22 protein-coding genes (1 of these 22 only partly in view) are annotated in these 57,671 nt (G+C 53.9%); 9 read left to right on the top strand and 13 right to left on the bottom strand.

The genetic code is table 11. From position 1 onward, the window contains the following. Positions 1–671, bottom strand: the 5' end (the start) of a protein-coding gene (locus tag CA13_RS17010; protein ID WP_419194477.1) for a secretin N-terminal domain-containing protein. 2,428 nt of this gene lie to the left of the window's left edge; 671 of the gene's 3,099 nt are visible here — the first part of the coding sequence; its start codon is at positions 669–671; the stop codon falls past the left edge of the window. A 367-nt stretch (positions 672–1,038) separates the two neighbouring features. Here CA13_RS17010 and CA13_RS17005 point away from each other — a divergent pair, with 367 nt between their 5' ends. The 3 genes from CA13_RS17005 (at position 1,039) to CA13_RS16995 (ending at position 4,709) form a co-directional block, all read left to right on the top strand. Beyond that, a complete protein-coding gene (locus CA13_RS17005) occupies positions 1,039–2,016 on the top strand; it encodes a 2-hydroxyacid dehydrogenase (RefSeq protein ID WP_146398594.1) in 978 nt (325 codons plus the stop codon). A gap of 168 nt (positions 2,017–2,184) precedes the next feature. Then, the gene (locus tag CA13_RS17000) at positions 2,185–2,976 is read left to right on the top strand and encodes an ABC transporter ATP-binding protein (RefSeq protein WP_146398592.1); all 792 of its coding nucleotides are present in this window, start codon (positions 2,185–2,187) and stop codon (positions 2,974–2,976) included. Then, positions 2,973–4,709 (top strand): hypothetical protein, encoded by a 1,737-nt coding sequence (locus CA13_RS16995; protein WP_146398590.1) that lies wholly within the window; start codon positions 2,973–2,975, stop codon positions 4,707–4,709. The genes CA13_RS17000 and CA13_RS16995 overlap by 4 nt, the downstream gene beginning before the upstream one ends. Positions 4,710–4,725: 16 nt before the next feature. On the opposite strand, the gene CA13_RS16990 is transcribed toward CA13_RS16995, so the two are convergent. From CA13_RS16990 to CA13_RS16980, 3 genes are all read right to left on the bottom strand, one after another. Then, a complete protein-coding gene (locus CA13_RS16990; protein ID WP_146398588.1) occupies positions 4,726–5,841 on the bottom strand; it encodes a TlpA disulfide reductase family protein in 1,116 nt (371 codons plus the stop codon). Between the two features lie 292 nt (positions 5,842–6,133). Continuing rightward, positions 6,134–7,162 carry a S1C family serine protease gene (locus tag CA13_RS16985; protein ID WP_419194476.1) on the bottom strand — a complete coding sequence of 343 codons (1,029 nt, stop codon included), beginning with the start codon at positions 7,160–7,162 and terminating at the stop codon, positions 6,134–6,136. 79 nt (positions 7,163–7,241) lie between these two features. Further along, positions 7,242–8,336, bottom strand: coding sequence for a S1C family serine protease (locus tag CA13_RS16980; protein ID WP_419194475.1), 1,095 nt, complete (start codon positions 8,334–8,336; stop codon positions 7,242–7,244). Positions 8,337–8,537: 201 nt separating this feature from the next. Between CA13_RS16980 and CA13_RS16975 the strand changes: the two genes are divergently transcribed. Together CA13_RS16975 and CA13_RS16970 are read left to right on the top strand one after the other, a co-directional pair. Then, entirely contained in the window at positions 8,538–9,470 is a 933-nt protein-coding gene (locus CA13_RS16975) for an NAD-dependent epimerase/dehydratase family protein (protein ID WP_419194474.1), read from the top strand. Between the two features lie 102 nt (positions 9,471–9,572). Then, positions 9,573–10,376 carry an MBL fold metallo-hydrolase gene (locus CA13_RS16970; protein WP_146398584.1) on the top strand — a complete coding sequence of 268 codons (804 nt, stop codon included), beginning with the start codon at positions 9,573–9,575 and terminating at the stop codon, positions 10,374–10,376. Between the two features lie 54 nt (positions 10,377–10,430). Here CA13_RS16970 and CA13_RS16965 read toward each other — a convergent pair whose 3' ends face one another. Together CA13_RS16965 and gcvP are read right to left on the bottom strand one after the other, a co-directional pair. Beyond that, positions 10,431–11,276, bottom strand: coding sequence for a LamG-like jellyroll fold domain-containing protein (locus CA13_RS16965; RefSeq protein ID WP_146398582.1), 846 nt, complete (start codon positions 11,274–11,276; stop codon positions 10,431–10,433). Positions 11,277–11,564: 288 nt separating this feature from the next. Continuing rightward, the gene (gene gcvP / locus CA13_RS16960) at positions 11,565–14,546 is read right to left on the bottom strand and encodes an aminomethyl-transferring glycine dehydrogenase (protein ID WP_146398580.1); all 2,982 of its coding nucleotides are present in this window, start codon (positions 14,544–14,546) and stop codon (positions 11,565–11,567) included. Between the two features lie 228 nt (positions 14,547–14,774). Between gcvP and CA13_RS16955 the strand changes: the two genes are divergently transcribed. Then, positions 14,775–15,860: a glycosyl hydrolase gene (locus CA13_RS16955; protein WP_419194473.1), complete on the top strand. Its 1,086-nt coding sequence runs from the start codon at positions 14,775–14,777 to the stop codon at positions 15,858–15,860. Between the two features lie 15 nt (positions 15,861–15,875). Beyond that, positions 15,876–17,000 (top strand): sialidase family protein, encoded by a 1,125-nt coding sequence (locus CA13_RS16950; RefSeq protein ID WP_146398576.1) that lies wholly within the window; start codon positions 15,876–15,878, stop codon positions 16,998–17,000. Between the two features lie 27 nt (positions 17,001–17,027). Here CA13_RS16950 and CA13_RS16945 read toward each other — a convergent pair whose 3' ends face one another. Then, positions 17,028–18,611, bottom strand: a complete 1,584-nt coding sequence (locus CA13_RS16945) for an adenylate/guanylate cyclase domain-containing protein (protein WP_146398574.1) — start codon at positions 18,609–18,611, stop codon at positions 17,028–17,030. A gap of 113 nt (positions 18,612–18,724) precedes the next feature. Further along, positions 18,725–49,810, bottom strand: coding sequence for a CARDB domain-containing protein (locus tag CA13_RS16940; protein WP_146398572.1), 31,086 nt, complete (start codon positions 49,808–49,810; stop codon positions 18,725–18,727). Between the two features lie 370 nt (positions 49,811–50,180). Here CA13_RS16940 and CA13_RS16935 point away from each other — a divergent pair, with 370 nt between their 5' ends. Then, positions 50,181–51,380, top strand: coding sequence for a serine hydrolase domain-containing protein (locus CA13_RS16935; RefSeq protein ID WP_146398570.1), 1,200 nt, complete (start codon positions 50,181–50,183; stop codon positions 51,378–51,380). Positions 51,381–51,503: 123 nt separating this feature from the next. On the opposite strand, the gene CA13_RS16930 is transcribed toward CA13_RS16935, so the two are convergent. The 5 genes from CA13_RS16930 to CA13_RS16910 form a co-directional block, all read right to left on the bottom strand. Then, positions 51,504–52,202, bottom strand: a complete 699-nt coding sequence (locus CA13_RS16930) for a hypothetical protein (RefSeq protein WP_146398568.1) — start codon at positions 52,200–52,202, stop codon at positions 51,504–51,506. Positions 52,203–52,523: 321 nt separating this feature from the next. Further along, positions 52,524–53,189, bottom strand: a complete 666-nt coding sequence (locus tag CA13_RS16925; RefSeq protein WP_146398566.1) for a hypothetical protein — start codon at positions 53,187–53,189, stop codon at positions 52,524–52,526. Between the two features lie 63 nt (positions 53,190–53,252). After that, complete coding sequence (locus CA13_RS16920) at positions 53,253–53,750, bottom strand: hypothetical protein (RefSeq protein WP_146398564.1); 498 nt, start codon at positions 53,748–53,750, stop codon at positions 53,253–53,255. Positions 53,751–53,847: 97 nt separating this feature from the next. Continuing rightward, positions 53,848–56,121, bottom strand: coding sequence for a serine/threonine protein kinase (locus CA13_RS16915; protein ID WP_146398562.1), 2,274 nt, complete (start codon positions 56,119–56,121; stop codon positions 53,848–53,850). Further along, positions 56,118–56,765, bottom strand: coding sequence for an RNA polymerase sigma factor (locus CA13_RS16910; protein ID WP_419194472.1), 648 nt, complete (start codon positions 56,763–56,765; stop codon positions 56,118–56,120). Before CA13_RS16910 ends, CA13_RS16915 begins: the two co-directional genes overlap by 4 nt. 248 nt (positions 56,766–57,013) lie before the next feature. On the opposite strand from CA13_RS16910, the gene CA13_RS16905 reads away from it, so the two are divergent. Continuing rightward, positions 57,014–57,499 carry a PDZ domain-containing protein gene (locus CA13_RS16905; protein WP_146398559.1) on the top strand — a complete coding sequence of 162 codons (486 nt, stop codon included), beginning with the start codon at positions 57,014–57,016 and terminating at the stop codon, positions 57,497–57,499. The last annotated feature ends 172 nt before the right edge of the window (positions 57,500–57,671 follow it).

Here is a 57,671-nt window from a genome sequence, read left to right as displayed (position 1 = left end):
CGTCGCACCAACGCGTAGCCGCGGTCGAGTAGCAAGCGATTGAGAATGTCGAGACTCTCCGAAACGCTGTAGGAACGCGTTGGATCGGAAAAGTTAACAGTGCCAGCTGGGAATCGGTCGATTTGTAGCGAAAGATCGGCTTCCTCGGCTAACCAATTCAGCACATCGTTCCAACTTGTACCGGTGAAATTGAATACTAATTCACCCTTCTCTCCGATTTGCCGTGAGACCACTGGGTAGGAATTTACAGCAGGCAAACCAGGCATAGCGTCGGCAACAGGCACGTCCGGTGTGGGCACGTCCGGTGTGGGCACGTCAGCAACAGCGCCCTCTGTGTCAGGAATTTCACTCCCAGCGATTTCACTCCCAGCGATTTCACTCACGGGCACCGCCACTTCCGCTTCTTCGGCTGCCGGTGGATCTGCTTCTGCAGCTTCGGGTGTGTCTGCAGGTGCGGGTGTTTCGGGTGCGGGCGTTTCGGGTGCGGGCGTTTCAGCCGCAGCGGGTACATCTGCAGCAGGGGCCTCGGTTGTGGGTGCGTCCATAACTGGGACGTCTGCCGCAGGCATTTCGGCAACAGGGAGCTCATTGGCTTGCTGTGCCAACCCAATCGGCGGGCTCAACCAGAACGCCATGACGGAATATGCGACGCAATAGAGGTGACTTTTCATGCTCAAAAACGGGGCCGTTTGAAGAAAACGAGACGGATTAGTGGAATTGTCAGTGATTTGGACAGGGGGAATTAGATGCCATCATAGTTGCCCTGATCGATTTTCCCGCTCAAAGACCGCGAAACACTACTCAATCGCGAACAAATTAGAACGAAAATGCGGGCTAGGCGGCCTTCCTCTCTTTAACCCTGCTCGTGGCCAAGAGTTTCTATCGCTTATCGTGTTTCTTTGACAACGCACTTACCCAGCTGCTCTGGGGGTCTCGATAGTCACTCTGCAATCGGCTAGCTACAATCGGTGCCAATCATTTTCAACCACTGATTGAGTACTTTTTTCCCCTTGGTGGGAATTTGAAGGGAGTCCCACGATGCCGAACCGACCGACCGTTTTTCTTACGGGACCGTTGCCGCCCGAATGCATGCAGCGGCTCGCCGACAGCACGAATTTCCAAGTCAATTCGCTCGGCCGTGACTTGACCAAATCGGAGCTAATCGAAGCGGTCCGCCAAGTGGATGCGCTGATTTGTTTCTTGACCGACAAAGTGGACGCCGATGTGTTATCGGCCAACCCGAACTTGAAGGTTGTCGCAAACTATGCGGTTGGGTTCAACAACATCGATGTTGCTACAGCGACCGAGCGTAAGATCGCGGTTACCAATACGCCGGATGTGTTGACCGATACGACCGCCGACATGGCGTGCGCGTTGATCTTTTCCGTCGCCCGCCGCGTGGTAGAAGGCGATCGGTTGGTTCGGTCGCGTCGTTGGAATGGCTGGGCCCCACTGCAACTACTGGGCACCGACATTATGGGGGCAACAATCGGGATTATCGGCACTGGTCGAATCGGTCGCGCAGTCGCAGAACGCGCCAAGGCGTTCCGGATGAATGTCGTCTATTGGAACCGAACTCGACTCGATCCAGAGACTGAATCAAAGCTCGGCATTCGTTATTGCGAACTTGGCGAGCTGCTTGGCGAGAGCGATTTTGTTTCACTGCATCTTGCCTACAGCAACGAGACACACCATTTGATCAACGCGGCAAGACTTTCCCAAATGAAGCCATCGGCCTACTTGATCAATACCGCAAGAGGCGCGGTTGTGGACGAAAAGGCGTTAGTCAAAGCACTGACGCAGAAGACGATTGCCGGTGCCGGTTTGGACGTGTTTGAGCATGAACCCGCGCTTGAACCAGAGCTTTACGAAATGGACAACGTCGTGATCACGCCACATCTAGGGAGTGCAACGACTGCGACGCGGACGATGATGGGTGATATGGTGATCGAAAATTGTCTCGTAGCTTGCGCGGGAAATCGGCCACCGAATTTGGTCAACACGTCTGTTTTTTAAGAGAGCATCGAAAGCTCGGAATCCGGATAACCGGAACATTCTTACTTTGACAGGCAATGGCCCGTTTCAAAACGAGCCACTGCCAAGCGGATTGCTACGACTCAATCACTTCTGCGAGCTAATCTTTGCCGTCGTTGTTGATCGCTCCCGCCTTTGGCCCACCTAGACATGATTGAAGTTCACGCTTTACGAAAAATTTACGACCATCACTTGGCCGTTGATAATGTCTCGTTTCAATTGGAACCTGGACAAATTTGTGGGCTTGTTGGTCCCAACGGTGCTGGGAAGACATCCGTGATGCGATGTTTGGCCGGATTGATTCCCGCTTCTGCGGGAACGATGGCGGTCGCAGGCTATGACGGTCAACGCGATTTGATCGAACTGAAGCGTCACTTGGCTTATGTTCCTGATGATCCGCCATTGTTTGACGATCTGTCCGTCGGACAACACCTCGAATTGATCGGTCGCCTTTATCAAGTACCAAGCTTTCACGACAAAGCGTTGCGTCTGCTCGAGACTTTTCAGTTGACCGACAAGCTCGACGCCGGTGCAACCACCTTGTCTCGAGGGATGCGTCAAAAGTTGGCCGTTTGCTGTGCCTACTTATTCGACCCGGCCGTGCTGCTGCTCGATGAGCCCATGACGGGACTCGATCCACCCGGGATCCGAGAACTCCTGGCGTCGGTGCGAAGTCGAGCAGAAACGGGGGCGACCGTGATGATTAGTAGTCACTTGCTGCCCATGATCGAAGGTATCTGCACCCACTATTTAGTAATGAAACAAGGCGAGCTGAAGTTCTTCGGCACCGCTGCGGAATTGCGGCAGCGGTACATCGGCACCCGATCACTCGAAGAAGCTTACTTTGCCGCTATCGACGAACAAACGGATCGCCACGAAGTTGACTTGGGCAATGATCCCAATCGTGCATGCGAACCGCGAGTGATGGAAGTTGTCGCATGATACCTTGTGAATCCAAAGAGACTTATGAATCCAAAGGTAATAGTAACTGGGACCCAATCGGACTTCATTCACAACTCGGTTGGTTGACTGCGGCACGCAGCCAGTTTCGGTTTCGCCGAACGATCGATCGACTGTTATCGCCCAGGCGAATTCTAGCGACCGTTGCGGCGGCTGTGTTTGTGATCGCCTATTTACTCTACGGCATCTTGGTCCTATCGCATCGAGCACCAGCCGATCCCGATCGACTTCGTTGTTGGCTATCCGGCGGGATGGTGTTATACGCGATCTACCACGCCGTGCGGTGCTTGTGGTCGGAATCGGTTGACGACCTTGAAATGACCGCCGCTGAATGTCTTTGGCTTGGAGGCGCTCCGCTGCGACGGTCGACCATTGCCGTTTATCGCATCACCAATATTGTTGCCGCCACAGCAGCGAAGACGGGTCTACTTGCCGTCGTGATTGCGGGTGACGTTGCCCATATTGAGCTTTTGATGCTCGGTGTGTTTTGTTCGTTGTTGATGCTCGACATCGTTCGGCAAATTTTTCAAATCTTCGCCAGTGGTTTGGACGCAAGGTCAAGACGATTCGCCAAAGCAGCAATTGTTTGTGTTGTCATCGCATTGAGCTTTCAAATTCTTGGTCGCTTGATAGCGATGACTCCGGTCGATTCGCCAACGTTGGTGTACGTCTTCAATACCTTCCGCGCGATCGGCGAGACTGCTGAATGCGGAACGATCCAGATGCTTGCGTTACCGTGGATTTCTTCGGCATCCGTGGCCGTTGCCGATCACTACGGCATCTGGGCAGCATTGTCAATTCTCTCGATTGCCGTGACAGTACCTGCATCTGTTTGGTTACTTGTGAAGACCGATAAATGGGCGCAAGTCCAACAGCGATGTCGAGAGCAACGATTGTTGGCACAGCACGCTTTGATGAAACCGAATCGTTCGAAGACCGCAGCCAACTCCTTTGCACTTGCATCTCTTCGCCATTCCAACCTGATCGATGGCGTTTCCGCGAAATGGAGTGACCTAGTCCCGCTGCTTTCGCGTCAATGGAAAAGCATGGTGCGGTATCGCGGAACGATATTGTTTAGTTTTTTGATTCCAACGATTTTGTGTTTGTCCCCCTTGATCGCCAATCAAGTAACCGAGCAATGGCTGTTTGTGGTTGGGGGAGTTGGGCTTTGCACGATGTTGCTCGCACCACCAGCCTTGCGGCTCGATTTTCGACGCGACCTGCTGCGAATGCAGTTGCTCAAATCACTTCCCGTTCGCCCGTTGTCGATGGTGATGGGGCAATTGTCGATTCCGATCGCGATCACTTGGGGGTTCCAATTTCTCACCATTACGATCGCAGCCATGGTTGTTCAAACGGGTTTCCAGCAATGGTTGTTGTGGACCGCGATGATGGCGGCACTTGCTGTGTTCACGTTTGCTGTTGAAAACGCTTTGTTCCTCGCCTACCCGCATCATCCCCATCAACAGGGGCTTTCGATGATGATTCGGGCCAAGTTGACGTTCTTGGGGAAGGCGACTTTGATCGCCGGATCGATCGCGATACTTGTTTTGTGGGCAAGCCTTTGCGGGAGCATTTTTCCCGCATCGATCCAGAAATTCGCCTTTATCGGCGGAGCGATCATGGCGACGTGGGGCGTCGCCATTTTGGCTGTCTTTGTAACGACTTGGTGTTGGCGACGGTTTGATCTGTCGTTCGATCTACCGCCGCAATAACCGCAGTATGCACCAACTACTCGGCTTCTTGCTCTTCGGTCAATTCATCGAGGAATAGCTGCATCCGTTTCTTTTGGTTTCCTTCGCTCAACTCGACTGCTTGCTTTTGGAATTCGACGGCTGCGTCCAACTTCTCATCGATTTGTGAGAGTTGAGCCAAGATACTAAAGATGAGTGGCTTGACTTCGGCGTCGGCTTTCTCGACGGTTGGTGCGAGTGCATCGACAGCGTCTTTGGCGAGAGGACCAATCTTGCCACCTTGTTGCACCACGCCGACGAGAGAATAGCCAAATTGAGCAAGCGACATTGGGTCGCCTTCCATTCGCTTGATTTGTTTACGGTAATAAACAACGACATCGTCATCGAATTTGCCAGCTGAAAGAAGCAGGCTGTAGCGGAAATCACTTAAGTTGGCTTTCATGTTTTCGTCTTCGGTTACCGCAACCTCCTGCTCGATTAATTTGATCGCTTCCTCAAATTTGCCTTGTCCGGCCAACATCGAAATTTGTTCCATGGTTTGTTGCAATCGTTGCTGCGACTGGTAAGCCTTCTTAAACGCGTCGCGATCCCAATCTCCTTTGACCACCTCCGCGAGTGGTTCTTCCAATTCCATCGGGTGTCCAATCCATTCGATTTGACCTGACTTGCCGACGATGAAGGATGTAGGAATTCCGTTCTGGTTTGCTGCTTCCATGTAGTCGCGGTGCGATGATCGGTCGGGGTCGGTCGTCAACGAATAGGCCGAAGTGATTTCGTCGAATGTCTTTTCTTCCTCCGGGTTTTCGTTCTTCAAAAACTCTTTGATCTCTTCAGGGTCTTCGTCCGAGATGCTGACAATTTGGACGTTCTCACCACGATATTTGTTCTGAAGTTCAGCCAAATGGGGCATGCTCATTACGCATGGACCGCACCAAGTCGCCCAAAATTCAACCACATAGACGTTGTCTTTTTCAAATTCGTTGACCGGCTTAAAAAAGCCTTTGCCATCTTGGAGCCAATGTTCGATATCGAGTGCGGGAGCTTTGGTTCCAATTTCGAGTTCTGCTTCGGCGCGGACATCCGAGGGCGAAACGGTTGCAATCGTACCGAGAGCCAAGGCGACAAAGAGTGAACGGAAAACAACTGATTTCATCGGGAAATTCTCAAAGTGATAGCTGGAATACCGCCTGATTTGTTGTCTCGGCGGCGGAGTGGGTCGAAAGAGCGTAGCGGTTCGGCGGGACTCTGGCAAGGAAATGGTCTTCATCCCGATTTCCCCGCCAAGGCAGCCAATGCCAAGACAGCCAATGGAGTTCAAATTGACACAGAGTCGCAAATACGACGAAGGAAGCGGCGTGCTGTCTTGCTTTGCTTCGCTTCCATTTGTGCCAAGATCGGCCGAGCCAGAGCGGTTTTGTGGCTGGATCTCGGGAAAGGTGACACACCTAATTCGCTGAGGCGCGTGCTTCTTGAAGCATGCTGACCAATTCGGGAAGCACCAGCGACGAAGGCAACGCATAGCTGACCACGCGACCGGCACGAGCAATATTCACACCGATCACTCGGCCCGAAGAATCCAATACAGGGCCACCACATTGGTCGGGGGCCAATACCGTATCATGCTGGAAAGCGCGATCAAAACCACTCAATCGAGCGTTTCTCGGACCGTTGACTCGCGAGTCGTTTTCGGTTTCCTGCAAGACGCCCAATTCGCGAATCCCTGCGTTCATTTCCATGGTGTTGCCACTTCGCAAGATCGTTAATTGGACGCTTTCTCCGGGGAACATTCGGCCAAGTGTTTGGATGACGTTCTCGCTTGAAAAGACTTCTTGACCGTTGATTGCAATGATCCGGTCTTCGGGTTCGATCCCTGCTTCGTCGGCTCCGCTGTCACGCCATACTTCTTGGACACGGGCACGGCCGTCACTCCCCTGACGAAGCACGACGCCCAGACGTCCCTTATGTTCAACACGTCTGGCTAAAACGCCCAAGCTGCCAATACCAATCGGGCGTCCGGTTCGGCCAGCACTGATCACAAAGCTACCGATTGGAGGAGTTTCCGTATCGAAATCAACCGGCTTGAAATCAAATTGAGCATTGACCTTTAATAACGCCAAATCGTTGGATCGTTTGACCGCAGCAACGCGAGCGGGCAAGACGCGATTGTCGAACATGCGGACGCGAATCGGGTCCGCACTCAGTTCGCTTCGTTTCGTCAGAACATAGCCATCCGCACTGACAATCGTCCCAAGTGCAACAGGGCGTCCATTGCTGAGGATTTCGACGACCGATGAATTGACCGAGTCGAGGATCGGACGAACCAACTGCATCATCTCGCCATTGTCACGGCGGTTTGATATGCGAACGTTGAAACCTTGACGCAGCCACTCGGGCGTCCGCGATTCTTGACCTTGCGCGGAAGTACCGCAAACACAAATCGCTGCCATCAGCAGTATTACAAGGGATGTCCTCAAATGATCTCTCCGTCTGGTCCGCTAATTTGTTTACCCCAAAAGGCTGGCAAAACCCTGCCCGCCACTATCCAAATCCCTACTACTCGACTCGACCAATTTCAACGACACGGCGGAGACGCTCTTGGCCTCGGCTAAGCCAAACTTCCACTCGCTCTCCTGGCATTGTATCGGAGACCGCTTTTGTCAGCGAATGAAAGTCGGTGATCGCTATTTCCCCGAATCGTTGGATGATGTCGTCTTTGCGAATGCCCGCTTCGTCGGCTGGCGAACCTGATGCAACGCGAAGAATTTTGGCCACGCCTGTTGATTGGTTCCCCGATACGCCAAGCATCGGTTTGAAACCATCTAAATAACCCCACGCTTCGGCCGACGCTAATTGCTTCCAATGTGTATCGTAATGGTCTACGGGGACATGCAAATTGTCGGCGACATCATTACCGATGCGGCTATGAACCGCGATCAATCGACCTTCAATATCAAATAGCGGCCCACCGCTATCACCACCAATCAAGGCACAATCGGTCACGATCTTGTCATCTTCAACCGATAGGATTCGTCCTACCCGAGTGACCGGGCCTCGGCCACGGTCGTAGCCGCCAGGATGTCCCATCGCGATGCACCACATTCCTGGAACCAAGTTCTCGCTCGTTCCGAGTGTTGCGTGGGGCCAATCGGCACCTCCGTTTTGACCAGCGTTGATTTTGATCAAACCCGCGTCGACACTTCGATTGAGTCCCAACGTGGTTGCCGTCACAATCCGCCCATCGGACATCTTAATCGTCGCTGATTTGTTGGGACGCATGGCGACATGAGCGGCTGTCAAAATGTACCCCGTATCGGTCACAATCACGCCGCAACCCTGAGCGGCTCCGATTTGGACGCTGACGGTACATTGCGAGGCCAACTTGGCAATTTTTCGCTGCTGTTGCTCCAGGATTCGCAACTCCGTCAACGATGAAGGTGCACCGCCATGCCGAAGCAGCTTTTCAAGCGACTGGGGAACGGTCGCTGCCGTCCCTACTGATGATGCCGTATTCCCCACGAAATCCTGAGCGACCGTCGTCGGCGGATCGACGTGATGGATCAAACCAATCGCGATGAAAATGCAGCCGCACAGAATGCCGTAAAGTCTTGCTCGGGCTTGGTTTTCGTTACGGTATAGTATCCGATACAATCTCGATCCTTTAATGATTTCGAGGCTTAGGGCCATCGTGGGCCAATGCCGAAAAAACGGGCTTGTGGAAAAGGTGTTGATAAGCTGTCGGCGGCTTGTTGGGATCGCCTAAAGGCTTTTCCCCTAGAAAGGGGGTGTCGTAAATCCCAATCTGTTCCTTTCGAAGCCTTATTGTAGCTTGCGAAGCAAGAAGAGGAAAATTTGTCTCCTAAATTCCCCCCATATGACTACCGGGATCCCGTTCCGCCAGGCAGATTGCCGAGCAGATCGCCGTGTACCGGTTTGCGGATTTTGGTCGTTGGTTGCGGCTACCTTGGGACGTCCGTTGGGCGTATTTCGGCCAATCAGGGTGATATCGTCTACGCGACAACCCGCAATGCATCAGGTGCCGTCCGACTCCGAAACGCTGGATTTATTCCCGTTGTAGTCAATTGGACGGACCGCAGGACACTTCGCTCGTTGCCGGAAGTCGACCGAATCGTGGTCGCCGTCAGCTACGATACCTCCAGCCGAATGACGCGATATGAATCTCAAGTGGGGGGGCTTCGGAATTTGCTCCAAGCGACACCCGCTAAAGTGAACCTTTGTTACATCAGCACCACGGGTGTTTACCACCAAACCGACGGAAGTTGGGTCGACGAACGCTCACCCACGTTTCCAACGCGGCAAGGAGGAGTCGTCCATTTGCAGGCCGAAGAGCTCCTGCATCGATATCGCCCCGACTCCCCTTGGACGATCCTCCGCCTCGCTGGCATCTACGGTCCCGGTCGCGTCCCCCGGATCGCCGATGTCATTGCTGGTCGTTGCATCGCGTCGAACCAATCCGGTTTCCTAAATTTGATTCATGTCCATGATGCGGCCCGAGCCGTACGTGCTGCATTACAAAACGCCCCCAATCGCCTCTATGCCGTTTCGGATAACCAACCGATGCGACGATCCGAATTTTATCGTGAAATTGCTCGCCAATGCGGTGCCCCGATGCCTTCGTTTCGATCGCCGGATATCAATTCTTCGAAACAGCTGCGTTCGGAAAGCAACAAACGAATATGGAATCGACGATTAAGAGCCGACTTGCTGCCGAAGCTACTCTATCCCACTTACCGCGATGGACTTGTCCAGGTACTCTCGACCTAAGGGGTTACCGCTATTGGATGGTCTACTTTAGAATCGGTCTGCTTTCGTGTCGCACAAAGCGAAAACCTTCATTCCAGTATCACTTATCAAACTCGCGATCTCATGCAAAAACGCAAACCGATCTACCCTGGCATCATCGAGCTCAACTTCCAAGCTGGAGAAGTGTTTGGCTGCAACGTCTACCTTGTCTATGACCAAGATGAATGGATTCTCATTGACATCGGCTATGAGGAAACGGTTGAAGATTTTATCGAGATCATCCGTCAGATCGATTTTCCTCTTTCACGTTGCAAGACGTTGGTCGCTACGCACGCCGATGTCGATCACATCCAAGGACTTGCCAAAGCAAAACAGATTTTGAAGACCACAGTCACCGGTCATCCCAATGCAGTTCGTCCTCTGAAAGAAGGCGATACTCTCGTCACCTTAGCCGAGATCGAAGCGCAGAACCTGAAAATGGATATGCCGCCCGTCGACGTCGAACACGAAGTCAACGATGGCGACATCATTCGCGTTGGTAACTTGGAACTCGAAGTTTGGCACACTCCCGGTCACACCGATAGCCAACTCGCCTTTCGCCATGGCGACATTCTTCTAAGTGGTGATAACATCTATCGCGACGGATGCATTGGTGCAATCGACGCGCATCACGGCAGCGATATCAAAGCATTCGTCAAATCGCTCGAACGTATCCGTGATAGCGATGTCAAATGGCTGGCACCGAGTCACGGTCCAATGTTTGCCAATGACAAAGACTTCATGAACCGAACGATCGACCGCGTGCGAGGTTATTTGGAAATGGCTGACTTCGGAACACTCGCGGAAAGCTGGCCTCTGATGGACCAGTGGGACGATGAAGTCGCCCAAGGGAAACTGCCCGAAGGATTGGGAGTCAACGAGGCGTAATGAATAATTAGGTTTGTCATGTTTGCACTGCGAGCAATGACGACACTAGGCTTGTCAATTAGCCAATACGCCGCGAGGTCTTTCGCCTTGGCCACGTGGCATGTAGTTGGTGCCATCCGTTGCACTTCTAGCTGTCGGAAACCTTCGACGATAGGCCAGCGTGCCGATGCCACAGAGCAACATCAATGCAGTACTGCTAGGTTCTGGGACTGCAGACGCTAGGCTCAACACTTGGCTTTGGCTCAACGCATTGTCATAGATTCGTACATCATCGATCAAACCTTCGACATCGCGAACTTGAAGTAAATTGTTTCCACCCCAAGACGTTCCGATCCGCAGCGTTCTTCCGGAGGGTGCCGCAGTCCAAGTGTAGGGGAGAGTGTTCTCAAGATTTCCATCGACGTAAATCAGCAAGTTTGATGCGTCTTTCACCCCTGTAATGTGATGGAATTGGTCATCATCGATTAGCGTTGTTGAGCTCACAACATGGAAGGTGGAATCATCGCCGAATACTAAAGCAATGGATCCGTCGGGATTCGTCTGTAATGCCCACCCTTTCTGATCCACGAAGCCGTGACTGCTATCGATAATCAATCGCTGAATGCCCACGGTATCGGGAATCTTCAACCATAACGAAACAGTTAGGATCGCCGGTTCAAGATCGGAGGAGTTGGCAATACGAATGTCATCATTATTCCCGTCGAACGAAAACGCCTGTCCGTGGACACCCGTGGCAAAAGTCGTGTTGCCAGTCGGGCCGCCGTGATAATCATTGCCCGACGAGTCATTGAATGTTCCATCGCCTGTATAGTGGGCAACCAAAGCACCACAGCAGACATTGGAAACCGCCAAGAATAGAATTGACGCCGAAAACGCTGAGACGAAGAATCTAGTACGCATAGGTGGACTCCCTTTAGCCCTGTAGGAGTGTATGCGATGTCGATGCAGAATGCAAGAAAAGAGTGCAGCAAAACCGCTGTAGTGAGTTTTTTCGGCCCAGTGTCTCGCCTCTGAATTTTTGACATGAGAGCGAACGGATTGATTTCACAAATCTGGAAACCGAGTGCCGCCATCCAGCAAACGGCTAGGTGGAACGCGGATCGCAACCTAGCAGATGGGGCGATCGAGCATCTGCTCAACGGGGGCTACTCGCGAACGAGGTTCTGACGGAAGCCCCATTTCGATGTCTCATTCGGAAGAGACATCTTCGACCGACGGGCAGGTGCAGATCAAATTGCGGTCGCCGTAGGTGTTGTCGATGCGGCCGACTGTTGGCCAGAACTTCGCATCACGTAACCACACTTTGGGCCATGCCGCTTGCTCACGGGTGTACGGGTGAGACCAATCATCGCTGCCGATCGCATGCACAGTGTGTGGTGAATGCTTCAGCGGGTTGTCATTGCGATCCATCTCGCCTCGTTCGATCGCAGCGATCTCTTCGCGAATCGAAACCATCGCGTCACAAAAACGATCTAGCTCGTCCTTCGATTCGCTTTCGGTCGGCTCGATCATTAGCGTTCCCGCGACGGGCCACGACATTGTTGGGCCGTGGAATCCGTAATCCATTAACCGCTTGGCGATATCATCAACCTTCACGCCTGCTGACTTGTCAAATTCGCGGAGATCGACGATGAACTCGTGTGCTACACGACCGTTTGTATCCGTATAAAGAATGTCAAAGTGATCGCTCAAACGTTTCGCCATGTAATTAGCATTGAGGATGGCGACTTGAGTCGCTTTCTTAAGTCCCGCGGAACCCATCATTGCAATGTAGACGTAACTGATCGTCAAAATGCTCGGGCTTCCGTACGGTGCAGCCGATACAGGGCCAATCGCGAATTCACCTGCGGTATCGGGTCGCTCGACGGGATGACCTGGCAGGAATGGCAACAATTGCTCGGCAACGCCGATCGGTCCCATGCCGGGTCCGCCACCGCCGTGCGGGATACAGAAGGTTTTGTGAAGATTCAAATGGCAAACGTCGGCACCGATTTTTCCTGGACTTGTTAAACCGACTTGTGCGTTCATGTTTGCACCATCCATGTAGACTTGCCCACCGTGATTGTGAATCACATCGCAAACTTCGCGGATAGTGGATTCGAATACTCCGTGTGTGGACGGGTAGGTGATCATCAGGCATGACAAGTGATCGTTATTTGCTGCCGCTTTCGCTTTCAAGTCGTCAACGTCGATATCACCTCGTTCGTTGCACTTCACCGCGACCACTTTCATTCCCGCCATTATAGCCGACGCGGGGTTCGTTCCGTGTGCCGAAGTCGGGATCAAACAGACGTTGCGCTCGTTTGCATGACCCGCTTTCTTTGCCATGTGTTCGTGGTAGGCACGAATGACAAGCAATCCCGCGTATTCGCCTTGCGCGCCTGAGTTCGGTTGCAAACTGACCGCGGCAAATCCGGTTACTTCGCAAAGCCATCGTTCAAGCTCGCGGAACATTTGAGTGTAGCCTCGCCACTGAGTATCCGGCGCGAACGGATGCAAAAGTGAAAACTCGGGCCAAGTCACTGGGATCATCTCGCTCGTTGCATTCAACTTCATCGTGCATGAGCCAAGTGGGATCATCGAATGTGCGAGCGATAAATCGCGGCCCATTAATTTGAAAATATACCGCAGCAATTTCGTCTCGCTGTGGTAGGTGTTGAACACTTCTTGCTGCATAAATGGGCTCGTTCGCGTTAGCGATCCGAAATCGAGCATTCCATCGGCCTCGGCTTCGGCCATTAGCTCGTCGATGTCGAATCCTGTGTAGTGACCAAAGTTGAATGCGGCAAGTAAGTCCGCAACCAACGCGCGATCGGTCGTTTCGTCGAGCGTTACCCCGAGCGTCCCGTCAGCGTATTCACGCAAATTGATGTTTCGTTCGCGAGCGGCATCGGCGACTTGGCGTGCGGCATGGATGCGGCCTTTTCCCAAGCGAATACGGATCGTGTCGAAGACAGGGCCTGCGTCGAGAGTGCCATGGCCGAGTCGTTCCAGTCCCTTGACTAAGGCCGATGCGAAGCCTTGGGTTCGCAGTGCGATTTGGCGAAGTCCATCCGGTCCGTGATAGACGCCGTAGAATGAATTGATAATCGCCAACAGTGCCTGCGCAGTACAGATGTTACTGGTTGCTTTGTCGCGGCGAATGTGTTGTTCGCGTGTTTGAATCGCCATGCGCAAGGCGCGGTTGCCATGGGAATCTTTTGATACACCGATAATTCGGCCTGGTAATTTACGGGCGTATTGTTCATGCGTTGAGATATACGCAGCATGCGGCCCGCCGAGCCCCATCGGTACACCGAATCGCTGTGTACTACCGATGCAAATGTCGGCTCCCCATTCACCGGGTGGTGTCAACATGGTGAGTGCCAAAATATCCGCTGAGGCAACGACAAGGCATCCATGCTCTTTTGCCTTGGCCGCCAATTCGTGATGGTCTTCGATTCGCCCGTCGGTGGTCGGGTATTGAAGAAGCAATCCGCAAAGCCCCCCTTCGCCGTGTGCAAAATCAATCTCGCTGGTCGGCCCGATCTTCAAATCAACGCCAAGACAAGTTGCTCGCGTTTGCAGCAGAGCAAGCGTTTGCGGATGGCAATCGTCGCTAGCCCAGAAGCCTGTTTTCTTATGCGATGCGATCGAAATACACATCCCCATCGCTTCGGCCGCAGCCGTTGCTTCATCCAATAAGCTCGCACCGGCAAGTGGCAACTCGGTTAGTTCGGCGATCATCGTTTGGAAATTGAGCAGTGCTTCAAGGCGACCCTGAGCGATCTCGGCTTGGTAAGGCGTGTACTGAGTGTACCAACCGGGATTCTCAAGCACGTTTCGCAAAATCACCGGCGGGGTGATCGTGCCGGTGTAGCCCATTCCGATGCATGAGCGGTAGACCTTGTTCTTTTGCGCGATGACTTTAAGAGACGATAAAAACTCGCTCTCGCCACGAGGTGCTGGGATTTCCAAATCATGGTCGAGCCGAATTTCCGCCGGTACGGTTGCGTCCGATAATTCGTCGAGTGTCGAAAAACCGAGTTGGCTCAGCATTTCGGTGATAGCGGATTCGGAAGGCCCAATATGCCGGCGGATAAACCCATCGGCAAAATCAAGCCGACTCTGCGGATCGGCGTCTCCGAGATGAGAAGTGGGCGAAGAAATATTGGGTGGAGCAATACTCATGATTTTCGTTCTGGATCGAGGGCGATTGGACAATTTCGCGGGACCAAATTCGGGGGCCAACGGCAAAGCAGCCTCAATGGTAAATGGACAACCGCTACTGTGTCAGTGGGCGACAGCGAAGAAATAATTGCTCCGAGCACACTGCGAGGGATAAACCGTCATTGTAAGATCAAAGACAACGTGATCACCATCACAAAGAACCGTTACAAAGAATCAAGAAAACCTTTAATGAAACGCAACTTTTTGAGAGTAAGACCTTTCCTTGTGGTCGTTCTACTTTCTGGCCTGACTTCCGGTTTGCTTGACGTCACCGAACCAAGTCCCCAAACGGATGCGAGGTCAAAGTCCGATGCAAACTCGCCAATCCAAGGCAACGTCGCCCCAAAGCAAACCCAAGGGCCTGTGAATGGTAAGTTCAAGCCACTGTCAAATGCTGGGGCTTCCGCCGAGGCACGCGAGCTTTACGGATACCTGTGCGGGCAAGAGGGCAATGGGATCTTGGCGGGACAACAAGAATCGACCTGGGTGCGAGGAAATCCTGAGGATGAAATGGAATACATCCAAGAACACACTGGCAAATTGCCTGCGATTCGTGGACTTGACTATATCGCTTACAACGGAGTCACCGAGCGGTCGATCCAGTGGTGGAATCGAGGCGGCATTGTCTCGATTTGTTGGCATTGGGGAGCACCGTCAAAAGGGATGGGATACCGAGCCAGTAAATTGGAAATTGATGTCGAGCAGGCTCTCACACCGGGAACGCAGCTCAATCGCATCTTGATCGCTGACCTCGATCGTACCGCTGAGGAACTGTTGAAATTGAAAGAAGCTCGTGTGCCTGTGTTGTGGCGTCCCTATCACGAACTCAATGGTCATTGGTTTTGGTGGAGCAAAGCAGGGCCGGATGCACTCAAACGTCTTTGGAAATTAATGTACCAGCGGTATACGCAAAAGTTCGAACTCGATAATTTGATTTGGGTGTTCGGATTCACGTCGACGATTGACGCTAAGTGGTATCCCGGTGACGAATTCGTGGACATCATTGGAGCCGACACGTATGACCCTGGGCCACATGCGGAAATGTACCAATCGCTCAAGCAGGAATTCGGTAACCGAGTATTGACATGTCTGCACGAGTGCGGGCCGATTCCTGCCCCTACCGAACTACAGAAAGGAACGACCAATTGGTCATGGTTTCTGACTTGGCACACCAAGCACATTAAATCCCAGAATACGATCGAAGCAATCCGGGAAATATACAATCATCCTTATGTCATCACGCTCGATGAGCTTCCTGCTTTTTCGAAACACTAAGTATAAAGAGAAAAATTGAAATCACGTGAACAATGGGTGCTAGCTCTAGCCGTACCAATACTGAGTTTATTGTTTTGCATAAGTGCTTCGCTTGCTTCGAATTCGCTACCTCGTATCGAGTGGGACGCTAGCTCAATTGAGTTGTTGCAGAGGGGAGCTACCTATGGACGAATGGAACGTGCGATGGACGGTGCTCTGTTGTGCTGTTTCGAGAAACGTGGTCGCTCTTATGTAATACGCAAGGAATCCGGTGCGAACGACTGGGGCGATCCGGTGATGGTCGGCGATTTTCGTGGCGGTGCCGCTGCAAATCCAGAACTATGCGTTCTACACGACGGCCAAGTTTTTCTGTTTTGGAACGAGCGTCCACGACAGCAAGAACGTGAACTACGATTCACGATTCGGTTAAGTCGTAGTCGCGATGGTGGACGAACCTGGCAACCTCGACCGGAGCCGATCTACATTGCAGGGAACACATCGACCGAAGGATGCTGGGAACCAGCTGCTATTCAAATGCCTAGTGGCGAAATTCGCTTGGTATTCGCAAATGAATTTTTGGTGACATCCGATTCGCCGAATTCGGATATCCGCCCACAGGAAATAAAAATGATGACGTCTACGGATCAGGGGGAGACGTGGACCGAGGGGCGGCGAGTATCGTTTCGCCCTGATCATCGCGATGGGATGCCAGTCCCTGTTCTACTCGAAGGCGAGCAAATGGTGATCGCGATCGAGGACAATGGTGTCGTTGATTCGCTCGCGGAAAAACACGTTTTTCGCCCCGCAATCGTCGATCCTCAGTCGTCTAGCCGCTGGGAAGCGTTGGTTGTTGATTCGCCATCGGCGTGTAGCATCGCAGCTCCCTACATCGTTCGCCTCCCGTCGGGGGCAACCTTGTTGTCGTCGCAAAGCAACGAAGATGACCCTTCTCATACGCGAATGGTGGTGTACGTGGGCGATGATCATGCCAGGGATTTTTGCAATCGATCGCTTCCGTTTGGTTTGCCACCGAAGGCTAACTGTAAATGGAATTCGCTTTTTGTCTTGAATGAAGATCACGTGATCGCAATTAGCAACACCACCATTGACGGTGTATCGGGATTGTGGTGCGTCACGGGCAAAGTGGTGCCCCACCCATAGTCACCAACTCCTGCTAACCTGCGTTACTTACCGAGGCGATGGTAGTTGCGGTTTTGCTTTGACACCAAAAATTTTCAGTGGCACGCCTTTGCCTTTAACCAATTGCGGAGGTAGTGATTCCACCTGACATTCATCGGGCAATTGTTGCCGCGTCGCTTCGGTGATCACTAAATTGTGTCCGACAAGTTTGGTCAACGATTCAACTCGTGCGGCTACATTCACGGTATCGCCAATCGCCGTATACTCTTGGCGTTTGGGCGACCCGATGCTGCCAACGACGGCGGGACCCGTATTGATTCCAATCCCAATTTGCAGATCAGGCCATCCGGCGTCCGCAAACTTTTCGGTCGATTCTTCCATGCAGCAAAGCATCGCCTGTGCCGCTTCCACTGCTCGGTTGGCATGAGCGTCCGTTATCGTCCCTGCGCCGAACAGAGCCATGAAACCGTCACCAAGGAATTTGTTGACCATTCCGTCATGAGCTTCGACAATTTCCACGGCTTCACGGAAAAAGACATTCAAAGCCGTAACAACCTGTTCGGGAGCGTGAGTCGATGAATAGGCTGTGAAATTCCGGACATCCACAAACATGACCGAAATCATCTGTTCTTTCCCGGCAAGACGATCGCCTTGACTCATGATTTGCCGTGCTGCCTCTTCACCCACGTGACGACCGAAGGTTTGTTGTAATTGTTCTCGCTCACGCAATCCCTCGACCATCGAGTTGAACCGCTCAATCAGTAAGCCAAAGTCATCAGCGCGAAGCAGGTTGACTCGGACGCTCATGTCCCCATCGGCCACTCGCATCGCCGCATTCATCAGTTGCCTCAACGGCGTTGCGACCAATTTTCCAAGCATCCAGCTTGTCGTCAGTCCAAACAAAACGGCGACGACTCCTACCGCGACCGCGAACCGCGGCATTTGCTGGGAAGCGTCCGGTACAAGCAGAAGCAGAACGATCGAGACGACCGGACAGACTACCGCTGAAAAAGCCCACAAAACGCCTCGAGCGGTAATGTTCAGCGGCAGCGTCCCAGGGACATTGGCAGGAACGGTGTTTTGGAAAATGACAGGAAACAAAGCTTTCTGGATCGTCAATTCGACTGCAAAAAAACTGTGAGTGACCGCAATCAGCGAGGCGACGATAAAGGACACATTCAAATGAGTGACGACGTCGTCGGGCAATGGCTCTGGTACCGCGCGAAGTGCCGCCGGGAAAACGGGAATGCAAATCAGCCATCCCGCCGAAGCGACCGCTAAGAACCACCAAGGTAAGTTGATTACTAAACGCTGTGCCTTTTCGAGCAAGTGAGGTTCAATTGATTGGCCGTCCAGTAGACGGCGGTGAATTGGCCGAAGCCATAGCAGTGGAATCAGAAAACACGAAATCGCAACCGGGTAGACCGCCATGTTGAACCACTGCCAACATTGGTCAAACCGCTGCATTTGAGCTTCGGACAAGAATGGCTCAATCTGCGTTTGGTTGTATAGGATGTTGAAAATACTGCCGATCGCATTTGCAATGACCGGTGAAACGCAAACAAAGAACAAACTGTGACGTTCGAGGAAGCTCCAGCGGGGCGTGTTACCAAAGTTTGGAGCGTCAGACATCAGACATCATGAGGAGAAGAGGGAATCGACAGTCGATGATTCTAGCCTGTTTCTCCCCGCCAGTGAATGTCGCTGACCGATAATATTCATGGACGTATGAGCGATAGAGGAATCTAAAGCTCCGACAAGTCCAAAAGGGCTTGGTCGATCGATTCCGGTTCCATTGTGCTGCGCCGCGTCATTTCGTTAATCACATCGAGTGCATCTCCTGCGGTCAATTTGCCGTCCCCGTTTACGTCGACGTAGGGTGCGGGATAGACATTGTCGGAGACCATTGGCAATTCCCCCGTCGCGCGATTATGGATTCGTGCGTCGGTTAATTCGTTGATGATCGCCAAAGCATCGTTTGCGGTAACGTCCCCTTTTCCGTCGACGTCGAACCGCAATGCGGGATTCTGCCATTCGGGTTGTGCCGGATTCGCTTGTTCGTTCAGCCGGTTGATTACCTCCAATGCATCGAGAGCGGTCAACCGTCCATCGCCGTTCACATCATAGAACGGTGGTGGACCCACGGTATCGGTGATTGGGAACAACTTGAAATCATCGAGAACGTCATGGACCGTGATGTCACTCATCTCGTTAATGATTGCCAGTGCATCGGCTGCTGTTACTCCATTTTCGCCGTCGACATCGAATCGGTTGACGGGGTTTTGCCACGTGATTGCGCTGACCGCGTCCAACGCGATGTTGCTGACCTGGGCACTACTTGCGTCATCGCCGAATCCAATCAGGTCAAAATACAATGTCGCTGTTTTACCGCTGGCCTCGGCCGGAATCGACACTGTCACATCGATCGACTCGGTCGCTAGATTGACCGTGTCGCCGCTGGAACTAACCGCAGACACGCGAACCGAATCAGCAAAACGGATTTCGCCGTCTGCGCCCACATTCAACAAAGCATCGCCACCTGGCAATCCCTGCATTTCATCCAGTAGCGAGAGCGACGTATTCGAATCCAGCAAAGCAACTTCAAATGCTTCCGGCGGATGCGAGCCACCGATATCAAGCGAAACACCGCCTAGTGTAAACGTAATCGTGTTTGCTCCATCCGGAACGACGAATGTCTGCGAAAGACTGCTTAACATTCCCACGTCTTCGCTGATCGTAGCCATGCCATCAGCAACCGCTACATCACCGATCGTCGTCCAAGACACGTCGCCGGAGTTCGATACTGAAAGCAGTGGTGTGGATTCACCGGCGAAAGTCGCTGACGTCTCTGATTGCTCGGCCTCTCCAGAGAAACTTATTAGCGTTGATGGTTGTTCTGAAACTAGCGATGAGGTCGATTCGACCGGCTCAGCCGCAATAGGCAGCGAGGGGTTGAACAAAGCATCGGGTTGGTCCGTTTCGTTTGTTGGAAGCGAACCTGAAGCTGCGGGCGACTCACCCTCGGGCGGAGGGCCATCATCGTCTTTGATGACAAATTCGATCTCGATCGGTTTGACGGATTTACCCTCAGGCAGACCTTCCAATGTAACAACGCCAACAAAGCTTTCATCTCCTTCAGCATCAGAATCATTGATCAGACCGCTTACAAAAACGCTTGCGATTCCATCCTTAACCGTTCCGCCCAATGTCGGCGTGGACGAGAACACGCCCGTTCGGAAGTCTTCCAGTGCCGTTGCACCGTCAGTAACGACTTGTCCCGCCTTTTCGATCAGTTCGACTTTGACGCGCACATTTGCCGCTTCTTCCGGAGAAAGCCCCAGCGTTTTGGAGAGGGCGATTTCAATCTGTTCCCCGTTCGATCCTTCCGCAATCTCAATCAGCTCCTGAGTGATTAGCGTCGGAGCGGCGAAACTACAGGTGCGATCCGCGAAATTCTCAGGTATTTCACCAAACAAGGTTACTTGGTTTGCTCCACCTGAAAGCAACTTCGTCAGATTGTACGGACCAAATTCCGCCTCGCTTGAGCCGAGTAGAATCGCTTGTGCCTTCAGATTCAATGTCCCGCATGCTTGGATTGACGCCCAGGACTGATCGAAGCTTGGCGAATCGTCATCCAGTACAAGGCTTCCTTCGGCGATCGTGCCACCAAATCGGGCATCGAAGTGCGCGTGCAGTTCCGAATCGACAGTCAGTTGACCAGTTACCGACGCAATCAACGGTACGCCTACTTCCGCAGAGACTGCGGCAGTCGCTCGACCGACCGCTTTTAGCTTTAGGAACGTGTGATCGGAATCGAGTTTGACGACACCACCGTCATTCTCAAGCCCGACTCCGACGGCCCAAGTCCCTTGCAATGATGCCTCGATTGCTGCCTGGATCTCGAAGTCGATCGGAATTGCAGCTCCGAGCGCGTTGACGATTTTGCCGCCTTTCGCGATCGTAAGTGGGTCTGGATCGAAGTTGAATTCCGGAATTGCATAGGGACCCGCGACGATTCGACCGCGTGTCGGGAGATGCGATCGCGGATCAAGTTGAATCTGCGACGCAACTTTGTCGTCTTCGAATGGTCGGACATAATCAAGTACTTCTGAACCGAGGATTTGCATTCTTAGTCGCGCATCAACGGGAATCAGTACGCCCGACTCGTTGCGATTGATCGAAATGACCGCTCGCACACCGATGCCGGCGTCGACAAAGGTGGCCGCACTCTCTCCGAAAAGTGTTTCGACAGCGCCGGTGACCGCGTTAGACAATTTGAACTGAGTCGCAGATGGCAACGTCGATTCGATCTGATAGGTACCGTTGGCGGCAACGAATTCGATCGATGTATTCGCGTTGACCAGCCATTGTGGAATCGGGTCGATGTAAAGCGGTTGCTTATTGCTAAGCGGTATGTCGTCCAGTTCGACAAACACATCTGATGATGCAGCCAGACTTTGCAGACCACCGTCCGCCTCAAAAGCGTATGTTTCGTCATCAACTTTCGTAAGGGAAGCGAATGGGATCTCTGATTGCGTTTCTTGGAATTGCAAATTCGGCAAATCGTCCGCTCGCTCTAGGCCGTCAATACCCGATAACCTTCCAATAAGCTTGTAGTCTTCGGGTACATTCCCGCTCAGGAAACGAACTGCGGCATTTTCGTAAACCGTGCCGGTGGAGTCCTGTAGGTCCAATTCCCAATCCACGCGCTCCGTTGCAACAATGACCGTTGACGCGTGTGTGATTCGGACTCCATCAATGATTCCGACCATATCAAAGAGATTGTCACCGTCGCGGAGGTCATCGGAGTTCAGCTGAACATTGGGAGACCCTGAAAGAGTCCACGGCGCATCGGGTCCACCAAGGCGATAGTAATATCGATCGATTTTTCCCGGAGCACCGACGTATTGGAACGGTATCGGTGTTCCCGATCCAATTAGGTAAACACCGAATCCTTCATCGGCGGCTGCGCCTTCAAATGAGCCCGCTTGGTACTCGTATCTGATCGACTCCTCTGCCGTCAGGCTTGCCTCTGCCTCAGGCGATGGAGGTGAATTTGTATCTTCAGGGTCAAGCGAGTCCCCGATAGCTTCCTTGAGGGTTCGTTCTCTCGCGGCTTCAAATTCTTCAAGGGCTTCGTCGGGACTTTCTTGGAAATTGCCAATGAAGATCTGCTCGTCGCCAATCGGGTCCTCCGTCGGAACTGCAACTCGCAAGTCGCTATCATTGATTTCATCGACATTCGGATCTCGTAAATTGATCGGCTGCTGTCGATCGACAAAGATCGCTGACGTAGTCGGTAGGATGTTTACGGTTTGGTTACCCTTGATGTTAAAGCTGTAGGCAAGGTCGCTAAGAATTGTCGATGCTTCTAGCCAGTTCAGCAATATCCCCCCAGCCATAGTTACGTAGTGGTCCGGAAGCTCAAGGGGGTTTTCTGCACCGAAAAAGTTTTCAACCAGAAGCGCGCTTCGAGCTTTCTCGACTTCTTGTTGAGACGCAGCAGTTGCCAATTGAACGAAGTAAACTTCAAACCGGTCGAACGCTTCGCCTTGCAAATTCGATTCCAAATTGATTCCATGCATTAGACCAGTGCCGCTAAAACGGTCAAACGCTTTTAGCGTAACCTTGTCCGCGGCGCTGACCGCCTTGGTCACGTCGCGGTCTTCCTGAACTTTTTCGAGTTCTTTCTCGGTATAGTTGTCCAGCAAGCCGATGACATGTCCAACTTCGTGAGCAAGAACAGAACCAAGCCGGGAAGCTACTTTGCCAACATCAGATGCGTTCGCAAAAATCCGATCCATGAAAAGGTTGATTTCGCCAGTTCCCGTGAAAAGGCCTGCCTCTTCCATCCGAGCGACTAACTGTGTTTCGGATAATTCTTCGGTCCGGATTGATTTAACAAAGTCGTCAAATTCCTTGTATTTGAATCCGACTTGAGCGGTCCCAAGAGTACGCTTGGGCGCTAATGTGAAAGTTAGTGTGCCACTTGGTGATGTATCAGCTACCGCAGATATTACAACTGTTGTTGCGTCAGTTACCGAAACTATTTTCTGACCACTGGTAAATCCAGTACCAGTAATAACCATTCCTTTTTTCATGCCAGTAGTACTACTTACTACCAAATTAGTATCAGCGACTCCTCCAGAGACGTAGGTTGACAATTCTTGAGCACCCTGACCATCTGGGTTCGTTTCCTTTACGGATACGGAGATGTTCCCCGCGGAATTGCCATTCACGACCTCCACGTTTTCGAAATCTGAATAAACACTCTTGAACGCTTCACGAGTATTCGTAACAAATGTTTGTAGCAAGCCGAGATCGACTGCGGTTTCTCCGAAAAGATTCTTGACTTGCTCGTTCCCGCCTGCATGAAGAGTCGTTATTACGGACTCGATCGTGTCCTTCGGGAACGGGATATCGTAGTTTCCGGAAACGCTGAAATCGATTTGGAGTTCCGAGACGAATCCGTCATGTATTCTTCTGAATTCATTATCGAGTACCTCATCGTTGGCGCGATAAAATTCAAATTGCACGGTCTCAGAATAAGGCGTCACTCGCTTCTCGAGCACTTTGGTGGTCAAGACATCGAAACTTTCCGGCACATTCGTCCCGTCGCCCCGTGTGGGTTTCTCAAAATTCTGGAGATTTTCCAAGTCTCTAGAGCCGGGTTTCTGCAAGCGATACCTTCCAAGCTGATTTTTTTGCTTGGGGTACGTATACGCGATTCTGACGTCTCTTTGCGAACCCTCCGGGATATCCCCAAGATCGAGAATGCCATCGGAGACGTCGCCGTCATTCGTGTATGTCGCATTTGCGGAATAGACAGAACGACGCGTCGACTGCCGCGAATCAATTCCATCCTTAGGAACATCAATGTAGAACACTTCGACTTGCATTAACGATGCGTAAACGTCGTACTCGAAACCACTGTCGGAAAGGAACGATGGTTCGCGTATCGCAATTTCAAAATCGATGTCACCTTTCGACGAAATGGATGTTATCAGCGTTTCCTCGGGCGTTGCCAACATACTCAATATTTCGCAAGTTCCCGGGTCGCGATCCGTAATGTCGGCGTCAAAGAAGATCACGAAACATGTGGCGTCTTCACGTAGCGTTTCAACCCGGCGCTCTTCCTCAGTCCGTTCACCGACTTTGGCAGAAAACTCGTCATCGCCAGCACCAATCCCAATCGACTCAAGCAACCCGGCACCAGTGATAATGATACGTCGCAACTTTGTCGTCACGTCGTCTGACGAACTATCAAGAACAAAATCGGAGAAGCTTGAATTCGAATTCGTCTCCCCCTCTGCAATATCCTGGACGGGAATACCAGACTGAATTGGGGTCAGGTTCGCATATCCATCGTCCGGATCACCATCATTGTCGACCAGTCGAGCCCCGGCGATGATCTCGACATTGTCAAGAAGGACCGTGCCTCCCTCGATGGCAAATACTAAGGATGAGTAGACTCCATCAAAATCGAAAGGAAAGTAGACGGTTTCAAAGAGATCATTTTCTAGTTCGGCTAGGTTAACATCGTCTATCAGTGTCATCTTTCCAGGTTCGGTTTCGACACTGACAGTCAGCTTACCCGTCGCGCTGCCGACAATCGATAGATCAAATCGTAGTCCAGAGCCGCCATCGGGCGCGTAAAAGCGATTGTGACGAATTTCGTCGAGACCGTCGCCAAGTAGCAGTGAAGTGTTACCATTTTCGTTGACGGTGTACTGTGCACCCTTGGGGAATCTTACTTTGTTGCCGTTGTGGTATGCCCAGCCGGGGATCGCATATTGCCCAAATGGGAACCTTCGTTCGGGGCCCACGAACTCGGTTTCGGCATGGTTGAAACGACCCAGATGGAGATTTCCTTGCTCGAAATCCCCATTGAACAGACTCGGTACCGCTGGTCCCCGTTGGCCGTTGGCGTAGTCGTCCGCCAACGTGTTGTCGTAGGTAACCGGTACCGAACCTGCGAGATCGGCTCGATACTCTGATCCTCCACCGACTGCGCTATAGAACCAACCGGTTGCGATCCCTTCGCTAATCTTGCCGATGTCTTCAGGGCCATTCTTGGCACCTTCGTAGGCTTGGTACCACGGGGTCTCGTTGTAGTCGACCGCGAAGATCGCCTGCCCCACCGTTCGTTCAAAATTTGCGTCATACAGGCGACGCCAAACTCGCTCTCCACCAAAGTCTTGCAGTCCGACGTCAATCGTACCGGCGTACCACTTCCAGACACGACTATGAGGCCCAGCTACACCGCCAAATCCGGTAGCGTCCTGAATGCTCGTACCGATGAAGTCGTCTTGAGTAAATCCGGCACGGCCGGCAATTGGTTGTTCTGCGTCTTTGTCGTTTTCGTGGAGCCTTTGATTGATTGATGCCGCAGGAAGGGAGAATCCGTTTGGTGTGATAGTCCGAGCATGGGTGCCGAGCTCCTGGTAGTAGTTGTCTGCAAACGCGAGGTTGTTCCACACCTGCACGGTCGGCTCTCGGAATTCGCCATAGTGAAGCCACTCTAGATCGGCGAGTGATCCGATCACATCGGTGACAACAACGGTGGCGTCAGCGAACCCTACCGCTAAATCGGCGCCCACTTTGCTCACCCAACAAGCAACTCGACTTCGGATGGTAGGATTTAGGCTATCACAGACTTCACCTACAAGCTCGCGACTGATTCGTGTAAATAGCTGCTGGACAGCAGATACTGGCGTGTCGAGAGACCTCTGTGGCAAGTCATGGGCATCCAGCGTGGTCATCTGGATGTCGTTCTTATCCTGTTTATGAATTCCGAATCGCTGAATAATCTCACTATTTACGATGGTTCCGCGACTGTGCCCGATGAAATGCAACGGGCTCTTCATCAATCGTCCAGCGTTGTCTTTGTCGAAATCCATGATTGCCGCAAATAAGGCGTCAGCTGCACCCTCGGCGAACCCAGAATCATTGACCACCGACTCTTTGATCCAATCGGAGACAAGAACAACCGGTCGACCTGGTATCGGCTCGCGACCGTCAAGCGAAATGAACTTGCCCTTCTCTCGGTTGTAGATCATGACGACTCCATCGCCGCCACGGCGGGCTACGAGTTTCGCCATTTCAATAAACGATTCCGGAGCGTTTTCGAGCGGTTCGTCGGAGAGCGCTGCGGACGGGTCGAGCGTGAACCCATGGGTGATGACTGTCACGGTGTTGAACCGATCTGTCTGGGTCACAATCTCAGGGCGAACGGTGAACGTCGAGTCTCGACGACTGCGTCGTCCTCCGTTTTGGAATGCCTCAACGCCCCAGTAGTAGTTTTGACCCGCGGTCAGCTCCAATGAATCTGGAAGCGAGAAAGTTGCGTTCCCAAATTCGTCAGCGGTAACCGATACACCACTGACGATTCGATATGGATTCAAATCTACCGACCCGAGGTCCTGTGGGAAAAGTCCGGACCCGGCAGGGAAGACCGAAACGTAGATTCGGCTCTCTCCGTTGGGCACGCCAACGTTCCATTGAAAAGTTGGGCGCTGAGAGTCCGAGATTGCGTTGACGGGGCTGGTAAGTGTCAAGGAATTCGGAACCGCATCGACTCCGCGAAGCGCGCTTGCCGGGTCGGTCGCGTTTCTTGCAACAAGGATTCCCCGGCTACCGTCGAACAACTCCAATGCAGCGCGCTCAAGAGAATTCTTGGTCAGGTCGTAACCGACTTTCTTCGCCTGTTCGATGACCGCAAATATGGAAGCGATGTCATAAGCCTGCTGCTCACGCGTCCCCTGCATCGTCACGTACAGCGTCTGGCCATCGGCACCGATCGCCAAATTGTCCGGAAATGAACGCTCGATCTGCTCGGTGGCGGCAATCAGTCGAGGGCCTTCAGCCGTCAAATTCAGCGGGTCCGCGATGATGCCAACATTTCCACCCGCCCTGACTAACGGATCGTCTAGGAATTTTGCGTTGTAACCGGACACAAAGGCAAAGTCCGTTCGTCCAGGAATGAGTTCAATATCATTCAGATTCTCGACGTCCAACGGGTCTCGCACATTAAGGCTGTTGTTCAGCGCGATACGTTCGCCAAGCGTTGCTTGGAACGAGTCAATGAACCATCCCTTCGTATTGCGGCGCAACACGTTGTAGGCAGTACCTTCTTGGCTGCGGTCGGTGAAAAGGAATGTATCTGAATCTGCAGTTGCTACTACAGCATAGGGTTCGGGCCCGACGCGACAAATATGATCTAAGAGCGACGTGGGAACCACCGATTCGGTAGTGATGCCTTCGGTGTCCGTGGACTGAATGGTGTCTTCGCCAATCTTCAGCACGAATACGTGTCCAGGGCCAGCAGACGCGCGATGTAACGGGTGTCCCGGTGCCGTTGCGGCTAGGTACTTGCCATCAGGCGTAATTGCCAATCCGCGAATCCCATAGGGTGAAAGAGGCAGGCTGATGGTGTCGACATGCTGATGATAGGTCAAAGAATCCAATCGCAGATCCACAACGTAAATTGAGCCAAACCGGCCGTCCGCGACATATAGATATTTTCCATCAGGAGTGGTCGCCATAAAGTCAGGCCGAGCCCCAATCGGCAAGGGAATCAGGTCTGCCGTAGTATCAGGGTTGCCGTCCAAATCTTCGAACAAGGCTCCGTCTGCATCAAGTTGCAGAAGGGTATTTGCGTCGAAGACTGCGATGCCGGTTGGGTCACTCAGCGTTACGAACAAGCGTTCCTGGTCGTTGGAAAGAATGGTCCGGAGCGGTCGCGCCCCTTCCGGAGCAACCGACAGTTGCGCGACGCGGTCGACCTGATCGACCGCCGAGCGTTCGGTCACAAGAATGGAGCCACTCTGAATGGCTGCCGCAAATGACAGGCGGCTTTCCGCCCTGATGCGAAACGGCCGGGAATCGAGCAGTTCGGCGGGATCGTCTTTGTCGCTACCAATGGTTCGTCGAGGTCGAGAGACGACGATCAGCGACGACGAAATCGGAACCGCATTCGGCGCAGCGAACTCGATAGAATGCGGATCCGAGTCAATGTTGAGTTCGAAACTAGAAGCTGGCAGTACAAGATCATCCGGATCATCTTTATCATTTTCCAACCGGAACGAATCCAGAATTCCACGTACGAAGGTAACACGCACGTCACTTTGCTGAACGGGAAGGATGCCCTGACGCGATTCAACAAAGAAGTTGCGGCCCTCCAGACGAATCTTTGTGGGTTCGTCTTCTATGGCGTGAATGATACGAGCATTTTCAATTATCGGATAACCGTCATCGGTCACCAGGTCGGTTGGATCACCATCGATGGTGAAATCAAACTGAGTTTGGTTTCCAACGTCAAACGTATGTGACACAAGTTTCTGCGCGATCCCGTCACGACGGACCCAAATATCGAATTGTGTTTCGATGGGAGGCACAAAGAGTGTACGACCGAGTGACAGGAAGACCTGTCCGGCAAACGGGACAGAAACAGGCATTGCTTCGGTTCCCAGTTGCGTTGGCGTGGCAACGATTCCGTATTCGGCATTCGTAAAGTCACCGCGAATGATGCTAAGACCGAGATCAACTTGGACAAGATCCTGATCATCTTCGGCTGCCATAACGATGTACGGGCCCTGACGATTGATGCCTTCCGAGGGCGGTGACGATGTTCTAGCGAGGCCGTCGTCACCCACAACTCCCGTGTCGTCCTGCACGAAAATTACCGATTCGTTACCGTCTGCATCAATCAACGTCTCCCGACGCATGAAGTACACCGGTTCGCCCGCGCTAAGCCCATCAACCGGTACCGCCACTTGCGCGGGAATGCTTAGCGACTCACCGCTGAAATCAAGGTCGAATGCGGCAGCAGCTACAAATCCAGCGCCAACCTCGTCGGCAACCTGCTCGATCGGACGTGTTAACAATTCGACAGAGGCCGGAGTTCTAAATCCACCTGCCGGAATCGAGACGAACCCGGAAGTCGCATCGCCCACGACTCCACCGTTCGTGTCGATTTCAACTTTGCCCGCCACCGGTTCGGCGACTCGTACTTGCGTTCGGGAAAGTCCTGCACGGTAAACTGATATGACTTCTGCGATTCCTGTCCCCACCGCCTTAATGCGACCAACAGAATCAACGGTGACTACCGACGGATCCGAAGTGATAAAAACGGTTTCTTGGGGCATGTCCAATGAATCAAGACGTTTGCCGTCGATGAGGATTACGATATCACGCGAATCCTGCGGCGGCAGTACGACCGAAGCGGGGTAGGCCTGTATGTTCAGCAATGAAGTGGCAAGCGTGTTGACGTCAGTTGGGAGGCCAACCAGGACAGTCTTTACGAGTTTTTGTCCCGCAACTGAACCCTCGACGTAAGCAAATCCGTCCGCCAAGCCGCGCAGATGGCCGTCCTTGATTTCCAAGGTGTTCGGATCAGAGCTGACGAAGCCAAGTTCCTGCGACGACACAATGTCACTTGAACCGTCGGTATAGGTGACGGCCAACTCCACGCGTGACCTCTCGCCCAAGTCAATCGCTTCGCGATCTTCCAGCAGTCGGACGTCGGCGATGGAAACACCGTTGGCATCAAGCTTTATCTCGACTTGAGAAGATCGTTCGACCCCATCGTCCGCGACCAAGAACACAGAAGAGGGGCCAACGAAATCCAATGAGGTGCGAATCAGCAGAGAATTGGTAACGGGATCGATTTCTGCGCCGATCTCTGTCCCATCAGAAGTAACGATATAGGTCAGATGTGTTTCGTCGGATACGAATATTTCGTCGGTCGAAATTGGAAGCCTTTGCCCAGGTCTGATGAAGACATCCCGCGGAGAACCGCTGGGGCGTTGACGGGCGACAAAGCCAAAGTTGCTAGCTGATGCCGCGTCGTCGACAGCATCAATGTCACCGTCGCGATCGAAGTCGCTACCTGTTTGTGAGTCTGCGCCATCGACAACGCTATCACCATTGGAATCGCCGACTAAGTAAATCTCTGCGGAATAGGCACCCGCTGCGGAACCGGAGATGGTCAGCACATGCGTTCCTGATCGGTTAATCGTAAAGAGTGCAACACTACGCCCAGCTTCGGTGAATTCGTATCCTGTGTTGAAGCTATCTACAGCGGCTGAGTTCGGATCGAAGTCAGCCGAGTCGATTTCGACACCGATCGTGATCGTAGCGGTCGCGCTGCTGCGCAATTCACCTTCCGTGATCGTGAATGCATAGCGGTCGGTTTCGCCAGCGAGCAGAGTTCCGGTCAGCGGAATGCCGAAGACTGAACGCGTTCCACCAAGGTGCGGTGTGACTGACGATGTGGGTAGGGGCTTTCCGTCGTCGTCATATGTGAAATGAGTCCCATCGGTTGAAGAAGGTGCGACGATGTTCAGCCGGCCTTCATCGTCATAACCGTAGAATGTTCGGTCGCCACTAACGACGTCAATCGCGGTCGAAAGCTGACCTTCGGCGTTATAGCGATAGACGATGTGCTGATCGTCGCTGCCGACCAGTTCATTGATGCGGTCTAACCCGTCGCGAACGATATCCAACCGCGAGCCATCGGGCGCGACAAATCCGCTGTCGGTATAACGCACCGATGTGCTGCCGTCAGTGGCCGTGATGCGGTTCAATCGGTAGTCGAAACCGCCGATGCTTTCACCGTCGGTTCGGAACCCGTATCGTTGTCCGTTCGGCGCGACAAGCGTGAAGACGTCGACACTCATGTTTGCGACGGCAGGAACGTAGGGCAGCCCGCTGCCAACGATATAGTACTTTCCGTCGACCGGTTGAATTGTTCGATCGAAACTTTCCAATCCCCAGTTCACGTCGCCGTCGGCAACCCAGGCCGGACGATAAGTTTCAATTCCCGTGGTGATTGCTTCGGGCTGGAACGTGAATCCGACACGCTCGCCAGTGGGAAGTGTGACATACAGCCGCGTTCCCGCAGGCATCGCAGTAAACGAATCGCTTGCTGTGTCCCCTCCGAGTGCGATTTGCGGATCGATCAACGGTGTGTTGAAGAAGCCTTCGGGGATGGAATCCAGTGAGTCATAATATCGCGAGAATTCGACGTTGATACCAGCAAGTGTGATCGACAGATCCGTCGTGCTTCGTTGAACCGCTGCCGTCTTCGTAGCCGAGTTGATTTCAATGTCATATGTCTGGGTCGAAGTCAGTCCACCAAAGTCGCTGGCGGCAATCGAAATCGTGTAGAAACCATTTTTGAATTGTTCTGGGTCCAACGTCACAAGACGTACAATACTAGTCGTTCCCTCTCTGAGTGTGATCGCCGCTCCGCCGCCCCTGGGAATGAGATCGATGGTGTAACTGGCCAGTCCTTCGTCGAAGATATCGAACATCAAGTCACGCATGCCGGTGACGACTGGCGGAGTAAACTCGGTGATCTCGATGCGCGGTGCGGTGCGATCGCCAGGATCACGAATAAACAACGGCTGAGTGACTACGGTTTGGCGGCCTTCGATATCAACGACGGTCGTGGAAACTTCGTAACGACCCGGCATATTGGCGACAAAGGTGCCGCGCCCGAGTTCGTCCAGCGTGACGGATTGTCCGTTGATAACCAGAGTCGTTGACTGCAGTAGCACATCGCTATCGGCAATCGGTTCAATAACTACTTCTTGACCCGGTGTCGCTGGGAAACTGGGCGTGGTGACGATCGTGACCTTGGGACCGACGGGGTTGAAGCTTGCGACCAGTGTGATGGTGCGTTGAACCTGCAGTGTCCCATCGTCGGCGATCAGGCGAATAGTGTGCTGGCCCGCTTGGAATCCCTGAGGTTCCCAACGCAACACGTTGTCTCCGTCGATCGATGCACCGGCCGGCAAGTCGGTTGCGGAGAGTGTAACGGTATCGCCGTCGGCATCGGTTACGACAATCGGAATTTCAAATAGCTCGCCGATCTGAGCATTGCGCAGTGTCGGTGCGTTTAATTCTGGCTCGCGATTGGTCGGAAGCACTTGCACCTGGACGTGCAATGTATCTTGCCCGCCCGAAGGATCGGTCACCAAGAACGGAAGGACATAATTGCCTGTGGACTCGAAATCGACGTCCCAAGCGACCGTTCGGGAGGTGGGATCAAATCGGAAACCGTCGGGTCGCACACCCGTGAATGCGTAGATAAGCGGCTCTCCGTCGGCATCGCCTGCATTTACGCTGAAAACAAGCTGTTCTCCTTCGCGGCCAAAGAGTTGTGGCAACGTCGAAAAGACGGGAGCCTGATTGACGTTGGTGACCGTTACCAAGACGTCATCACTTCGCGAACCGGCTCCGTCGCTAGCGGTTATTCGGATGCGATAGTCGCCCGCTTGAGTCGAATTGGGTGTCCAAGTTAGCTGTCCAGTCGCCTGATCGAACTGAGCACCCGTCGGCAACGGTCCGGTTGCGGTTCCGTTGACAAGGTCTGCAGTGAAATGAACCGTATCGCCATCGTCATCACGGGCGAATGCCTGTAGCGAAAGCGTTTGTCCCTCAGCAACGGTTTGGGCACCAATCGCATCAAGGTCGGGACGGATGTTTGATTGTCGGACAGTCAACGTGATCGTGTGCGATGTGCTAAGCGGTGCGGCCGCACCGTTGTTGCCACTGTCGGTTACTTCGAATGTAATCGTGTGCGTACCAATCTCACTGGCCGTCGGATTCCATGCGAAATTGGCTTCGCCGTAGACGGTCGATGGAGTCAACGATGCGCCGCTCGGCAATCCGGATGCGTTGAATGCCAGCGGATCCTGGTCGGCATCGGTAACGAACAAGGGTAGCAAATACGGCGAGCCGGGAACCAGAACGGCATCGAAGACGGAGTGCATGAACGGTGGTCCATTTTCACTTGTGGCCTGAAGAATGAATTGAGTTTGCCCTTGCAGGTCGAGCGTACCAGCGGCTTCCTTTGCGGTGATGGTGACCAGGTAATCGTCTCGGTCGCCTGGCTGTGGTGCTAGCGAAAGGGTTCCGGTTCCGTTGCCGTTGTCAGTCAGTGTGGCCCAACGGGGAAGCTGCGTCGCTTGACCGATCTGTGCGGAGATTTCGATTGACGCGCCTTCGGGATCAACCGCAACAATCGGAATTTCAAGTGTTTCGCCAATCGCAACGGTCTGGTTGCCGATAGTGTTGACTTCCGGCGCTCCGTTGGCGTCTTGCACATTGATCGTTAGCGTAACTGTGTCAGTTGTCGGCGATCCGGTTCCGTCGCCATCGTCTTCGGCAGTGAAATCGAACTTGTACAAGCCGGCTTCGTCGAACGTCGGCGTCCACGTAAAGATTTGTCGCTCGGTGTCATAAGTCGCAGCGCCCGGGAGGGTGTCGTGCGTATAGGTCAGCTGCGGAATCAAGCCTTCGAAGTCGACGAAGAAATCTTCTCCGGTCACCGTCGGATCGGTCGGTACGCCGCTGAACTCCGGATCGCTTGCGGCGATTCGCAGTTGGATCGTTTGGCCTTCGAGTATGTCGAACTCGTCAAGCTCAGGGAAATCGACTTGGCCGTTCAGGTTGTTGACCGTCAAAACCGCCGACTGCTTGGTGCGAGTTTGGCCATCGTCGGCAAAGAAATCGATTTCGAAGATGCCGTGTTGATCGTATCCGGGCGTCCACTCAAACAGACCGATGTTCGGATCCAGGAATGCTCCCGGAGGTGCGTTGGGGGTCAAATAACGGAGCGCATCACCATCTTCGTCGGTACCGACCAACATGAATGAAATCACGTCGCCTTCGTTAATGGTGCGATTTGCGAGCGGTGCGATCTTCGGTGCAACATTGTTGTTGGCGATGACGATATCGAACGAGACTCTCGATTCGACGAAGCTATCACTGACAATCAACGTAACGGCTTTGTATTCCCCGGCGTCCATACCGCCCGGTCGCCAGCGTAGCGATTGGCCGACCGAGTCGAAAACGGCTCCAGGTGGAAGGTTGTCTGCAAAGTAGATCAAATCGTCGCCGTCTGGATCGAATGCGCTGACCGGAATGTCGATCAGGTCGCCTTCGGTAAATAGTTGATCTTCTACAGGCGAAATGATTGGAGCACGATTGGCATCGGTCACATCGACGGTCCAGACCTGGCGGCGATATGCGCCGCGGGCATCGTAGGCACGCAATTCGAAGTCGGCTTTTACATCGCTGGATCGATTGGGCATCCAGTCGACCATACCCGTTATCGGATCGACGGTAGCGCCCTTCGGCCCGCTGGCCAACACATAGGTCACCGCTGATCCGTCGGGATCTTCCGCTTCGGCCAAGTATTCGTATTCCGCATTGACGCTGCCGACTTCCAACGGCGCGCTGTTGAAATTTGGTAATTGGTTGTCGGGCAACGAAGCCAGAACGCGTGGATTGAACATCAAGTCAACCAGTTCGCGGTTCTGGATCGTGATTGTTTGCGGCGCTGACGACGTGCTGCCTTCCAGCACGGCGCCATCGGCAAACAGCTGGAATCCATTGGCATCGGCTGGTGCGCCGTCGTTACCAAAGTAGACGACACTTTCGTCACCAAGTTGGTCAAAGACGATGTTGATTGGGCCGGCAACATCGAAGCCATTATTATTGGTCACGATGACATCGAACAGCAACGTTCCATCGGCACGGTTGATCCGTGTGTTCTCGTAAGAGACTGACATCGACAGCGTGACATCTTCGAAAACACGGAACGTTGTTTCAAAGCCATCACCGCCAATCGGAATCGCCTGTTCGCTCTCCACTTGAGAACTGACTTGCAGAACGTACTCGGCGGGAGGCAGCTGTTCGAACAACAATTCAGCGGTCCGCGTGCCGGCGTCGTATCGGACTGCGCCGATCGAGACTTCTTCGCCGGTATCCATGTTGGTCAGCGTATAGTTGTCGATGTTGTTTCCGCTGGCCTGGTCGGCCGGATTGGCATTCAGGGATACGTCAAAGACTAGGTTAGCGCGATTGTTTCCGTTCAAAATCTCGGTTTCGATCACGCGCGGAGCTGCGACGCTAAAGAAGACGTCGACTTGGTCGCCTTGAGTGACCAAGAAGCGATCACCGCCCAGTGGTTCGATTCCTTCGACGCGGCCAAACCCGCTCGACGCAATCACCGTTTGTTGCAGCGAGGCTGGATCAACGACCGAGACTTGACCGGTGTTCTCGTGACCGACGATCAATAGGTCTTCCAGCAGCGACTGGGGTGCACCGAACGCTAGCGATTCGGCGCCCCCTTCGACGGTGGCGACTACTTCGGCGCGACCGCGGAAGTCAAACCGCAGTACTTGATCACGTTCCGGCCAAGCGGTTCCGTACAGTGTCCCATCCGCGGCAACGGCCAGCGAGTCGACTCGGATGTCGGAAAACGGAGTGAACTTGCGCGTGGCGGTATCGAATCGCTGAATTCCACCAGTCGTTGCCACATAGAGTTCGGTCGCGCCGGGGATCGATGCAATGCCAAGTGAAACGCCAGCGCCAATCGAATCAAGCACCGCGCCCGTTGATGGATCGAGTTGTAATAATCCCTCGCCTCCGGTGCTGGCCCAAAGCTGCCCCGCCGAATCGAAGGCGAGTTCGTAGATCGGAGCGTTGCCTGTGGCTAGCGCCGTCCGCTCAGTGGTTTGAGTACTAAATCGATAGAGTTCATTGCGGCCCGCACCACCAGAGATATAGACGTTCTGTCCATCGGGACTGACCGCCATCGCCAGTGTGCCGATCGAGGCTCCGCTTTCGCCGGAGATCGTTGCGAACTGTTCGGCGGCCAGCGGACGGATGACTCTGGCGAATTGGCTTGGGTTGGTCGGGCTGGTTCGTGACGGAATACCGAACGCGGCTTCGGTAAAGATTCGCTTTTCAACGGCTGCCCCATCGGGTTGGGCGTTCGGTATGTTTGGTGCGACGACGACGGCCGCACGTGGTGCATTGCCCAGATTGATCTCGGGTACCAACCTAGGTACTCGAACTCCATCGCCGACCGCTTCGACGTTGCCGGCCACATCGATCGATCGGACCAGGAAGATTGGTTCCTCGCCGGCAGCCGCTTGGTAGGTGAAGGTGGAATCGGACGTTCGATACAGTACGGTGCGAAAACGGTTGCCACCGTCGCGTGAGACCAACAGCGAATGAGTGGCAACGCCGCTGCCGCCGGAATCATCGGTCGCCCCCCATTTGATCTCGTAACGATCACTGCCAAGCGGTGTCGTCGTATGGGTGGTCGTCGGCGCAACAGCATCGAGTGCTGCGAACGAGACTTCGCTATCGACCGGTTCGCCGTCATCGATGATCACGCGCGCGGTCATGTCGATCGGATCTCCGGTGGCGACATCGCCGCCGGTGCCCGCCGCAGCGACGGTATCGGCGTTGACGAAGAATCCAACTTTAACAGACTCGCCTGGTTGCAAGATTCCAACCGCGTTGTCGACCGGTGGTAGCCCGTCGCGGGGATCGATGGCGCGCAACAAATAGCTGGCGGTCCGCGTGGTCGCGTCGATCCCAGCGGTGACTTGCAGGACATAGCCGTCTTCGTCGAACAGATCAAATTCGCCAACGAACGCGGGACGTCCGGGCGGAAGCGAGATCGTGCGACTGCCGATTTGAATATCGGCCAGTTGAAGGCTGCGTTCATCCAGCGTGTCGTCCAGCGGTACGATGACACGAATTTCACGTGCCGCATCGGTCGCGTCGGAGTCGAACGTCGCGGTGACGGTGTAAGGTAGCGGCGTTGAAATCGGAACGAAGTTTCCGTCACCTACACCGGTTGGCCCTTGGACTTCGACCGTGTCGCCAACTAGGGTACCGAAATCGTCGGTGTTGAAGACAATCGTGTCGGCAATTTCGCCTCCTTCGAACAACGGCGGGGGCCCAGCTCGCAGCGTGAAAGTGGCAAACGAAGTCGGGTTGGCCAGTTGCAGGTCGTAGTCTTCTCGCAGCGCCGCCGTTCCACCGCCAAACGCGCCCTCGGTATGTCCATAGTAGACGCGTAGTTGTTCAATTAAATCGCCAAGCATTGTCTGGGCGGTCACCAAGTTGGCGGCCGCATCGTCAATGATTCCGGAACCTGCATCCCCGCCAAAGAGTCCGCCGACAGCAACGAAGAACGCGTTGATGTCTTCGGCTCGGCCGTCCGCTTCGGGTGGCGCATCCTCGGGTCGCATCAGTCCAAGGTCGACCAGCGCGGTCAGGTATAGATCAACAAACTCTTGATCATTGCCGACGAACGAGCGCAACACGTTGGATGCGTCTGTGTCGGCCAAGATCGCGCCGCGTAACTTCCTCGCTTCTTCGGTTTGGAATTCGATGTACTGGGCGCTGGTCAGCGGTGTCGAAGCCGCGGCGACGTAAAAATCAAAAGCCAGCATATCTAGGATCAGTGGATCTAGATCCTTCAGGAAATCAGGATTGGTCTCCAGCAGCTCACGTAGACCCGGGTAGATGGTCACTGCCGCACCGATTTCCGTCACACCACCGGTCGGCAGATCGATTGCGACGCCACGACCCGTCAGCGCACCAGCGAGGTTCAGTTCGGGGGCAAGGCTGCCAAAGTCGAACGTAGAGATCGGGTCGAACAACGGCGCGACCGTCCCCGCATCGCCTCTCAGTCCGGTTACGAATTCAATCGCCGGACCTGGAATGATTGCCTCGAACTTGTTTTCGACGTTGGGGAATGCGTATTCGAAAATCGTATACGGCGTATCGACGTTGGTCAGGCTTTGGACCGTAAAGCCATAGGCACCGGTTGCACCTAAATCGATTTGCGACGGTCCGGCTACACCGATGTTCGATTCCAGCGGATCAGCGGCCTCGATTTGGAAGCGATAGGGATCTTCGGCCAAGCGTCCGTCGGGATGTAGAACCTGAACGTCATACAGCCCGTGCGGCGCATCACGCAAGTCAAAAACCGCGATCAATTTCGTCGCATCGATTCGTTCGATGGAAACCGGCGCAAACTCGGCTAGTTCGGGTCGAACCAATCGAATCGCTGCCTGTTCCGGAAATTCGGCGCCGTGAATCGTCACGGTGACATAGCGGTCGTCGCCACCCGAATCGGGAGTGATGTCAGTGATGCCAAAGGGTATCCGGGTGGCATTGAGCGTGACCGGATACTCTTGACGCAACAGGAGTGAGTTTTCTTCTTCCTCTTGGGAGAGAGCAATTCGCACCCCGGCACGAGCCAGCACGAAATATCGGCCGCCCAGCGTTTCCGGAATCAAGAGTGACTGATCAGGACGCAAGTAGCCTTCGTAAGCGGCGTCAAAGTCGAATGGCTTAGGCAGTCGTTCGTGTGCCACATACAGTTCGTGTGAGCCAACATTGTTCAAACTATCCAAGTCAATTCGGACGGTCTGGCCCGGGTCTGTATCGAGTTGGAACAGCCGCGAGACGCCCTGGGCAAGTTGTTCTTCCAGCGGGATATCGAACCGCAACCGCGGCACGGTGATCGCCATTGTGTCGGCAGAAAAACCGGTATTGTTACGGTTGTTTTCACCTTCGACCACGTCGTCAAAGATATCGGTTCGTACCAAGATTCGAAAATCACCCGGCAACCGGGCTGGGACTTCAAATTCCACCGTTTCGGTGTAGGTTTGACCGGGATTGACGGTCCGAACACCCGGCGCTTCTTTGCGGCCGACCAATGGATCGCCCAGATCCCAAACGGCGTCATCGGAAACATAAACTGCGTCAGCGATTCGCGCCTTGGCTGGTTCATCACCGCGGTTTTCGACAGTCCAGCTGACCGTGACAACATCGCCTACCGCCGCCGCAGTAGGGGCGCTGATGTCGATCACTTGCAAGTCGCTCGGCGGCGGCTGTTCGATCAACATCGGCGAATCGGATACGCGAATGTTATTTTGCTCATTCGCTTCAAGCACTTCGCCGTCGGGTCGGCTGCTGCGAGGAATATCCGTTTGTACAATCACGTAGTAGTCGCCGACCAATCCACGAGGCAGACGAAGCTCTTCAGTTACCGTACTGGTGCCGCCGGGGCCAATTCGATCGCGGATTTGGAATTGTTTGACGTAATGATCGCTTGACGGATCCAGCAGTCGGTCACGGGAAAGATAGACGCGATCGAAATAGGGAACCTGCGTTTCGGGAATCACGCCGCCGTCATTGCTGACCGTGTAGCTGAATGAAAAATCTTCGCCAACCAATACACGACTTTGGCTGTTGACCGTATCGATGATTAGGTCCGGCGTGGGAACCTGAGTGACATCTAAAGATACGATTACCTGGTTGTCTGCTTCATCCGCAAACTCTAACACCGCGTTACTCCTTCCGACTAAACGCGACGGACCTTCGGTGATTGGGTACGGCAGCGGTCGCCCGTAAATGCGTTTCCGAAAAATCGTATCGGTTACCGCCAGCACATTGAACGGACCGCCAATGTTATCGGGAACACGAACGGTTGCCGAAACTTCGTAGCTTTCGCCAATGTCCAATGGTTCGCGACGCTGTGCGCTGTCCAATTCAAAGTCGTAACTGTCTAGCGATGTATCGGTTGACAGAAAAATGCCGTCGGCCCAAGAGGAAACACGCGTTTTCCGCGTCCCTTCGTTGGTAACCGTAAAAGAGACTTGAAGTTGACTGCCGCTATTAGGATCCACCGGCACAGCAGAGAGTCCAGAGATGACCAGATTGGGCTCGGCGTATTGGACATCGATCTGGTCGGACGATCCAGAGTTATTCAGGCGGCCATCGTCGCCTTCCCAGATCTTGTCGGCAAAGTGGTCGACCCAACCTGGGTAACTTCCTTCGCCCCATTCCCCAAATCCTGGGACGCCGCGCCGCACAGTGACGTTTGTGAAGACATGCGCGTGCCAAATGCCGCTGCTGCCGGGCGGCGTGAAGACAGTCGTTGAATCGGAGTAGGACTCACCTGGCTCAAGCGGATCGTCCAGCACGAACGACTGGCTATCCGCCAAAAAGGCCCGCGTGGGGTCAAAGACAGGATCTTGCGAAAGGAACACATATTGCCGGATTGACTGCATCACTTCGTCGGTCGCAAACGCGCCGACGTTCTCGATTGTCCAACGCACATTGATCGGTTCGCCCGATTTGCTCTCGGCATCAGCCACCACGCTGGTCACCGATAAGTCAGCCGGAACATCGACGATGGTTGCTTCGGTGGCGCCGACGTTGTTATCGGTGAACACTCCTTCGTAGACCGTGACCAGCTGGTTGGTTGGACCGGCCAGTATCGCTAGCAGCTCGCCGCGCGAAAACTGTTCGATATCTGAAACGCCAGTTTCGCCAATCGGTTTGCCCGAAGCCACCTCGATGCGTTTTAGGATCGCCTGGACTTCATCCAAGAACTTTTCTTCTTCGGTCAGCGCGATCCGTGGATCAACATTCGTGCGAACCAGAATATGGGAACCAGCTGCCGAGGGTGGCAAAGTAAACTCGGCCGTGTGCTCATACAACTCGCCGGGCTGGAGTGCGCCCGAATGCGGCAATGCGAATAGTAGCGTGTCGTTGCCAAATTCGGTATCGTCGGAAAGGTAGATCGCATCCGCCCAGGTTTCTCGATCGGTGACGGCGGTGCCGTTGTTGGCGACTTCCCAAGTCACGCTGAACGGAACCGAAGGATCGGCCGCATCGGGATGGCGAGCTCCGCCGCCATCAACTTTGACCTTCGTTACTTGTAAATCAGCGGACGGAGTCAACAAGACATTGATCGGCGTCGAAACGTAGTTGCTTCCTTCCAAATCGTTCGGTGCATCAGGATTAATGTTTGACGCGAATGCCGATTCGTAGACTCGGTTATATCCATCGGCGTAGACCGTCAGGAAATACTGTCCCGTGATTCCCCTGGGAACCTTGACCGTTGCTTCGGCTTCATAAGAATCGCCAACTTCCAACGCGCCGGAGTGATGGCTGTTACCGATGAAGATATCGCCGCGTGCCGGCTTGGGGCCGTCTTTGCCCAGTGTCAACCAGATGCGATCGGTCCAGGAACCAGGATTGGTGATCCCTGCGCCCAAGTTGGCGACCTTGTAGCGGACAGTGAACGACGAATCGTCAAACACATCCCCGGGGCCATTGACCGATTGGGCAACGATGTCGGGTGGCGGAACCGGGTTGGCGTCAATCGCGATTGCCGACGCGGTTCGGTTGTTGCTTTCGGCCGGGAACTCGTCGACTTTTCCTAACGCATCGGTCACGACCAAGACAAACCAGTTTCCCGAGTAGGAGCGGGGGATCAGAAACGAACCGGACGAACGGTACTCGCTTGGCTGTCCACTGGTCGTGCCGGCAAAGCCGAGCGCCGATCCGTTTTGCAATTCACCTAGCAGGACCCCGTCGCTACTTGTGCTGCTTGAAGACGATGACAAATAGACACGGTCATTCCAACGGCTGCCGCCCGATGGTGTGTCGGCGGTGCCCAAATTGGCGACGGTAAATTCAACGTCGATAATCGTGCCAGCGGTGATTGCCTCGGGCGTCGTTACTTGGGTAACGCGTAGGTCGGGACGAGGTCGCAGATTGATTTGCAGCGTGTCGGAGAATGTGGTGTTATCCGTTTCGTCCGTTTCGATGACATCGCTACGCGTGTCCGCATCGACAAACAATCTGAACAGCCCCGTGGTTCGCGGCAGCGTGACCAGTTCGGTTCGCGTCAACGTTTGGCCGGCGATCAGTGGTTCTTCGACGCGAAAACGACCATAATCTTTGGTCTCGCCGCCGCCGGTTGATTTCAAGTAGAGCTTGTCTTCCCAGCCGGTTTCCGTATCGTTGGGGCCATCGTTTCGCACCGTCCAAGTCACTTCGACTTGCGTGCCGTCGTTCACTTCGGTTAGTCCACCCAGTGAAATCTCGGTCACGCGCAGATTGACCGGTGGTGGTGGAATGAAAATCACGTCCAGGTCTTCGCTGCGGCCTTGGTTGCCAGCATCGAGTCCGCTGTAGATGAATTCGTAAGGTCCGCCGGTCCGCACGAACAGATAATTTTCGCCATCGGCATCGCGTGGAATTGTCACGTCCGTCGTTCGCGAATAGGAATTGCCAACGCCCAAGGCGCCCCCATGGACACTGCTTCCGATCAGTCGCAGGCCGGTCGCGCCGGTCGGATCACTGCTGATATAGACGTAATCGGTCCATATATCGCGGTCGGTCGTGGCGATACCTTGGTTGCTGATTGTCCAGCTAACATCGACAGACTCACCGGATGTTGGTGTCCCGCTAAAAGTGACTTCGTCGACAACCAAGTCACTGAACGGCTTTGTCGAGACATCAACGGGATGATCGGGCGAGGCGCTGTTGGATGCATCCCCATCAATCTCGTAGACAACATCGTTCAGATCGGTTTGCACAAACAGCGTGAAACGCCCGTGGGTGCGAATTGCCAGCGGCAGGATTTCGGTGCGACTGTAAGATTCGCCAACGGGAACCGCGCCAGTGTGATCAAAGGTGCCTAAGACGATGTCGTCGTGATCACCTAGGATGTCGTCGTTGGACAGAATGACTCGGTCGGTCCAGGTATTGACTCGGCCCGGGCCGTCACCCACGTTTTGGACCGTCCAAGTAACGGTCAAATCGACGGGATCACCGATCAGCAACGTTGGCGCGATCACGTCGCTAACCGTCAAGTCCGCATAGGGGAACAGTGAAATCGCAACCGCATCGCTCGCCTTGGTTCCGGTCGTTTCCCCTTCCCCTTCACGTACCGTGTCTTCCGCATCGGGAACGACGATAAAGAAATACTCGCTGGCAATTTCGTCAGGCAATGTGACTCTCAGCGATTGGTCCGTTGTGTCGCCGACGAGAACATCGTCAGTGGTGACCTTAGTTCCTAGCAATACATCTTCACTATCCAACTGATCGTCCGTGGAAAAATAGATGTAGTCAGTCCAGTCGGTGGTGGCGGGTTTATCGCCATCGTTGGTGGTCGTCCAGTTGATTGTCAGTTCTTCGCCGCTAACCGGCAATTGTCCTGACGCCGGTGCGACGGTGGTGACAACCAAATCGGCCAGTGGTGCCGTTGCGATCGATACCAAACCGGTGGATGGCGTGATGTTGTTCCCTTCGGCGGTCGGTTCGGCAACGCGATTCGTAAGGTCGGTTTGAACAATGACAAAGTAATCGCCAGGGGTCACCGAAGCGGGTACGACAAACGACGCCGTCGTTGTGTAAGAAGCGTTCGATCCAAGCGCGTCGTCATGAATCACGTCGCCCAGGAAAATATCGCCACCCGGTACGTTATCACTGCTAAGGAACAACCGGTCGGTCCAAGAATCAACGGTGGTCGTCGCCGTGCCATCGTTGCGGACTCGCCACGTCACGTCGATCACTTCGCCGATAAACCCGTTGGCCGGAGTCGTGATCGCATCGACAATCAGGTCTGCCGGTGGATCTTCCAGTTCGATTGCGATCGGATGGCTGATCGTGTTGTTCAGATCGTTTTCTTCGAAGAGTTGGTTCGAACGATCCGTGCGTACCAGGATGAAATAGTCGCCGCTGATACCAAAAGGAATGTCAACGCTAAGCGAAGTCGTATAGGTTTCGCCTCTGGCTAGGTCTTCGCTGTGCGTAAGGACGCCAAGTTGCAGGTCGTCACCGTTGCCGTAGATATCATCGGCCGACAGGACAATTCGATCTGACCAAGGGTTGGTAGCCAGGGCGCCGCCGATGTTGCTGACCGTCCAGTCGACGGTCACGATGTCACCGTTCTTAGCAGAGTCAGCGGCGGTGATCGAATCGATTGTCAGGTCAGGAACGGCAAATACGACGCTGGCAATGAACCGATCATCATCGATTTCGCCGAAGCTGCCGTCGCCATCTTGATCCATCGCATTGCCGGACGGGTCCAGAATGTCAGGCCCAATCGAAAAGGTGTATTCGCCAACTGTACTTTGGTTTGGGAACGAAATGCGGACCATGTCGCTATCTCGCGCAATGACTTGGTTGACTGCGATCACACCATTGGGACCGATCAACGACACGTCTTGGGGAGTAAACGTTGACACATCGATCTCTTCGTCGAACGTGACGTCGATAAAGAAATAGGGTTTGGTCACGAAGTCAGGCGTGTACGACAAAATCGTGGGGCCGCCCGAATCGAGAGTGAACGAGGACATGAAAACGTCTTCGGTTGCTTCGCCTGCCGTGCCGTCTTGGTCTTGATCCATCGCGGTGCCGGCAACGTCGGTTAAGTTGGGGCCGATCGAGATCGTGTAGTCACCGGCGGTGGTGATCGCGGCAAAGGAAAGCGTGTAAGTCAAATCGTCGCTGGAAGAGATCGAAGTGATAGGGATGATTCCATCCGGGCCCGTTAGTGTGATATCAGCGGTAGTGAACGTGGCGGCATCGAGCGCTTCCGAGAAGGCGACATCCACCGACGAAAGCGGCGCGGGGATGGTACCAACAGGCAGAAAGTCGGTGACGACGGGACCGGCACCGGTGACGGTGATCGTGCCCTCGTAGCGGTCAGCCACTTCACCGGGGATCGCATCACCGTCGCTGTCCATCAGCGTGCCGCCCACATCGGTAATACCGGGACCAACGATGATTTCGTAATTGCCGTCGGCGGTTGAGCGAGTCAAGTTAATACGATACGTCGTATCGGTAATCCGCTCGACGCTCGTTGCGGTCACTCGTCCAGCAGGTCCGTCGACACGCACATCGCCCGTCGAAAAGCTGCCTTGATCGATCGGTACGTTGAAGGTGACTTCCAACGATTCCAATGCACCAACTTGGATTCCGGTCGGCGACTGTGAGACAATTCGTAGCGGTTGTCGATCGACGGTGATCGTGCGGATGTAAATGTCTTCCGGTTCGCCACCGGCCCCGTTGGTATTCTGGTCGTGCAGGTTGCCGGAGGTGTCTTTGGCGACCGGCTGAACCGTTAGTTCGTAGTCGCCGTCGATTGGCTGAGGCGGAAAGGTTAAACGGAACGCGGTGTCAGATTCATCAAGTGATTCGACACCGAGAGTGGGAATGCCTCCGGTGAAAGTGACGGTATCGCCCACTAAAACGAAGTCGCCGTCAAATTCTGTTTTCGTACCTTGTGCGGCGGAGAGTTCAAAGCCGGACGTGCTGGTCAGGTCATACATCACCATCCGCACCGGATACTCACCTGCGACCGGGAAGTCGAAGGTGACCAGATCGGTTGTTAGCGAGCGAGCGCCGTCAAACTCGGTCGAGAAGTCGCCGATCTCTAATCGGTAGCCATCATCGCTACCGATCGCAAACGTATACACGCCTGCTTTCGGTACAACGAATGTCGCGGTCGCGTCATGGACCAGGTAATCGTCGGATCCGGGGCCGTCCAGTGGGTTTGGAATGTCATTGCCGAAGTTTCCGGCCGATGGGCCATAATTGATGAACGGTTGATTCTCATTGATCACTTCCTGTTGCAGGTTTGTGTCGTCAAGAACTTGTAGCGCACCGGTAAGTCCGTCAAATGCTTCTGTGGACCGAACCAATTTAATCGAATAGTCACCGTTTAGAGAAATCGGCGCGAACGCCTGTTTTGCCGCTCGGACGGCGGGGCTGGTCAGTTCAACGGAGGCCAGTGTCAGAGTGTCGGGATCGATTGGCTCGTTGAATGTCACCGTGACTTTGGTCAGTACGGATGACGTTGTTTCGTCGGGGAACTGTGAAATGATTCGCGGACCGGCTTTGTCGACGATGAACGGACCATTGAAGATGTCATCGGTCGGCTCACCCGCGGTTCCATCGAGATCCTGGTCCATCGCAATGCCGGCCGAGCCGACAATTTGTGGGCCGACGGCCAACGTGTAACTGCCCGCATTGTTGATGATATTCGTTAAAGTGATTTCGACGGTCCGCTCGCCCACCATTCGTACCGATTCGACGGCGACTGTCGTCGGACCGGAAAGGGTGAAATCATCGGCGGAAACTGAATCTGTGATGATTGGCGAATCGAAGACAACCAACAGACGATCTTTGTCAGAATCCGGGGTAATCGTGCCATTGTCACGTAGCGAAGTGATTTCGGCGTCACTGACACTTCGGGCCACGATCGAAACTTCGTCGATGCGTCCGGTGAAGAACCCGGCGCTGTTGAAGGATGAGCTGCCAATGCGAATGCTGCTAGACGTTGGCGAGTAAGCGGGTCCGATATCAACATTGGCAAGCGGCGCCCCGTCGATATAGATGTTCAACGTCGAACCGCGTAGTGTCGCGGCGACATGTGTCCATACATTGTTGGAAGCGGTGACACCGCTATCAAGAAATTGATCGTTGCGATAGTTCGCGACGTAGTTTCCATCGCGGATCCCAATAGACCAATCGCGATTCTGGGCGTCACCACCGGCGATCGTAATGCGACCGGTCAGGGGAACGTTTTCAGGATTGACCCAAGCGGCAATCGTCCAGTCACTCGGCGGGGAAAAGTCTCCAAGCGAGACATAGTCACCGTCGCCATCTAGTGAGAAGGCAGACCCGCCGATTCGTCCAAGTCCATACGTTGCGTCCCCGACAAGCGAGCCGTTGCGAGTTCCGGATTGATCGGCAGTCGAATCATCGGCTTCATAGCGATGATGGATCGGCGCTTTGATCGGATCAATTCGACTCAGCGAAAGCGCTCGAGGGCCAAGCGGTCGCGGTGGAACCGATAGAAACGATCCATAGTCGACGTGGTCAGTGACGGGTGTGCCGAAGGGATTGTCGTTGACGAATCCGTCCGAACCCGACGGATCGTGTGGACCGCCGGGATGTGCCCAATAGTTGCCTGTAAACGTCGCGTTGGTTCGATCCGTACCGAGATGTCTCGCGGCAAACGAGGTTTGACCCACAAAACTGCTGCCGGTTACGCTTGCGCTCGATCCGTTGTCAATCAAGACGCCTTCGGGGCCGCCTAGGAAATCGGTATTCGTAATGGTTGCATTGCCATCGTCCACGTGCACGCCTTGCGCATCAACATTGATCACACGCAATCGAGTCAATTCGGCATTAGCACCTCCGTGAATTCGCACACCACGATTGTTGGATGACGCGATCGTTGTGTCGACAACCGAGACATCCTCACGAATATCAATTGCTGCAACGCTGTTGCCGTTATTGGGGCCGGCGGTCGAACCGGCATAGCGGACTTCTGTGTGCGAAAGCACTGAATCATCGGACCACAGATAAATCGATTCCCAGTTGCCAGGTATTGGTGACGTTGCGTCGCGGTTGGCATTGGAATCACCGCCGACCGTGTCATCATGAATCGATGTGAAAACGATCGGCGCATCGGCAGTCCCTATGGCTTTTAGAATCCCAGGGTTGGCACTGATGAATTGCGCGTGGGCGACCTTGATCACGCTGCCGGGGACCACGGTCAACGTCGCCGGCAGACCATCGAGTTGGCTAATGGTAATGTTGTTGGCCAAGTGGATCGGCAAGCCATCAAAGTCCCAGGTGCGGTCGGTTGTGAGTGTGCCACCGGCCAGTTGCACATGATCGCCACCTGCGTTGTCTCTGGCGGTGACGCCGTCGTAAGTTGGATCGGCGGCAAAGGCTTGTCGAACGACATACGCATCGCTGTCGGTGATCAAGACATTTTGAAAAATTGGAGTTCCTGACTCAACGTCGATCCCGATGAAGTCATTGTGGGAGATCCGAACGTTGCTCAGCAAAGGACTTGCGTTGATTTCAACGGCACCAAGACTATCGCCGTTGTTGGGCCCCGAGATCGATCCGGCATAGCGGACTTCGACGTTGGAAAGCACCGACTCGTCAGTCCGCAGATAGATCGATTCCCAATTACCGGGCACTGGAGACGTGGCACCGCCGTCGGCATTCGAGTCGCCGCCGACCGTGTCATCATGAAGCGACGTGAAGACGATTGGCGCATCGACGGTCCCTTGGGCCTTCAAGATTCCAGGGTTGGCACTGATGAACTGTGCGTTGGCTACCTTGATCACGCTGCCGGGAACCACAGTCAACGTTGCTGGGGCACCATCAAGTTGGCTAACCGTAATGTTGTTGGTCAGGTGAATCGGCAAACCGCCAAAGTCCCAGGTACGATCGGTCGTTATTGTTCCACCGGCCAGTTGTACGTGGTTGCCACCTGCGTTGTTTCGAGCCGTGACGCCATCGTAGATTGGATTGGAAGCAAAGGCTTGGCGAATCGCAAACGCATCGCTATCGGTGATCACCACGTTCTGAAACGTCGGAGTTCCCGACTCAACATCGATCCCGATAAAGTCATTGTTGGAGATACGAACATTGCTGAGTGACGGACTGGCTCTGATTTCCACCGCGCCAAGGCTGTCACCATTATTGGGCCCCGAGGTCGATCCGGCATAGCGGACTTCGACGTTGGAAAGCACCGACTCGTCGGACCACAAGTAGATCGATTCCCAGTTGCCCGGCGTTGGCGAAGTTGAATCGCCATCCGCATTCGAATCACCACCGACAGAGTCGTCATGAATCGATGAAAAGACAATCGGTGCATCGACCGTCCCGGGTGCCTTTAGAATTCCCGGATTCGCACTAATGAATTGTCCATTGGCAATTTTGATCACGCTGCCGGGGACCACCGTCAACGTTGCTGGGGCACCATCAAGTTGGCTAACCGTAATGTTGTTGGTCAGGTGAATCGGCAAACCATCAAAGTCCCAAGTGCGGTCGGTTGTGAGTGTTCCACCGGCCAGTTGCACGTGATCGCCGCCCGCGTTGTCTCTGGCGGTGACGCCGTCGTAAGTTGGATCGGCGGCAAACGCTTGGCGAATCGCAAACGCATCGCTGTCGGTGATCACGACATTTTGAAAAATCGAAGTTCCCGACTCAACATCGATCCCGATGAAGTCGTTGTTGGTGATGCGAACGTTGCTCAGCAAAGGACTTGCGTTGATTTCAACGGCACCAAGACTATCGCCGTTGTTGGGCCCCGAGATCGATCCGGCATAGCGGACTTCGACGTTGGAAAGCACTGAGTCGTCGGACCACAAGTAGATCGATTCCCAGTTGCCGGGCATTGGAGACGTGGCACCGCCGTCGGCATTCGAGTCGCCGCCGACTGTGTCATCATGAACCGACGTGAAGGCGATCGGCGCATCGGCAGTCCCCTCTGCCTTTAGAATCCCCGGATTGGCACTGATGAACTGTGCGTTGGCTACCTTGATTACACTGCCGGGTGCAACGGTCAAAGTCGCAGGCGTACCATCGAGTTGGCTAATGATGATGTTGTTGGTCAAATGGACCGGCAAGCCGTCAAAGTCCCAAATGCGGTCGGTTGTTAAAGTCCCTCCGCCCAATTGCACATGATCCCCACCAAGGTTGTTGTTAGCGGTGACGCCGTGGTACGTCGGATCAGCCGCAAACGCTTGCCGGATGGCGACCGAATCACCGTCGGTAATCTGAACGTTTTGCAGCGATGGATTGCCCGATTCAATATCAATTCCAACGAAGTTGCTATCTGTGATCAACACGTTTGACAGTTGGGGCGACGCATCGGCGCGGATCTCAACAGCACCCACGCTGTTTCCATTGTTGGGTCCAGAAGTCGAACCTGCGTAGCGGACCTCAACATGCGTCAGTACTGCCGTGTCACTATCGAGATTAAGCGATTCCCATTGCCCAGCAACCGGAGTCCCATCCACACCGTCCGTCAAATCCTCACCGATGCTGTCATCTTGCGCCGAAGTAAACACGATCGGGGCGGTTGCCGTGCCGATCGCATCGAGCGTCCCGATGGCGGTTAGCCACCGGCCATGTTCGAACTTGATCACCGTGCCCGGATCAATGCCAACCGTGACCCCATCGGGAATCGTGGTGTCACCGGTCACGCGAATCGTGCCCGACCAGGTTTGATCTTCCTCGATCACTCCGGCGACATCGGTTGCTAATAAGCGTCGGTCTTCGAGCTGTTCAAACAGGCTCCGCCGTTTGCGGCATCGCTCCTTGGGCGAGTCTTGTTTTTTGTGATGACGCTTCGGGCCTTGCGTCGATCTGCCCCACCAATTTGGAAGCATTGGACTGTCTCGTCGAAGTGTGCTGCTACGCGAGTCGCTCTTTTTCTACATGTCATAAAGAAGTCTGCGTAGCAATCCGGCTGTAATGTTCACCCCCCCATATGTTCCCCGTCTGGTGGGGTAATTGCAAGCGAAAACTAGCCTTATTTGCCTGGGTCAGAGTACCTTACACTTACTAGTGAACAAATGAGTCCTTCTGGTTTGCCCATCGACTACGTGGGTGACCGCCAACGTCTTTGTGGTCCGTTCTAGATAAGTCGAGGATGGGAATCGCTGGTCGCTATACTGTTTTGCAGACTGTTGGAGAATGTCGATGCCTTTCCTGTCAGTCTTTTTCTGACTCTGGATCTTTTTTAAAGGACAACTAACCATGACTCACATTCGATCGAGTGCAATTTGCGCATTGGCATTCGGGTGCCTTGTCCCGTTTATCGCATCTGCTCAGGAGGCTGCCCCGAAAAAGACAGCTCCTACCGTCGCGGCCATTGATAAGGCGATGGAAGCGTATGTGGAGTCAGGCGAGATTTCAGGAGCGGTAACGCTGGTCGGGCACGACGGAAAGATCGCTCACTACGGTGCGGTCGGCCTTGCCGATATCGACGCTGATAAGCCCATGGTGAGATTTTCGCTATTTTCGATTGCCTCGATGACCAAACCGATCGTTGCTACTGCGGTGATGATGCTTCAAGAGGAAGGCAAGCTGAGTGTCGACGACAAAGTCAGCCAGTACATTCCTGCGTTTGCCACGGCGAAATTGAAAAACGGTGAATCACCGAGTCGCGAAATCACGATTCGAGATCTTCTGACACATACGTCGGGACTGGCGGGCGATCAAGTCTTTGCGGGTTCTCTGAAAGACGCAGTAGACGAAATCGCGATGCGACCGCGTGCTTTCGATCCAGGCACTATGTGGAAATATAGCCCTGGATTGAACGTGGCGGGGCGAATCGTTGAAATCGTTTCGGATCAACCACTCGATGCGTTTTTGAACGAACGGATCTTTGAGCCCCTAGGGATGAAAAACACGACGTTCTTTCCGGATGCAAAACGACAAATGCGAGTGGCAACACTTTATGGTCCCGGGGAGTCATCGTTGACACCAGTCAATAACCGCATCACGGAGCATTCAGCCGACGCGAGTGAGGGTAAAACGCAAGGCCCGAACCCATCGGGCGGATTGTTTTCGGCCGGTCGCGATATGTTTCTGTTTTATCAGATGGTTCTCAATGGCGGTCAATTTCGTGGGACACGATATTTGTCGAAAGATTCAGTCGAGCAAATGACGTCTTTGCAAACCGAGGAGCTTGTAACCGGCTTTACGCCAGGCAACGGTTGGGGCTTGGGATGGTGTATTGTTCGTGAACCCCAAGGAGTTTCGGAAACACTATCGCCTGGGACTTTCGGACATGGTGGAGCGTTTGGAACACAGGGTTGGGTCGACCCAAAAACAAAAACGGTCTACGTGCTAATGATCCAGCGTACCGGTTTACCCAACAGCGACGATTCGGACATCCGAGCGGCTTTTCAAACGGCCGCGAACGAATCACTCGGAATCCAACCGACCAAATAGCTTGTCGGAACTCGACGATTCGAGTTGATCTAGCTTTCACATCCCAACGAAAAAAACGCAGGCCCGTCTTAAGCTGGGCCTGCGTTCATTGAATCGCGGTGGAAAGTGGCTTGCAGCACTTTTTTAGGGAGCGAAGTGGTAGGCATTGGAGATGCTTTGGCCACCGAACATTGCACCACTGTTTGCCGTGGCTCCTGAGTTATGGAAACCGCCGACGCCAACGCTGTAGGCTCCGCTGTTGCTGATTGCTTGGCCGCCGAAGATGGCGGTCGAATTGGCACTGCCGTTGGCGATGCCGACACCGTAATCAACTGCACTGATCGCGGTATTGTTTGCTACAGCACGACCGCCGAAGTATCCACGTGCGGTTGCTGATCCGTTGGCTGCCGAGAAGCCTCCCGTGGTGAACGCACCGCTCATGCTGTTGGCATTGGCGTTACCGTAAGCTCGAGCCGAGTCGTTGGCGATGGCTACGCCGTAGTTCGATGCGGCAACGGCGTTGCTGTTACTGCGAGCGTTCCATCCGTTCGCGACACTATTGCCACGAGCGACCGCAATACCACCGTTACTGGCCGCGATTGCATTGCCGGTTGCTCGGCCACCGTTAAATCCTGAGCCGGTCATTCGAGCGTCTGCGTAACCGCCATTGGAAGCGGCGGCGCGGGCATTCAAGCGTACATTGCCTGAGCCGGATGCGGATGATCGTGCGACGCCGCCCGTCGAGAAACTGCTAGAGGATACTTGTGCCGATGCGTCCGATGCGACGAGTGATACGGCGAGTACGGCTGCGGCAAAACTGAACAAGGATGTGAAGCGTTTCATGGTCTTGTCTCCGAAAAGTATCTTGCGGGTTCATTCGCAAGAAGCGATGTGATTAGGGCCGAATCAAACATCGATGCCGGCCAACGATTAACTGGGCGAGAGCGAGCAGAGAAAGGGGACACGAAATGTTGAAAGTTTTTTTTGCTTGTCGTTTTCAGAACACAACGAAATGAAAGCGAAACCCGATGCAAACGAAAAAACCCAGCTCCCGTGCTGCCAAAGCAGACGTAAACTGGGTTTTCAGTGGGACGGTGGTATTGTGGGTGCGTGGGCTTGGGACGCGAACGTGCCCGATTTCTAGCGATCGAATTGCTAATTGGGCTAATAGCCAACTTGGCGACGCAGTTGTTCGCCTATTTTGGTCGGAAGTTCATCGATTTGACGATCAATTTCGTCGCGATTGCCTTGCATATCAATCTGTTGCGAGCCGCTTTGAGTCTCGAGGGTCGCTCGAATCCGAATTTGGCCATTGATGTTGCTGACCGATACCGAATCGAAATTGATAGGCGATGCATTCGTTGACAAATTTATGTTCGCCGATTGCAGCCCTTTTTCGGTCAATAGGCGAATTTGACAACCGTCGCTTAACGGTGGTACATCATCAAGTCGACGCAAATCCTGGTCGTCGATCGAAAGCAGTACCATGCCCGAACGAATTCCGGCTTGGTGTGCTGGTGACCGATCCGCAACATCGACGACCAATAGACCGGCTCCGTCGGCGAGCAATTTGTGGCAATTGGCAAGCAAATTTGGGACGGGCATTAAACGTAAACCCCACTTTTGGACAGGATTGAGTGCGAGGTGATCAAATGTATGCATCAAACCTGCAGCGTCATCGATTCCAGAGGGAATCGGCATTGTGGCCATCGTGTGACGGCGAATGGCGTCGACGTCGACACGGCCATGGGAATCAAACAACGATTGTTGAGCCGAGCAAGTCGATAAGGTAGTGATCGCGACGAAGGCGAATGTAGCTAAACGGAACATGGCTTGGTTTCCTGTGAGAAGAGTGAGCGTGATCGAAATAGGGTTCGGTGAAGCGAATGGTCCTTACCAGCGGCGGAAAAGACGCGTCCGAGCACCCGTGTAGGCTCTGGTTTGGTTGCCGAATCCAGTGACATTGCTGCCACCCGAAACACCACCAAAGATTTGCCGGGTGTTACCGCCAGCGATGATTCGCGAGTTTCCGCCGGTGGACTGAACGCCACCGTGGCTGACATGCGTGCCGTTTCGCCCGATCGACATATTGAAGTTGTGTCCGACGCCGACGCCACCACTGTTGACGCCGATCGAATGGGACAATGCCAATCCGTTCGGTCCAGCACCGATCGCCAACCCGCGTCCCATGCTGCCACCGGGTCCGACCCGTGAATCGGTGTCAGTATGCATCCAAGCACCACCCGCGGTGGCATTGGAACCAGCAAAACCAGGTCCGACATCGACAATTGTCCCAGCGCTTTGGGCTTGTGCGGTCACAGTCACGAGACATGCGGCCATCGAAGCTAAGACCAAAGTACGGACATTTTGAAGAAGGTTTGTGTGAAGCATCGTTTTGTTCCTGCAAAAGAGAGTTGTAAGGGGTTAACTCTTTTGCAGGGCGGAACCGACCACTCCGAGGGGACAAGGAAAATCGCAAATAGTTTTTTTATTTCGTTTCCGTGACCACAACAATCCATCCGGTATCGGCGACATCGGCCGCTCGACCCTTGATCATGATCGGTTCCATTGCAACCAGTGTCGGTGTGAAATGAATCGGATCGTCAATCAAAAGCACCGTTTCCTGCGGCGAAAGCGATGCGACCCTATCGGTTTGACGAGCCCGTTTTTTCCGCAGTTCCAACGATCGTCCCACCAACTCCTCGCTTAGACGGGGAGGCTCGACGTCCTCGCTGCGTTGGCCTAAATCGGGATGCTGAAGCAGCAAACCCCGCTGTTTGGCGAACGGATCCGGACGCGTATCGATCAACCACGTATTTTCGTCCATCGCAAAATCGCCTAATTCCACCGACATTCCCATCACACCGATGCGTTCACGTGAATATGCTTCCACTTCCGCGTCATAAATCGGCACGGAGAACGAGACTTTCAAGGTCCTCGTGTTTGTACTTTCGTAGACCGCCGACATGTGAACGACCTTGTCGACAAGCGGTTTGGGCAAATCGGCATCCTTGCTAATGGATCCCAAATTCAAATCGTAGCCACGGCCGTGGAAATAGTCGCGATGTCGATAATTTCGCCCGATGCTGTCGCCTGGCAGCACGCGGGCTAGCTGAGTGCCGTCGATGCTTTGGACGAACCACGAATCCGATTTCACTGATCGTTGGCTGTTGATGTAACGAGCTTGCAACCAATTTTGTAGTTCGCTTCTGGCCGGATCGAGCGAACTGAGTAGAAGTGCACCTTCGTCACGCTCGGGATCAACCGGTGCCGTGGAAACGTTGGCATTCAAGTCGGTGATTAATTTGCGAAGGATCGGCGATGCTGCTTCGGCTTCCAACACACGCCACCGTAGGTCGATCTCATTGCCAAGGGATTTAGCTAAGAACTTTGCGCTTGTCGCCATCGACTCACGTCGGAGCCGCTCCGCGTTGGCTCGCTCGTCCGACGCTTGGATTTGTGCTGCTTGAGCATCTTTGCGAAGCAAGGTTTCTCGCGTTGCATACGCCCCCAAGGTCAAGAACGCAAAACCGGCTAAAACCGAGCCAATTAGCAGTGCGATGATCGCCGTTTGTGTCGCCGAGCGATGATGGCGCGCGACTCGCATCGCTTTTCCAAGCCACGATTCCCGGTATGCAGAGACCGGCTCATCGGCCAAGAACGCTTCCACATCCTCGGCCATTTGCAAAGCGGTTGCGTAGCGATCCGACGGTTTCAGCGACAAGGCCTTGTGAGTGATCGCTGCCAATGGGGGTGGGACGTTCGGGCGGATTTCATCGACCGGCGTGATTCGTCCATCGATCACACGCTGCTTGACTTCGACGAGCGAATTGCCATCGACGGGCGTTTTACCAGACAAGATTTTGTAAAGCGTGGCACCGAGACTGTAGATGTCGCTGGCGGGTGTTGGAGCCAAATTCGATGCCTGCTCGGGGCTCATATAAACCGGTGTCCCCGCGCCTTGTCCGGACGTGCTGCTCTCGCCTGTGAGAGCGGGCATCAGTGTCTTTTCGCCGCTTTGACGAAACGGTTCGTCCCGAACCACAGGAATTGCTAATCCCCAATCGACGACAATGGTTTCGCCGTATTTTCCCAACATCACATTGGCTGGCTTGATGTCGCGATGCACGATCCCACGGTTATGGGCGTAGGCAATGGTTTGGCAAACAGATAAAAAATGGTTTAGCAATTGCCGATATCGACGATCGTTTTCGAGTCGGTTGATTTTTGATTCAGCCGGTCGCTCATGCAATGACTTGACCAGCTCATCCATCGATTGACCATCGATGAACCGCATTGCGTAAAATGGATCGCCATCATCGGTTTGCCCAATACCATACAGCGGGATCACACCGGGATGTTCAAGCCGCGCGGTGACTTCGGCTTCGAGCAAAAATCGTTCGCGGCACAGCGGATCGGTGGCCAGATGGGGATGCAGAAATTTGACGGCCACACAACGATGGACGGCTGCATCTTCGCCAACGTACACCGCACCTAAACCGCCACGTTGCAAAAAATCCAGCTCTTCGATCGAAGATTGGATAAGTAGCTTTGCATCCTTTCGACTCAGGGATTCGATCCCTTTGCCGATGCGGCCATCGATTTCCTGCAGTCTTGCAATCCGTGATCGAACGGCATCAAGCAAATCGGGGTGCGACTCACAAAGAGCTTCAATCGAAATCGGTTGGCCTGCTTCGTTTGCTTCTTCCCAGCGGTCGAGCAGGTCTTCGATCACGGTAACCGTCTTTGCATCCACATTCATCCGATCGCGATACTTTGTCGAGTCGAATCGTTCAAGCGATCATGTAACATTAGCCGAGCTGATCGCCAAAGCCGCTTCACGCTGCGCGTCGAAACGCCCAGCAATTCGGCTACTTCTTCTTGCTTAAGTTCATGATACCACAGCAGCTCGAACACTTCTCGTTCTCGATCGGGCAATTGGCCGACACACTCGTGGAAATCACTCCAGGCTTCCAATTCCGAGGGGTTTCCGGTGGCATCGCCGGGATCGAATGCCGCAGCACGATCTTGGTCACCATCGGCATCGCGAGGCTGGGTCGCGTGATGGGCTCCTTGGCCCTGTGGGCCGCGATAGTGGCGACATAAGTCGATCAATTCACGACGAATTTGTAGTGCGGCCAACCGGAAAAAGTGGCGAGTGTCTTCAATTTTTGTTGACGACATCGCTTGGTAAAGACGCATCGAAGCATTTTGAAACACATCCTCGGTTTGTTCCCAACGTCCCACGCCACGAAAATCACGCTTCATCTTGGCGGTCAAACGCATTAACCGATCTTGGGTCAAATTCAGTAGCTCGCCCCGGACTGCGGTATCACCTTCGCGAAGCATTTCGAGGCATCGCTCCACTGTCATCGTTTGTTCACCTAAACGCGATTTTTCGGACATGGTATCTCGCCTCATTCAATCAAAGTAGGACGCGGAGAAACATCGGGACAGGCTTCCCCACCAGACGCTAATGGTAACACTCGTTCCCCCCGGTTGGCTATCAGAAAAACGAGGATTGGTTGGTCAATTTCTTTTTTTTCAAATTTCTGTGTCCCTTTGTATCGGTTGTCTTCGCTGGTGTTGATTGTTCCCTCGAGCATTCCGCTCTCAACCCATTTCACTCATCCCCACGTCAAGGAATCCTAACGATGAAAACGGCAAACACCCTCGCTGCCCTGCTTGCTACCCTGATCACTGTTTCCGCGGCATCCGCACAAAACCGCATTCAAGTTGTCCCTATGCCCATCGGTCCTCCGACCCAGCCGACCTCGAGTTACTTCTTAGGCGTTTACACATCGACGGTGGTCTTACCAAATTCGGGCGTTGGGCCTGTTGCAGCGATTGAAACTCGCGTCATTCCGTATCCTGGCCCCGGACCTCAGCAGCAATACGGCCAACGCGTCAACAGCGTCGTCCCTGGTTCACCTGCCCAACAAATCGGCTTAGAACCTGGCGATATTCTCGTCACCGCCAACTCGATCCCACTGACATGCCAAGGTGAGTTACTACGAGCAATCAATCGTAGCGGAGGCCAATTGCAAATGACGGTGGTCAATGTGCGAACCGGCCAACCGCAACACCTAACCGCTTACCCACGATACCAAGGCGGCCCCGTCGCGATGAACCGCCGATAAGCGAATTGCCATCGTCGCTCGGTGGTAATCCACCGAGATAGTTATCACTCAGGGTGACGGACCGCAGTGAAGTGTCGTACGACCTGATCAAACAACAAACTCTTTAGACCTCTTCAGTAGCCAGCCTCCGCATGGGGAGGCTGGCTTTTTTTCGTTTCCTACCGTCGCGGTC

This window comes from Novipirellula herctigrandis (assembly GCA_007859835.1).
Taxonomy (GTDB): domain Bacteria; phylum Planctomycetota; class Planctomycetia; order Pirellulales; family Pirellulaceae; genus Novipirellula_A; species Novipirellula_A herctigrandis.
The sequence above is the reverse complement of the archived record's forward strand: the minus strand, read 5'-3'. Positions and strand labels throughout refer to the sequence as shown.

Excerpts from the sequence above, each read along its gene's own strand:
- CA13_RS16955 (WP_419194473.1), top strand. The coding sequence starts at position 14,775 with ATGAAACGCAACTTTTTGAGAGTAAGACCTTTCCTTGTGGTCGTTCTA.
- CA13_RS16910 (WP_419194472.1), bottom strand. The coding sequence starts at position 56,765 with ATGTCCGAAAAATCGCGTTTAGGTGAACAAACGATGACAGTGGAGCGA.
- CA13_RS16995 (WP_146398590.1), top strand. The coding sequence starts at position 2,973 with ATGATACCTTGTGAATCCAAAGAGACTTATGAATCCAAAGGTAATAGT.
- CA13_RS16935 (WP_146398570.1), top strand. The coding sequence starts at position 50,181 with ATGACTCACATTCGATCGAGTGCAATTTGCGCATTGGCATTCGGGTGC.
- CA13_RS16930 (WP_146398568.1), bottom strand. The coding sequence starts at position 52,202 with ATGAAACGCTTCACATCCTTGTTCAGTTTTGCCGCAGCCGTACTCGCC.
- CA13_RS16920 (WP_146398564.1), bottom strand. The coding sequence starts at position 53,750 with ATGCTTCACACAAACCTTCTTCAAAATGTCCGTACTTTGGTCTTAGCT.
- CA13_RS16940 (WP_146398572.1), bottom strand. The coding sequence starts at position 49,810 with ATGCTTCCAAATTGGTGGGGCAGATCGACGCAAGGCCCGAAGCGTCAT.
- CA13_RS16970 (WP_146398584.1), top strand. The coding sequence starts at position 9,573 with ATGCAAAAACGCAAACCGATCTACCCTGGCATCATCGAGCTCAACTTC.
- CA13_RS16965 (WP_146398582.1), bottom strand. The coding sequence starts at position 11,276 with ATGCGTACTAGATTCTTCGTCTCAGCGTTTTCGGCGTCAATTCTATTC.
- CA13_RS17000 (WP_146398592.1), top strand. The coding sequence starts at position 2,185 with ATGATTGAAGTTCACGCTTTACGAAAAATTTACGACCATCACTTGGCC.
- CA13_RS16945 (WP_146398574.1), bottom strand. The coding sequence starts at position 18,611 with ATGTCTGACGCTCCAAACTTTGGTAACACGCCCCGCTGGAGCTTCCTC.
- gcvP (WP_146398580.1), bottom strand. The coding sequence starts at position 14,546 with ATGAGTATTGCTCCACCCAATATTTCTTCGCCCACTTCTCATCTCGGA.
- CA13_RS16915 (WP_146398562.1), bottom strand. The coding sequence starts at position 56,121 with ATGAATGTGGATGCAAAGACGGTTACCGTGATCGAAGACCTGCTCGAC.
- CA13_RS16925 (WP_146398566.1), bottom strand. The coding sequence starts at position 53,189 with ATGTTCCGTTTAGCTACATTCGCCTTCGTCGCGATCACTACCTTATCG.
- CA13_RS16905 (WP_146398559.1), top strand. The coding sequence starts at position 57,014 with ATGAAAACGGCAAACACCCTCGCTGCCCTGCTTGCTACCCTGATCACT.
- CA13_RS17005 (WP_146398594.1), top strand. The coding sequence starts at position 1,039 with ATGCCGAACCGACCGACCGTTTTTCTTACGGGACCGTTGCCGCCCGAA.
- CA13_RS16990 (WP_146398588.1), bottom strand. The coding sequence starts at position 5,841 with ATGAAATCAGTTGTTTTCCGTTCACTCTTTGTCGCCTTGGCTCTCGGT.